Genomic DNA, 41,187 nt, shown 5'->3' on the forward strand with positions numbered 1-41,187 from the left:
GCAGCACGCACCGGCTGGAACGTCACGGGAACCGACTTTGCGACAGCGACCACCGCCCGCGCCGTCATCCGCCGCGGTTAGCTCAGTCCCGCCGTCCCTATCGCGGATGGGCATTCGGGAACTCCAAGAGGGTCGGGCGGGGCGCGTCTAAGCAGGTCAGTCTGTGCACCAGTCCGGGCGCCGGCGCGGCGACGAAGCGCGGAGCGGGACTGCAGCGCCGACCGCAGGCGCCTGGGTCGCTTCATGTTGGTGGTGACCACGGTGGCGAGCAGATCACCACGCCGGACGCTCTCTCGCGCCCGCTGGATCGCCGGAGCGGCATCCTGGGATGTCATGTCGGGCGCTGTGGTGACTTCTCCAGGTTGAGGTGGGCGGCGATCTGTCTGCGGTAGGCGCCGTGGCCACCGATGTATCGCTGCAGGCCGAACAGCTCGACGTACAGCAGCGCCCTGGCCCAGACCGGCACCGAGCCGACGAGGTGGGTGCGCACCCAATCCCACAGGCGGGGGTCAGCCAAGACCTCGAACGTCTTCTGCTCCGAGACCAGGTCGAAGAGGTCATCCAGGACGAGTTGCAGCCGCCACGAGTAGCGCCCCGGCCGGCCGAGGTCCCACTCGGCGTCACGGCGCCGCAGCATCGCCGTGATCTCGACTCCCCAGGAGGAATGCTGTGCGTACACCGGGGCGATGATGTTCAGCCAGTCCAGCAGGCGGTAGATCGCCGTTGAGGTATAGGGGATGCGGATCTGCAGGCGGAGGACCTCACCCCAGGGCACTGTCTCCGTGGACTGGTTCAGCACCAGGAGCACCCCCGATCTGGTGAACTTCAGCGCGGTGATGCCGTCATCACCGGCAAACACGACGCCGTCCGCGACCTGCCTCCACGGGACCGGCCGGTCCTCACGCACGGCCATCACCTCTGCTGCGCACTCTCGAGCTGACTGGCGAAGGAGGGCGCCGACGAAGGGGACACACGAGCGAATAACCGAACTCTCCCCGGCCAGGAGCCGTCACGGGCGGGCCACGTCGCCGCTGTCGATCGGCCGGTCCGGCTCGCTACGCGAAGCGTGGCTGGCGGCGCTCTCCAGCACTCCCCGAGCCCGCTGCACCCGCCGATTCCGCCGCCCGAGGACGTCGAAGCCGGCCAACTCCGACAGGGCGACTTCTTCCCCGTCAGCCAGGACGACGACCGGGACCGAAGTAGTCCACAGAACCGACGCCGGCCCGTCAGCGTCACCCACATCCACCGCGACCACCCTCAGTCTGCGCCGCCCGAACCAGCCCACCTGGATGACTTTCGAGCCGCGCACGATTACTCGCCGCAGCGGCGAGCGGACCGTGAGAACCAGCGCCACCACGCCCATCGCCAGGTAGACCGCCTGCCAGATCGGCCCGCCTATTTCGTCCGGATCCCCCAGCGCGCTGAACCCGATCAGCGCAAAGCCGCCGGGCGCTGCGGAGAACACCAGCGTCCACGGCGACCACAGCGTCACCGACGTCGTCTTCACGCCGAGCATGATCTCAACAAAGCCGACGTCGAACAATCACCCGAACGGCTGGTCCGGACACCAAGTTCGTGACCCGACCCGGTCCCGTAACACCAACCTCCAGCGGGACGCCGCAGGCCACAGCGGGTGCCGGGCCTGCGTAGAGCACCCGCTTCACCGTTTACCCCGCCCGGTGGTCGTCACCGGGACGGGAACGTCGTGCGGCGCACCGCGGCCGGTCGATTTGTAGGCTCCTTCCAATAGCCGGCGCCGGCCAATATTCCATCGGTACCGGGTCGCTCCATCTCAATCGGCAAGGCCGGGGAATACCACCGGGCGCGGTCGAGCCGGACGCGATCGGTATCGGTGAGCTGGCCGACGCGGTCGCCTACATTCTTTCTGGGCATCGTCGTGATCTTGTCGACCATGAGTTGACTTGGCTGTTCGATTCCGGTGCTGGGGTTGGACGGGATGGGGATGCGGATCAGTGGCTGCGTCGAACTGGTTCGTGTTCGTCGGGCAGACCGTCACCGAGGCTGTCACGTCGAATCGATCGTCCTGGATGATGACCACCGGCCTTGGCTTGCCCGTGTAGGCACCACGCGCCGCTGCCACGTGGATGTCCCCCCGCCTCACTCGCCAGGATCCGGTTCATCGGTCCACTCGACCGAGATGGCGTCGACGAAGCCTTGGTCACTTGCCTCGTGCTCCCTGGCAGCGACGGCGGCCGCCTGGCGGTGAGCCTGCGCGGCGAACTCGGGCGCGCGCACGTCGGGAACCCAGATCTGAACGGGTCGGAGTCCCTGCGCGCGCAACCGCCGACGGTGCTCGCGTGTGCTGACCATACGGCGATGTTACGTGTAACGCCGGGGTTGGCCACGGATAACGACCGAGTCGAAGAACACTCGACGAGGCCCGTTCGGGAAGCACCCTCCCGGCTGCTGCTGAAGAGCCAGCGGGTTTCCGAGCCGCCCGCTCACGGCAACCACAGATAGGTGGCGTCCAACTGAGCACGGAGGGCCTATCCGCGCCCTTACGGGGTCGTAATCCCGCCACGAGCGGCTGTGGCCAATCGAGGAGAAGTCGATGAGCGATCCGAGAGCTCACTGCGTGACCAGCACGAACGGCTGTGGACCTGGACGAGCCAGACGGTTCGCCACAGCAGAGGACCCGGGGCGGGCGCCCGATGGTGCCCCGTCGGACCGGTAGAGACAGCAAACAGCACACCACCAGGAGGAGACCATGAGCAGCACCCACCCGACCCTCACGGCAACGCCGCACGCCGACGACGAGCTGATGACCCTCAAGGAGGTCGCCGCCATCGTCCGCGTGCCCGAGGCCACCCTGCGCTACTGGCGTCACCTCGGCACCGGGCCGCACAGCTTCCGGATCGGCCGATCCGTCCGGTACTGGCGCACCGAGGTCCTCGCGTGGCTGGAGCAGGAGTCCCACGATCCACAGGACCGGCCATGAGGCTCGGCACCGGTGGGCGGTCGAGGGGACAATGAGCCATGGCCAGCATCGAGAAGCGCCTCCGCGACGGACAGGTCACCTGGCGGGCGCACTACCGCACCCCGGCCGGCGCGCAGCGCAACAAGACGTTCGACCGCAAGCTCGACGCGCAGCGCTTCCTGGCCACCGTCGAGTCCGCGAAGCAGACCGGCTCGTTCGTCGACCCTGTCCTGGCGCGGCTGACCGTGGGCAAGCTGGCCACCCACTGGCTGGAGAACCAGACCCACCTCAAGCCGTCCACCCGGGAGCGGTACGCCGGCATCGTGCGCGAGCACGTCCGGCCGCAGTGGGAGGACATCACCTTGGCCAACGTCGCCCACGCCGACGTGCAGGCCTGGGTGACCTCCCTGTCGGCGACCCGGTCCCCGGCGACGGTCCGGAAGGTTCATCGCGTCCTCTCCCTGATCCTGGACATGGCTGTCCGGGACGGACGGCTGGCGCGCAACGTCGCCCAGGGAGTGAACCTGCCCCGGCCGGTGCGGCAGCAGCAGCGCTACCTGAGCCACGCGCAGGTGGCGGCGCTCGCCGCCGAGTGCGGCAGGCCAGCGCAGGTGAGCAAGCACCGGCGGCTCGACGAGCGCACCAACGAGACCTACCGGCTCGTGGTGTTGTTCCTGGCCTACACCGGCGTCCGGTTCGGCGAGATGGCGGCGCTGCCGGTCGGCCGGCTCGACCTGGTGCGCCGGCGTGCCCTGATCGCCCAGTCGGTCACCGTGGTCCAGGGCCAGGGGCTGGTGTGGGGGACCCCGAAGACCCATGAGCGCCGCGACGTCCCGATTCCCCGGTTCCTGGTCGAGGACCTGGCCGCGCACGTCGCCGGCAAGGCACCCGACGAGCTGGTCTTCACCGGGGTCCGGGGCGGCGGCCCGATGCGGGCGGCGATCTTCCGCCGCGGCGGCTTCGATGCGGCCGCGCGGGCGATCGGACTTCCCGGCCTGCATCCGCACGAGCTGCGGCACACCGCCGCGAGCCTGGCGATCGCGGCCGGTGCCGATGTCAAGGTCGTCCAGCACATGCTCGGCCACTCCTCGGCGACGATGACCATGGACACCTACGGTCACCTGTTCCACAACCGGCTCGACGAGGTCGCCGACGCGATGGACCTGGCCCGCTCCGCGGCCCAGGAGCGAGCCCGCCAGAGCGCCGACGCTGTTGCCCAAGCCGATCCTGCTGTTGCCCGAGTGTTGCCCGACGCCCTGGTGGTCGACTTGGCCCATCTCCGGCGAAACAGCAAAACCGCTGGTCAGCGCCGCAATTCTGGTGGCGCCCCCGGCAGGATTCGAACCTGCGCTCCCGCCTCCGGAGGGCGGTGCTCTATCCCCTGAGCTACGGGGGCCGGACGGAAACCGGCCGCTTGTGGTGAGGCGCTCGGGTCCGTGCATTTCGGCACGCGGGAGCACAGTAGCAGCCTACTCTTTCGGACATGACCACGGCCGACGCTGCGGGCGCTAAGCGTGGCATCCGCAATGGACCCGCCGGCCAGAACTTGGCCGCACGGGCTGCCCGACGCGTCATCGTCTGCGACGACGAGCCCGGGGTCCGAATGCTCCTTCGGATCAACCTCGAGCTCGAAGGGTGCACCGTCACCGAGGCGACCGACGGGGACGAGCTGATCGCCCTGCTCCGGCTGAGCGACCCACTGCCGGACGCCGTCACCCTCGACGCCCTGATGCCCCACATCAACGGATGGCGCACGACCCAGATCATCCGGTCCGATCCGCGCACCCGCGACCTGCCCGTGATCATGATCAGCGCCAGCACCCATGTCGAAGACCGGATCCGGGCCGAGGAGGCGGGTGTCGACGTCTTCGTCTCCAAGCCGTTCGAACCGCACGCCGTCGTTGACCTGGTGCTCGGCCTGGCCGCTCGAGGCCGCGGATGAGCACGCGTCCGCCGCCCCTAGACTTCTCCGGGTGACCCCCGAACAGCTCGCGCTCGCGATCCGCGCTGCCCTGCAGGACGCCGTCGACGCCGGTGACCTGCAGGTCGATGTGCCTGACACGGTCCGGGTGGAGCGGCCGAGGAGCCGCGCCCACGGTGACTGGTCGACCAACATCGCGCTGCAGCTGGCCAAGCGGGCCGGGGTGCCGCCACGCGAACTGGCCACCGTCCTGGCGGACCGGCTGGCGGCCGTCGGCGGCATCAAGGCGGTCGACATCGCCGGGCCGGGCTTCCTCAACATCACCTTCGAGGCCGCGTCCGCCGGGGAGCTGGCGCGCACCATCGTCGAGGCCGGCACGGCATACGGCACCAATGAGGCCGAGGCGGGGCACGTCATCAACCTCGAGTTCGTCTCGGCCAACCCGACGGGGCCCCTGCACATCGGGCACACCCGCTGGGCCGCTCTCGGAGACGCCCTCCGCCGCCTCCTGACCGCCTCCGGGGCCGAGGTCACCGCGGAGTACTACGTCAACGACGCCGGCGCGCAGATGGATCGCTTCGCCGCGTCGGTGCTCGCCGCGGCCCGGAACGAACCGACTCCCGAGGACGGGTACCCGGGGGCCTACGTCACGGCGCTCGGCGAGGCCGTGCTGGCCGAGCGCCCGGACCTGACGACCCTGCCCGCCGATCAGGCCCTCCGGGTCACCCGCGAGATCGCCTCCCGGCACCAGCTCGCCGACATCCGGGAGGTTCTCGAAGCCTTCGGGGTGCATTTCGACGTGTGGTTCTCGGAGAAGTCGCTGCACGACAGCGGCGCGGTGCAGGACGCTGTCGCACGGCTCCGGCAGCAGGGTCACGTCTTCGAGTTCGAGGGCGGGACCTGGCTGCGCACCACGGAATTCGGCGACGACAAGGACCGCGTCCTGGTGCGCGCGGGCGGCGAGCCCACCTACTTCGCATCCGACGCCGCCTACTACCTGAGCAAGAAGGACCGGGGCTTCACCGAGAAGGTCTACCTGCTCGGCGCGGACCACCACGGCTACGTCGGGCGGCTCAAGGCGATCGCGGCCTGCGCAGGGGACGACCCCGAGACCAATATCGAGGTGCTGATCGGCCAGCTCATCAACATCTCGGGCGAGCGCATGGGCAAGCGCCGCGGCAACGCGATCTACATGCGCGAGCTGCTCGAGTGGATCGGGTCCGACGCCGTCCGTTACACGCTCGCCCGCTACCCGGCCGACTCCCCGCTCTCGCTGAACGGCGAGGACCTGCGTCGCCAGACCAACGACAACCCGGTGTTCTACGTGCAGTACGCCCACGCCCGGACCTGCAACGTCGCGCGGCTCGCCGGGGAGGACGGGGTGTCCCGCAGCGACGGGTTCGATCCCGCGCTGCTCACGCACGAGACCGAGTCGGCGCTCCTGGCCGCGCTCGGAGACTTCCCGCGCATCGTCGCGCAGGCGGCCACCCTGCGGGAGCCGCACCGCGTCGCCCGCTACCTCGAGGCGCTCGCCGCCCGCTTCCACAAGTGGTATGACGAGTGCCGCGTCCGCCCGGTGAACGCCGACGAGGAGATCACCGACCTGCACCGCACGAGGCTCTGGCTCAACGACGCGACCCGCACCGTGCTGGCGTCGGGCCTCGACCTGCTCGGGGTGTCTGCCCCGGAGCGGATCTAGCGCCGTGGCGACGATGAGCCCGGACGCGACGACGGACGGCCCGCCGGCCCTGCCGGACGACCTGGCGCAGCTGCTGCCACGACTCTGGCCGTCCGGAGCTGCCCGCGACGACTCCGGTGCGCTGACCCTCGGCGGACTCGACGTGCGCGAGCTCGCCCGCGAGTTCGGCACTCCTGCCTACTTCCTCGACGAGGACGACTTCAGGGCGAGGGCTCGAGAGCATCGGGAGGCCTTCGAGCGCGCCTTCCAGGACCTGGCCGGGGCGGACGTCTACTACGCGGGCAAGGCCTTCTTGTGCACGGCGGTCGCGCACTGGGTCCAGGAGGAGGGCCTTCGCCTCGATGTCTGCACCGGCGGAGAGCTCGCCGTCGCGGTCCGGGCCGGGACCCCCGGAGAGCAGGTCGGCCTGCACGGCAACAACAAGTCGTGCGAGGAGATCGAGGCTGCGCTGCGCCACGGCGTCGGTCGCATCGTCCTCGACTCCTTCGAGGAGATTGACCGGGTTGCCGCGGTCGCGCGGGAGCTCGGGGTCGTGGCGCCGGTGATGATCCGGGTCACCGTCGGGGTGTCGGCCCATACCCACGAGTTCATCGCCACCGCCCACGAGGACCAGAAGTTCGGCTTCAGCCTCGCCGGAGGAGCCGCGGGTGAGGCGGTCCTGCAGGTGCTGCGGCATCCGGAGCAGCTGCGGCTGCTCGGCCTGCACAGCCACATCGGCAGCCAGATCTTCGACGTGAGCGGTTTCGAGGTCGCGGCGCGCCGGTTGCTTCAGCTGCATGCCACGGTCGCCCGGGACCACGGGCTCGAGCTGCCGGAGCTCGACCTCGGCGGTGGTTTCGGCATCGCCTACACGAGCGACGAGGTTCCCCTGGCGACGGACGAGCTGGCCCGGGGCCTCGCCACCATCGTGCGGGAGGAGTGCGCGGCGGCGGCGATCCCGGTGCCGCGGATCTCGGTCGAGCCCGGCCGGGCCATCGTCGGACCAACCACGGTCACGGTCTACGAGGTGGGCACGGTCAAGCCGGTTCAGCTCGAGGACGGCGCGACCCGAACCTATGTCGCCGTCGACGGCGGGATGAGCGACAACATCCGCACCGCTCTCTACGGCGCCGAGTACTCCTGCGCCCTGGCGGGGCGCCGCGGCGTCGACGAGGCGGCCCTCGTGCGCGTCGTCGGCAAGCACTGCGAGAGCGGCGACATCGTCGTCCGGGACGGCTACCTGCCGGCGGACGTGCGCGCGGGCGACCTGCTCGCGGTGCCGGGGACCGGTGCCTATTGCCGCAGCCTGGCCAACCAGTACAACCACGTGCCGAGGCCGCCGGTCGTCGCCATCCGGGGCGGCCGGGCGCGGGTCATCGTGCGACGGGAGACCGTCGAGGACCTGCTGGCGCTGGACGCCCTGTGACCGCCCGGATGCCGGACAGCGGCCGTCCAGAGGGTGGGCGCCCGGCAGGATTGGGCCGAAAGGCACGTATCGAGAGGGTGAGGTCGTGAGCACCGAGCAGAGCGAGGACGGGCCCGGGCGGGTGGAGCCACTGCGCGTCGCGCTGCTCGGCTGCGGGGTCGTCGGCACCGCCGTGGTGCGGAGGCTGCTCAGCCATGCTGACGACTACGCCTCGCGGGTCGGGCGGCCGCTGCAGATCGTGGGCATCGCCGTCCGCACCGAGGGGGTCGACCGTTCCGACGTCGGTGTCGACGTCGACCTCTTCACCACTGACGCCGCGTCCCTCGTGGCGCGGGCGGACATCGTGATCGAGCTGATGGGCGGTATCGAGCCGGCGCGCACCCTGATCCTGTCCGCGCTGGAGCACGGCGCCGCCGTGGTCACCGCCAACAAGGCGCTGATGGCCGAGGACGGTCCGACGTTGCACGAGGCAGCCCGCCGCGCGGGGGTGGACCTCTTCTATGAGGCAGCCGTCGCCGGAGCGATCCCCCTGGTCCGGCCGCTGGTCGAGTCGTTGGCCGGCGACAAGGTCCACCGCATCACCGGCATCGTCAACGGCACCACCAACTACGTGCTCGACCAGATGGACCGGGCCGGCGCCGACTTCGACGAGGCGCTGAAGCAGGCCCAGGCGCTCGGCTATGCCGAGGCCGACCCGACCGCCGACATCGAGAGCCATGACGCGGCCGCGAAGGCGGCCATCCTGGCGTCCCTCGCCTTCCACACCCGGGTGAGCGCGAGCCAGGTGCACCGCGAGGGCATCACCGCGGTGACCCGTGAAGACGTGCGCGAGGCGCGCGAGCTCGACTGTGTCATCAAGCCGCTCGCCATCTGCGAGCGGATCGAGGACGCGTCGGGCGCCGTGGCGGTCAGCGCCCGGGTGTACCCGGCGATGGTGCCCCGGACCCATCCCCTCGCGAGCGTCCACGACGCGTTCAACGCGGTGTTCATCGAGGCCGCCGCCGCGGGCGAGCTGATGTTCTACGGCCAGGGCGCAGGCGGCGACCCGACCGCCTCAGCGGTGCTCGGCGACGTGATCGCGGCCGCCCGGCACGCGGTGACCGGCGGACGCAGTCCCGGGGAGTCGACTTACGCGGATCTGCCTGTGCTTCCTCTGGACTCGGTGCAGACCCGCTACCACATCAGTCTCGATGTGGCAGACCTGCCGGGCGTCCTCGCCGGCATCGCCGCGGTTTTCTCCGAGCACGGCGTGTCGCTGGAGAGCGTCCGGCAACGCCTGGTCTCCGGCGGCGAGGGCGAGCAACGGGCCAACCTGGTCGTGGTCACGCACCGGGCACCGGACGCGGCACTCTCCGCGACCGTCGAGGCGCTGGCAGCGGACCCCGCGGTGCACCGCCTGCGGTCCGTCATCCGGGTCGAAGGAGGGCTGTGATGGCCACACCGTGGAGAGGGGTCATCGCGGAGTACCGCGACCGGCTCCCGATCGTCCGGGACGCGCCGGTCGTCACGCTGGGCGAGGGTGGCACGCCGCTGATCCCGGCCGAGCACCTCTCGGAGCTGGTGGGCGCCGACGTCCATATCAAGTACGAGGGCCTGAACCCGACCGCGTCCTTCAAGGACCGCGGCATGACGGTCGCGATCAGCCACGCCGCGGGCGCCGGTGCCCAGGCGGTCATCTGCGCCTCCACCGGCAACACCAGCGCGTCGGCGGCGGCCTACGCCACCAAGGCGGGTATGACGTGTGGCGTCCTGGTGCCGGACGGCAAGATCGCGATGGGCAAGCTCAGCCAGGCGATCGCCCACGGTGCGACCCTGCTGCAGGTGGACGGCAACTTCGACGACTGCCTCACCCTGGCCCGTAAGCTTGCGGAGGCCTACCCCGTCGAGCTGGTCAACTCCGTCAACCCGGCCCGGATCGAGGGTCAGAAGACAGCGGCCTTCGAGGTCGTCGACGTGCTGGGGGACGCCCCCGACATCCACTGCCTGCCGGTGGGCAACGCCGGCAACATCACGGCATACTGGCGCGGCTACCAGCAGTACCTGCAGGACGCCGAGATGCCCGGGCCGGCAACCAGACTCCCGCAGATGTGGGGTTTCCAGGCGGAGGGTGCCGCGCCGCTCGTGCTGGGCCACCCGGTGGACCATCCGGAGACCATCGCCACCGCGATCCGCATCGGCAACCCGGCGTCCTGGCAGCAGGCGGAGGGCGCTCGGGACGCGTCCGGCGGCCGGATCGCCGCGGTGACCGACAGGCAGATCCTTGCCGCGCACCGCCTGCTCTCCAGCCGTGAGGGGATCTTCGTAGAGCCGGCCTCCGCGGCGAGCGTGGCCGGGTTGCTCGCGGCGCACGAGGCCGGCGAGGTGCCCGCGGGGGCACGCATCGTGTGCACGGTCACGGGTCACGGACTGAAGGACCCGGGGTGGGCGCTCAAGGACGAGGAGGGCAGCGACGTCGTGCCGACCCGCGTGCCGGTCGACGCGATGACCGCCGCGGCAGCACTCGGCCTGGGGGCCTGACCCGGTGCAGGACCTCGTCGCCGGACGCTCCGTCTCCGTCCGCGTCCCGGCGAGCACGGCCAACCTGGGCCCCGGTTTCGACTCCGTGGGACTGGCCCTCGGGATCTGGGACGAGTGCACCGCGACCGTGGCCGGTGACCGGCTCGACATCGTCGTGGAGGGGGAGGGGGCCGGGGGACTGCCCTGCGACGAGGGCCACCTAGTTCACCGGTCGATGGTGCGGGCCTGGCAGGAGCAGGGGGTGCGTCCACCCGCCGGGTTGCGCCTCCGGTGCCGCAACACGATCTCGCACAACCGCGGCCTCGGCTCGTCTGCCGCGGCGATCGTGGCCGGGGTGGCACTCGCGCACGGGTTGGTGTCGGCTGGCTGCCGGCCAGAGGTGGAGGGCGGCGGCGACGACATCGCAGCCGACCTCGTCGTGGACCTCGCCGCCGTCAACGACCTGGCGAGCGAGCTCGAGGGCCATCCCGACAACGCGTCGGCCAGTGTCTTCGGAGGGCTGACGCTGTCGTGGTCGGACGATGCCGCGACGACCCGGCGCACCCGGACGGTCCGCCTGGCCGTGCATCCCGACATCGTCCCGGTCGTCCTGGTGCCGACCGCAGAGTTGGCCACCGCCAGGGCGCGGGCCGTGCTGCCGACGAGCGTGCCGCTCGCCGACGCGGCCCGCAACAGCGCCCGTGCGGCGCTCCTCGTCGAGGCGATGACCCGCCGACCCGACCTGCTTCTGCCCGCGACCCGGGACTGGCTGCACCAGGAGTCCCGGCGGGAGTCGTATGCCGCGTCGATGGCCCTGGTCGACACGCTCCGCAGCCAGGGGCACGCCGCCACCGTGTCCGGCGCAGGACCGGGCGTCGTGGTGCTCGCCACCAAGGAGTCGGTGACCGCGGTGAGCTCCGCAGTGACTTCCGCGGTGACCTTGGGCGGGGCCCGCGCCGCATGGCGGATCCTCGTGCCCGGGGTACCGGACTCGGGAGTCACCGCGCGGCTTCTGCACGGTTGACGGGTGCCCGGGCGGACCAGTTGGTAGGGTACGGGCAGCAAGGGGGCTCCCCGGGGTGTAGATTATGCACTGCACCCGGCGGAGACTGCAGATCCGTAGTTCGCGTCGTTCGCCGCAGGTGCTCACCACACGGGCGCTGCGGCGCCATCGTCTTCGACTCCCCTTGCCGTACGTGTGGCATCCCAATCCGGCCAGGTCGACTGGTCATACATTCCGGTCCTGGCAGCAGAGCCAGACCGCAGACGAGGGGGAAGGATCCTTCGTGACAGACACCACCGAACTCACCGCGGCTTCTGGTGGCGCACCTGACGCGCCACGCCGCGCCGGCGCACTGAGCACCATGCGGCTCGCCGAGCTGCAGGGCCTCGCCGGGAGCCTCGGCATCTCGGGAACCTCCAAGATGCGCAAGAGCGACCTCATGACGGCCATCCGCGCCAAGCAGTCGGGCGGATCGGCGTCCGCCTCCGTGGCCCGGGCCAGCGCCCCCGCTGCCGAGAAGCCACGGGCGGACCAGCAGGAGACCGAGCGGCCGGCCCGCCGGTCCCGCCGTGCCCAGAGCGGCGGCTCCGCGCCACAGGCCGACACCAGCCAGACCAGCCGGCCCGACCACAGCTCCGGCACCGACGAGCGTGCGGACCGTCGGGACGAGCAGAGCCGTGGCGAGCTGCGCGACCGCGACAGCCGCGGTGAGCAGCGCGACGGCAACCGTGACGGGGGGCGCGACCACCAGCGTCCCGAGGGCCGTCGCGAGCGCGATCAGAGCGGTGAGGACAACCGCGGTGACAACCGTGGCCAGCGCGACCGCAGCGACAGCCGCGACGACAACCGTGACGACAACCGTGGCCAGCGTGACCACGACGACAGCCGCGGCCAGAACGACCACGACAACAACCGCGGCGGCCGTAACAACCAGGGCAACCAGAACAACCAGAACAACCAGAACCGCCGCGACGACGACGAGCGCGGCGGCGGTCGCAGGCGCAACCGCCAGCGCAGCCGTGACCGCAAGCGCCGCGGCGGTCGCGACAACGACTACCGCGGCGGCGACGTCGACACGACGGTGCACGAGGACGACGTGCTCGTGCCCGTTGCCGGCATCCTCGACGTCCTCGACAACTACGCGTTCCTGCGCACCAGCGGCTACCTGCCCGGCGAGAACGACGTCTACGTGCCGATGGGCATGGTCAAGAAGAACGGCCTGCGCAAGGGCGACGCCATCACCGGCTCGGTCCGCGCGCTGCGCGAGGGCGAGCAGATCCCGGCTCGCCAGAAGTTCAACGCGCTGGTGCAGCTCGACACGGTCAACGGCATGACGACCGACCAGGCCAAGGAGCGGGTCGACTTCGGCAAGCTCACCCCGCTCTACCCGCAGGAGCGGCTGCGGCTCGAGACCGAGCCGGGCATCGTCACCACCCGCCTCATCGACCTGATCGCCCCGATCGGCAAGGGCCAGCGAGGACTCATCGTCAGCCCGGCCAAAGCCGGAAAGACGCTGATCCTGCAGGCGATCGCCAACGCGATCACGGTCAACAACCCCGAGGCCCACCTCATGGTCGTGCTCATCGACGAGCGACCCGAGGAGGTCACCGACATGCAGCGCGCGGTCAAGGGTGAGGTCATCGCCTCCACCTTCGACCGCCCGGCCGACGACCACACCACGGTCGCCGAGCTGGCCATCGAACGGGCCAAGCGCCTCGTCGAGATGGGACATGACGTGGTCGTGCTGCTCGACTCCATCACCCGCCTCGGCCGCGCCTACAACCTCGCAGCCCCGGCGAGCGGCCGGATCCTCTCCGGTGGTGTGGACTCGAGCGCTCTCTACCCGCCGAAGCGCTTCTTCGGTGCGGCCCGCAACATCGAGGACGGCGGCTCGCTCACCATCCTCGCGACGGCGCTGGTCGACACCGGGTCCAAGATGGACGAGGTGATCTTCGAGGAGTTCAAGGGCACCGGCAACATGGAGCTTCGCCTCTCGCGGCAGCTCGCCGAGCGCCGCATCTACCCGGCGATCGACGTGAACCCCTCGGGCACCCGGCGCGAGGAGATCCTCATGTCGGCGGAGGAGCTCAAGATCCACTGGAAGCTGCGCAGGGTGCTTTCCGCCCTCGACTCGCAGCAGGGGATCGAGCTGCTGATCGACCGGATCAAGAAGACCAAGAGCAACGTCGAGTTCCTGATGCAGGTCCAGCAGACCTCGTCGATCCACCTCGACGACAACTGACCCCACGATGCCTGCCCCGTGAACCACCGGGGCGGGCATCGTCATGGGGACCACGCCATCAAAACCACGTCATCAAGAAGTGGGCACGGCGCTGGTGGACTGTCGGCCACGGACTCGGGAATGCTTGGGGACGAAGGCGCGTTTGGACACACGTGCCGCTTGTTGGCACACTGTGTTGGCTGCCGGTTCACGAGCGCCCAGAGAGCGCCCGACCCGGTGGACCCCGATCAAGGAGCACACGTTGAAGAAGGACCTGCACCCCGCCTACGTGGAGACCACGGTGACCTGCACCTGTGGCAACACCTTCACGACCCGCAGCACCGAGACCAGCGGCAAGATCAGCGCCGACATCTGCTCGAACTGCCACCCGTTCTACACGGGCAAGCAGAAGATCATGGACACCGGTGGCCGCGTCGCCCGGTTCCAGGCGCGCTACGGCAAGAAGGCCGACGCCGCCGCCAAGTAGCTTCACCGCACGCCGGTCCCCGGCCCTTTTTGGGCCGCGGGGCCGGCGTCGTCGTTTGTCGGTCGCGTCATCGCCCAGGAAAGGTCCGCCATGCTGGAGTCAGCCGCCACCCTCGTGCAGGAGTATGCCGAGCTGGAGCGTCGTCTGGCCGACCCCGCACTGCACGCGGAGGGCGCAGACCCCGCCGAGGCCCGCAAGCTCAACAAGCGGTATGCCGCGCTGTCACCAACCGTCGCGGCCTACCACGCGTGGCACGCGGCGACCGACGACGTGGCCGCCGCGCGCGAGCTCGCCGCCGAGGATCCGTCGTTCGCCGAGGAGCTGCCGGCCCTCGAGGAGACGCTGAGGCACACCGAGGACACCCTTCGCCGGCTGCTGCTGCCCCGCGACGAGGACGACGACCGCGACGTGATCCTCGAGGTCAAGGCGGGCGAGGGTGGCGAGGAGTCGGCCCTGTTCGCCGGCGACCTGCTGCGGATGTACCTGCGCTACGCCGAGCACCGCGGCTGGAAGACGGAGGTGCTCGACGCCACGGAGTCCGACCTCGGGGGCTACAAGGACGTGCGGGTCGCCATCAAGGCGAAGCGGACACCGGGACCGGGCGAGGCGCCGTGGGCCCGGTTGAAGTACGAGGGCGGGGTGCACCGGGTGCAGCGGGTGCCGGTCACCGAGAGCCAGGGGCGCATCCACACCTCGGCCGCCGGCGTCCTGGTCATGCCCGACATCGACGACCCGGCCGAGGTCGAGATCGGCCCCCATGACCTCAAGATCGACGTCTACCGGTCGTCCGGTCCCGGCGGGCAGAGCGTCAACACCACCGACTCGGCGGTGCGGATCACCCACCTGCCGACCGGTGTGGTGGTCTCCTGCCAGAATGAGAAGTCGCAGTTGCAGAACAAGGAGTCGGCGCTGCGTGTGCTGCGTGCCCGGCTGCACCAGATCGCCCAGGAGCAGGCCGATGCCGAGGCCTCCGCGGCCCGTCGTTCGCAGGTGCGCACCGTCGACCGTTCGGAGCGGGTGCGGACCTACAACTTCCCGGAGAACCGGATCGCCGACCACCGCACCGGTTACAAGGCCTACAACCTCGATGCGGCGCTGGACGGCGAGCTGGACCCGGTCGTGCAGTCGGCGGTGGACGCTGACGAGGCGGCGCGGATGGCCGCGTTGGCCGATGGCTCCGCGTGAGCGTGCGGTGAGGCTGGCGGATCGGCGGGCGCTTCGTGCCTGACTTACCGCCGGGCGGCGGCGCGCAGGCCCGGTCGCTGCGTGACCTGGTCCGTACCGCGACAAGCGTCCTGCGCGACGCTGGCGTCGCCAGTCCCGACACCGACGCCGTGCTGCTCGCGGCCCACGCGTTCGGCTGGTCCGCGGGAGAGGTCCGCCGCCAGATGCTCCTCGGGGCGGAGGTCGACTCCGATGAGGGCCGCTACCACGAGCTCGTGGCCGAGCGCGCCAAGCGGGTCCCGCTGCAGCACCTCACCGGCCGGGCATCGTTCCGGAGCATCGAGCTGTCCGTGGGCCCGGGGGTCTTCATCCCCCGTCCCGAGACCGAGCTCGCGGCCGGGCTGGTCGTGGCTGAGCTCGAGCGCGTGGCCGACGGGGGGGACGGACCGCCCGTTGTGGCGGACCTGTGCACCGGCTCGGGGGCGATCGCCCTGGCGGTCAAGCACGAGGTGCCCTCCGCCAGGGTGCATGCCGTGGAGGTGTCCGACCTGGCGCTCGCCTGGGCGGACCGCAACCGGGAGGAGCTGGACCTCGACGTGGAGCTGCGTCTCGGCGACGCGACCACGGCCTTCCCGGAGCTCGAGGGGACCGTCGACGTCGTGGTGAGCAACCCGCCATACATCCCCACGCACGCCGTCCCCAACGATGCCGAGGTCCGCGACCACGACCCCGACGTCGCGCTCTACGGCGGCAGCGACGACGGGCTCGCCATCCCCCTCGCCGTGGCGGCCCGGGCCGCCCAGCTGCTCCACGCGGGCGGCCTCTTGGTCATGGAACACGCTGACGTGCAGGGTGATTCGCTCCCCGCAGCATTGATCGCCACCGGGGACTGGGCCGACGTCGAGGACCACGACGACCTCGCGGGCCGTCCCCGCACCGTCACCGCCCGCCGCAGCAGCCACCCCCGCCCCTGACCGGACACCCGTAGGGCGACTCGCCTCGGGCGAGGGACACCGAGGCGCCCGCCGAAGCGGTGTCCGGTCGAGGAAGGCGGTCAGCGGGTCAGCTCGGCGGGGGCGCTGGCCAGCGCGGCGTTGATCGCGTCGACGAGCTCGCGGGCGGAGGCCGCGGTGAGCTCGACACCGACCCGGGAGGAAGGACCGCGGGAGGGGTCGGCCAGGTCGATGTTGAGCGTGTGCTCGGCCATGGCGTGCACCGGGTGGTCGAAGTAGACCGTGGCGTCGGTGACGTGGAACCACCTGCCTCCCGGCCCCTTGGCGCTGCCGTCGACCACGGCGTTGACGGTCGCGTAGGTGCACATCGTTCAGCTCGCCTCCTTGGACAGGTGGACTCCGAAGAACTCCTCGATCCGCTCCCAGCCGTCGTTCGCCGCCGCGACCCGGTATGACGGCCGGTCCACAGCGAAGAATCCGTGCCCCGTGTCGTCGTAGCGGTGGAACTCGTGGGGCTTGCCGTGCGCGTCGAGCACCTCATCGAGGCGGTCGACCTGCTCGGGCGAGGGGTGGGAGTCCTCGTTGCCGAAGAGTCCGAGCAGCGGCGCGCGTAGCCCGGGCAGCTGGTCCTCGATGTCGGTGATCTTGACCGGGAAGCCGGTGGGAGGCGTGCCGATCACGAACGCGCCGTAGCAGTCCACCGCGGCGTCGAGGTCGAGGTGACAGGCGGCCAGCACCGACTGGCGCCCGCCCGAGCAGAAGCCGATGACGCCGACCCGGCCGTTGCTGGTCGGAAGGCTCCGCAGGTGCTGCGCCGCGCCGCTCACGTCCCCGACCAGGCGCGCGTCCGGGACACCACCGCGGGCGCGGGCGGTCGCGGCCGCGTCGTCGGGTGCGGCGCCGGGGGCCTCGCGCCAGTAGAGGTTGGGGCAGATCGCGTCATGGCCCAGCTCGGCGAACCGTCGCACGATCTCCTTGGTGGCGCGGTCGTAGCCGGGCATGTGGTGGATGACCACGACCCCGCCCCGGGCCGGTGGATCCTCCGGACGGGCCAGGTAGGCCTCCACCTCGTGGCCCGCGTGACCGGTGATGCGGGTGGTCGCTGCCGTCATCGTGTCGCCCATGGGCCACGCTCCTTGCTCGTCGTGAGGCCGCCTGGTTACTTACCGTACGTCAACGATCGGCCGGTGATCATGTGCTGCGACGGTGTGGCGGGTGGCCCTGCTGGGCGTTGCTGGGGTGTTCTCATGGGGAGCCGGGGTGCCTGCCCGGGGCCGGGTCGCTGACCGAGACACCGACGAGCGCCTCGAGCAGCCGGCCGGCCTGCCCGGAGGAGATGATCGCGCCCTTGAGGGCCCGCAGGCCGTCCAGGTCGAGCGGGCCGAGGTCGGCTCCGCGCAGATCGGTCCCGGTGAGGTTGGCGCCGTAGAGGTCGGCGTTCAGCAGCACGCAGCCGTCCATCACCGCGCGCCGCACGTCGGCTCCGCGCAGCACGGCCTCGGTGAGCCGCAACCCGGTGAGGTCTTCGCCAGTCAGCGTGACCCCGGTGAGGTTGGCGGCATACAGGTTGCACTCGCGCACCTCGAAGCCCAGACCCTGGCTGCCCTCGAACTGGGCGCCCATCAGGCGGCACCCGGTGAAGGACGCCTCCGTCAGCAGGGCGCCGCCGAACCGGGCGTCGGAGGCGTCGACCCCGTCGAACACCGCCTCGGTGAGCTCGGCGTCCAGGAAGAGGGTCCCGCGTGCGCTCCCGCCGCGCCAGGTCGTCTCGTCCAGCGCGGCGCCGTTCAGGCGTGCGCCGTCGAGCGTGCAGTCGAGGAACTGGGTGCCGACCAGCTCGAGCCCGCGCAGGTCGGCGCCGGTCAGGTCGCACCGCGCCAGCCGCAGGTCGCCCGGCGCGGTCGTCCTGAGCTCGGGGCGCTCGCGCAGTGCGGTGCCCGGCAGCGTCAGGCCGGTCAGCGTCGTCCCGGGAGCGCGATCGGCCGAGGACGGCGGAGGGGTCTGCGGCATGAGGTGATGGTTCCACGCCGTTGCGACGCCGCGGCCACCTCGGGGGAGGGCGCCGGAGCCGAGCAGCGTGGTGGGAGACTGCCGGTGTGCCGACCACCACGAGGAACCGCCGATGAGCCCGGTCATCGACTGCACCAGCGACGCGGGGCGGGACGACGGTGTCGCCCAGGCCACCGAGGCCGTCCAGCGGGGAGAGCTGGTCGTGCTGCCCACTGACACCGTCTACGGCATCGGTGCGGACGCCTTCGACGCCGAGGCCGTGGCCGCGCTCCTCGCCGCCAAGGGACGCGGCCGTGAGATGCCGCCACCGGTCCTGGTGCCCAACCCGCGCACGGTCGACGGCCTCGCGACGGCAGTGCCGTCGTATGCCCGTGACCTCATCAAGGCCTTCTGGCCGGGCGCCCTGACCCTCGTGCTCAAGGCGCAGCGGTCGCTGATGTGGGACCTGGGTGAGACCAACGGCACCGTGGCGGTGCGGATGCCGCAGGACGACGTGGCGCTGACCCTCCTCGCCGAGGTGGGGCCGATGGCGGTCAGCAGCGCCAACGTCACGGGGCAGGCTGCGGCGCAGACGGTGACCGAGGCGGCTGCCATGCTCGGCTCGTCGGTCAGCGTCTACCTCGACGGCGGCCCGGCGCGCGGCACCGACGCCTCCACGATCCTGGACTGCACCAGGGAGAACCCGGTTGTCCTGCGCGTCGGCGCGATCTCCTCCGAGCGGTTGCGAGAGGTGCTCGGCGACGTGCTGCTGGACGACCCGTTCGAGATCGTCGACGAGCCGGAGAGCGAGCAGGTGGAAGAGGACGCCCCCGAGGCCGTCGACGAGGTCGTGGACGAGCCGGAGAGCGCGCGGGCGGACACGGAGGTCCCCGAGGCCGCGAACGAGGCGCCGGTATCCGCTTCCGACGAGGACCGGGAGACCCCCGGAGCCACCAGCGCCTAGCCATGGGTGAGGTCCGGGTCGGCATCTCAGGATGGCGCTACCGGGGCTGGCGCGGCACCTTTTACCCGCCGGGGCTGGTGCAACGGCTCGAGCTCGCCTACGCGTCCGAGCGGCTACGGGCGATCGAGATCAACGGCTCCTTCTACTCGCTGCAACGCCCCAGCAGCTACACCACCTGGCGGCAGCAGGTGCCGCCCGGTTTTCTCTTCGCGGTCAAGGGCGGCCGCTTCATCACGCACATGAAGAAGCTGGGCGGTGTCGAGACGGCACTCGCCAACTTCTTCGCGTCCGGCGTGCTCGCGCTGGGACCCACCCTCGGCCCGGTCCTCTGGCAGCTGCCGCCCAACCTGGGCTTCGACGCCTCCCGATTCCAGGCCTTCTTCGACCTGCTGCCGCGGTCGACGGCCGCCGCGGCCGTCCTCGCCGGCCGCCACGACGACAAGCTGTCCGACGACCGCGTCCTGGCGGCCACCGACGAAGACCGCCCGATCCGGCACGTCCTCGAGGTCCGGCACGACAGCCTCGCGACGCCTGCAGCGATGAATCTGTTGGAGCGCAACCAGATCGGCATCGTGGTGGCCGACACCGCCGGGCGCTGGCCGAGGATCGAGCAGGCGACGTCCGACCTGGTCTACATCCGGCTCCACGGCGCCGAGGAGCTCTACGTCAGCGGTTACACCGACGCGGCGCTCGACGACTGGGCGGCCAAGGTCCGGCGCTGGGCCGACAGCGGCCACGACGTGCACGTCTACTTCGACAACGATGCCAAGGTCCACGCGCCCTTCGACGCGATCGCGCTGGCCGACCGGCTCGGACTGCCCAGCGGCTCCCGTGGCCTCGGAGCGCAATAGAGTGGTCCCGCACGGAAGTGGAGATCACCTCGTCCCCCTCGGATACGGAGCGATGGCATGAGCACGGACCAGATCACCGACACGACGTTCTACGGCTCCGACTTCGGCCAGCTGCAGTCGGAGGATCCCGAGATCGCGGGCGTCCTGCTCTCCGAGCTCGAGCGCCTCCGCGGTGGCCTGCAGCTGATCGCCAGCGAGAACGAGACCAGCCCCGCGGTGCTCACCGCGCTCGGCTCGACGCTGTCCAACAAGTATGCCGAGGGCTACCCGGGGCGTCGTTACTACGGCGGCTGCGCGGAGGTCGACAAGGCCGAGAACCTGGCGATCGAACGCGCCAAGGCGCTCTTCGGGGCAGAACACGCCAACGTCCAGCCACACTCGGGCGCCAGTGCCAACCAGGCGGTCTACGGTGCGTTCCTGCAACCGGGTGACACCTACCTGGCCATGTCGCTGCCGCACGGTGGTCACCTCACCCACGGCGCCAAGGTGTCGTTCAGCGGCAAGTGGTTCAACGCCGTCCACTATGGGGTGGACAAGGACACCGAGGACATCGACTACGACCAGGTCCGTGACCTCGCCCGCGAGCACCGTCCCAAGATGATCGTCGCCGGTGGCTCGGCGATCCCGCGGCTGATCGACTTCCAGGCCTTCCGCGACATCGCCGACGAGATCGGCGCGATCTTCTGGGTCGACGCCGCCCACTTCATCGGTCTGGTGGCCGGCAAGGCCATCCCCAGCCCCGTCCCGTATGCCGATGTCGTCACCTTCACGACGCACAAGGTCCTGCGCGGTCCCCGCGGCGGGATGCTCGTCTGCAAGGAGCAACACGCCAAGGCGCTCGACAAGGCGGTCTTCCCGATGATGCAGGGTGGCCCGCTGATGCACTGCGTTGCCGCCAAGGCAGTCAACCTCAAGGAGTGCTCGACCCCCGCCTACCAGGCCTACGCCAAGCAGGTCGTGGTCAACGCTCGGCAGCTCGCGACCTCGTTGGGGGAGAACGGGATCCGGCCGATCACCGGCGGCACCGACACCCACCTGTCGCTGCACGACCTGCAGGGAGTGGGCGTGACCGGCGCCGATGCCGAGAAGCGTGCCGACGCTGCAGGCATCGTGCTCAACAAGAACGCCATCCCGTTCGACCCGCAAAAGCCCAACATCGCCTCCGGTATCCGCGTCGGGACCCCGTGCGTCACGACTCAGGGCATGGACCAGGGCGACATGGTGACGATCGCGGGCCTCATCCACCGCGCCGTGACCGAGACCGACGGCGACCCCGACCACGCCACGGCCAAGGAGATCCGCGCACAGGTGAGCGAGCTCGTGGCCAGCCACCCGGCATACCCTCGGAGCTGAGCGGAGCCCTCCCGCAGGGCTCGCGTGACCTGACCTGACCAGCGAGGGGTTGATCCGTGCGGGAGTACCTCCTGATCTTCGTCGTGGCGGCGGCCATGACGTACGCCTCGACCCCTCTGGTCCGTCGCGTCGCCATCCGGCTCGGTGCCTTCACCGCGGTGCGAGCGCGGGACGTGCACGCGACCCCCATCCCCCGGCTCGGGGGATTGGGCATGCTCTTCGGGTTCGCGGCTGCCGTCCTGGTCGCCAGCCAGCTGCCGTTCCTGTCCCAGCTGTTCGTCACGAACGAGATCCTCGGCGTGCTCGCCGGTGGTGCGGTGATCTGCCTGCTGGGGGCGGTCGACGACGTGTGGGAGCTCGACTGGCTGACCAAGATCGCGGGCCAGATGATCGCCGCGGGCATCATGGCCTTCGGCGGCGTCCAGCTGCTGTCGCTGCCGCTCGGCGGGGTGACCGTCCTGCCGGCGCCGATCCTGGTGACCCTCACCATCATCATCGTCGTGATCTCGACGAACGCGGTGAACCTCGTCGACGGGCTGGACGGCCTGGCGGCCGGCATCGTCGGCATCTCCGCCCTCGCGTTCTTCGCCTGGTCCTACCTGTTGTCGCGCACCTACGACCCGCCGAACGTCTTCTCGACGGCGACCTTCATCACGGCCGCGATCATCGGGTGCTGCATCGGCTTCCTGCCGCACAACTTCCATCCCGCTCGGCTGTTCATGGGCGACGCGGGGGCCCTCCTGCTCGGCCTCCTGCTCGCCGCCGCCACGATCTCGATGACGGGCACGATCGACCCGTCGACCAACGTGGGCGCCACCTCCTCCACCGCGGCCTACCTGCTGCCGATCGTGCTCCCGCTGGCGATCCTGGCGCTGCCGCTGCTGGACGGGATGCTCGCGGTGATCCGCCGGCTGCGGGCCGGGCAGAAGCCCTGGCAGCCGGACGCGCTGCACCTGCACCACCGGATGCTCGCGATCGGGCACACCCACCGCCGCGCGGTGCTGCTGCTCTACCTGTGGTCGGGCATCGTCGCCATGGGGGCCGTCTCGTTCGCCTTCGTGACCGGCTGGGTGGTCTTCGTGGCCATCGGCGTGCTGGTCGTGGCCGCCCTGGCACTCACCCTGGGACTGCCGAAGTGGCATCCGAGCGAGCGCTTGTGATAACTTTCACAAGCGTTCGAAAAAGCCCTTCGGTCGGACGCCGACCAGCGGCCCGACGACTCCGACTGATTGAGTGCAGACCGTGACCAGAACATCCGCAGGCTCCACCACTGCCGCTCCGGCAGCCCCCTTCGCGGCCATGCTGCGTGGTGCCTTCGTGCCCAGCGTGATCGCCTCGGTGGTCACCGTCGTGGTCTTCTGGGTGCTGCGGGACCTGCGGGGCGCGGAGGGCGCGCTCTTCGGCGCGGCGATCGCCCTGGTCTTCTTCGGGGTCGGCCTCAAGCTCATGACGATGATGGTCAACGCGAACCCGATCTCGGTGTTCGCGGGCGCGATGGCGGTCTACCTCGGCCAGGTCATCTTCATGGGGATCATCATCATCGCCATGCGCGACGTGACCTGGCTGGACGGCCTCGCGTGCGGCATCACGATCCTGGTCGTCACGCTGGTCTGGCAGGTCTTCCAGGCGCGCGCCTACCTGCGGATGCGACAGACGGTGTATGACGAGCCCGCAGCAGCGGACGCGGCCGGCCCCTCTCGTGAGGAGGCCTGATGCGGTTCGTGCGAGGAGGACACCATGAGCGACCAGGGACCCCCGAAGCCGCCCGGGGAGGAGCCCGAGCGACCGGGACCGCCGGACCCCGACGCGGGCTACCCCGGGATGGAGCCGACCCGCGAGATCGACGCGCTGGCGCTGGTCATCTCCGGGCCCGTCGTCTTCGGCGGGATCGGCTGGCTGCTCGACCACTTCCTGCACACCGCGTTCCTGCTGCCCGTCGGGGTGGTCGGGGGGATGGTGCTGGCGCTCTACCTGATCTGGGTCCGGTACAGTACGCACTGACTTTGCGGGAGCACGCGCGCGTGTGCCACGTTGGTGGCCGCGTTCCGATCCTTCCCCTGCCGGTCGCCCGCCCCCTGTGTCCAACGACGAACATCGAGGAGACTTCGTGAGCATCACCATGCTCGCCCCGACCGGCGTCCTGCTCGCCTCGGGCGGGGGAGAAGGATTTGAGCCGCCGGGCCCCCAGGACTTCTGGCAGCCGCTGATCGGCTCCGGCACCTGGGCGTTCACCCGGCCGATGCTGCTGTGGATCATCTCGGTCGTCGCCCTGTCGTGGTGGTTCATCGCCACCACGCGCAAGGCGGCGATCGTGCCCGGCAAGGGCCAGTTCCTCACCGAGATGTTCTACAACACGACTCGCAACGGCATCGCCCGGGACATGATCGGCAGCAAGGAGTTCCTCAAGTACGTCCCGTTCCTGTTCTCCCTGTTCGCGATCCTGCTGGTCAACAACCTGTTCGGGGTCATCCCGCCGTTCCAGTTCCCCACGATCAGCCGGATCGGCTTCCCGATCGCGCTGACCGCGATCGTCTACGTCATCTACCACTACATCGGGATCAAGAAGCACGGGCTCAGGGGCTACTTCGGATCCTTCGTGCCGAGCGGCCTGCCGGCCTGGATCGTGCCGATGGTCCTGGTGCTGGAGACCTTCTCCTTCTTCGTGACCCGCCCGCTCACGCTGGCGATGCGAATCTTCGGCAACATGCTGGCCGGCCACATGCTGCTGCTGGTCTTCATCACCGGTGGCGAGTACATGCTGCTGCACGGGGGGATCGGCCTGAAGGTCATCTCCGTGCCGACCTTCCTGCTCGCCTTCATCATGACCGTGTTCGAGGCCCTGATCGAGGTCGTTCAGGCCTACATCTTCACCCTGCTCGCCGCGTCCTACATCGCCACCTCGCTGGCCGACGAGCACTGAGACCGCTCCCGGCCACCCGGTCGGCTGCCACACAACTTCATAGCCCCAACCAGAGACCTCCGTTCGACGCCGTGTCGCGCGGAACGCCCCCAGAAAGAGGACGACACTCATGACCGGCAACATCGCCATCATCGGTTACGGCCTGTCCGCCATCGGTCCCGGCATCGGCATCGGCCTGATCTTCGCCGCCTTCATCAACGGCGTCGCGCGCCAGCCCGAGGCCCGCGGCATGCTGCAGTCGATCGCCATCCTCGGCTTCGCCTTCGCCGAGGCCCTCGCCATCTTCGGTCTGGTGCTCTACTTCATCTCCTGACCACCGCTCTTCCGACAGCAACGGCACCACAGCACTAGGAGAATCTCGTGCACGCACTCGCCAGCGTTCCCGCGCTCGCGCCGGCCAGCGACATGGCGAACGCCTCGCCGATCCTGCCGGCCTGGGGTGAGCTCATCGTCGGGTTCGTCTTCTTCGGCATCTTCTACTGGGCCGTCAAGAAGTACGTCGTGCCCAATCTCGAGAAGGCCTACGCCGACCGCACGGCCGCCATCGAGGGCGGCATGCACAAGGCGGAGGAGGCCCAGCAGGAGGCCCAGGCTGCCCTCGAGCAGTACCAGGCACAGCTGGCGGAGGCCAGGTCGGAGGCCGCACGCATCCGCGAGGAGGCGCGCGAGCAGGGCGCCAACATCCTGACCGAGATGCGGGCCCAGGCCCAGACCGAGGCCACCCGCATCACCGAGTCGGCGAAGAAGCAGATCGAGGCCGAGCGCCAGCAGGCGATCGTGTCGCTGCGTGGAGAGGTGGGCCGGATCTCGACCGACCTGGCCAGCCGCATCGTGGGTGAGTCGCTGCACGACGAGGCCCGCCAGAAGGGGATCGTCGACCGGTTCCTGGCCGAGTTGGAGTCGGGGGACGTCAAGCCCGAGGCCGTCGGAGCCGTGCCGGCCGAGGAGTCCTGATGCAGGGTTCATCGCGAGGGGCAGCGGCGGCAGCGCGCAAGGCGCTGGCCGAGACCCTGCAGCAGCCGGGCGTGGACTGGTCGGTCCTGGCCGAGGAGCTGTTCGCCGTCACCGGCGCCCTCGACTCGAGTGCCGCGCTGCGTCGGGCGCTTGCGGACCCGTCGCGCGAGCCGCAGGTCAAGCGCGACCTTGCCGCCCGCCTCTTCGGCGGCAAGGTCGGGGAGGCCACCGGCAACCTGGTCGGGGTCGCGGTCTCCGGTCGCTGGTCGTCCGAGCGTGACCTGTCCGACACGACCGAGGAGCTCGCGGTCGAGACGGTCATGGCCATGGCCGAGGCAGGCGGTCGCCTCGACTCCGTCGAGGACGAGCTCTTCCGCTTCGGACGGGTGGTGGCCGGCAACCCCGGCCTGCGCGACGCGCTGACCGACCGGCACGCCGGCCGCACCGCCAAGGCGCAGCTGGTCAGCTCGTTGCTGGAGGGGAAGGCCAGTGACGAGACCGTGCGACTCGCGCGCCAGGCGGTGCTCGCACCGCGGGGTCGCCGGTTCGACCGGGTCCTCGAGTCCTACCTGGCCATCGCCGCCCGTCGCCGCGAGCAGCTGACCGCCACGATCATCTCCGCCGCGCCGCTCGACGACGCACAGCGTGACCGCCTGACGGCGGCGCTGTCGTCGATGTACGAGAAGCAGGTGCTGGCCAACGTCATCGTGGACCCCGAGGTCCTCGGCGGGCTGCGGATCCAGATCGGCGACGAGGTCGTCGACGGCACGATTGCCCGCCGGCTCGACGAGGCCAAGCGCAAACTCATCGGCTGACCGCGGCTGACGGAAAACGCACCACGACCGACCACACGGCATACCGACTTCCACCCCAGGCAGCAGAGCAGCAGAGCAGCACACCACCCACAGCTTCGGTCCGGACAAGAACGGGCCGCACACGAGGAGAAGATGATGACGGAGCTCACGATCCGTCCGGAGGAGATCCGGGACGCACTGAACGACTTCGTTCAGTCCTACGAGCCCGGCGCGGCCTCCCGCGAAGAGGTCGGCCGAGTGACCGACGCCGGTGACGGCATCGCCCACGTCGAGGGTCTGCCGTCGTGCATGACCAACGAGCTGCTCGAGTTCGAGGACGGGACCCTGGGTCTCGCGCTCAACCTCGACGTCCACGAGATCGGCGTCGTGGTGCTCGGTGCCTTCGACGACATCGAGGAGGGCCAGGAGGTCAAGCGCACCGGCGAGGTCCTCTCCGCGCCCGTCGGTGACGCCTTCATGGGTCGCGTGGTGGACCCGCTCGGCCACCCGATCGACGGCCTCGGCGACATCGAGGCCGAGACCCGCCGCGCCCTGGAGCTGCAGGCTCCCGGCGTCATGGCACGCAAGTCAGTGCACGAGCCGCTGCAGACCGGCATCAAGGCCATCGACTCGATGATCCCGATCGGCCGGGGCCAGCGGCAGCTGATCATCGGCGACCGCCAGACCGGCAAGACCACCGTCGCGGTCGACACGATCATCAACCAGAAGGAGAACTGGGACTCCGGCGACCCGGACAGGCAGGTCCGCTGCATCTACGTCGCGATCGGCCAGAAGAACTCGACCATCGCCTCGGTGCGCGGTGACCTCGAGGCCGCCGGTGCCCTGGAGTACACGACGATCGTCGCCGCCCCGGCGTCCGACTCGGCCGGCTTCAAGTACCTCGCCCCCTACACCGGTTCGGCCATCGGCCAGCACTGGATGTACCAGGGCAAGCACGTCCTCATCGTCTTCGACGACCTGTCCAAGCAGGCCGAGGCCTATCGCGCCGTCTCCCTGCTGCTGCGTCGTCCGCCGGGCCGCGAGGCCTACCCCGGTGACGTCTTCTACCTGCACTCCCGTCTGCTCGAGCGCTGCGCCAAGCTCTCTGACGAGCTGGGAGCCGGCTCGATGACCGGGCTGCCGATCATCGAGACCAAGGCGGGCGACGTGTCGGCCTACATCCCGACCAACGTCATCTCGATCACCGACGGCCAGATCTACCTGCAGGCCGACCTGTTCAACTCCAACGTGCGCCCCGCCATCGACGTGGGTGTGTCCGTCTCGCGAGTCGGTGGCGACGCCCAGATCAAGGCGATGAAGCAGGTCTCCGGCCGGCTCAAGCTCGACCTGGCGCAGTTCCGCGCGATGGAGGCGTTCGCGATGTTCGCGTCCGACCTCGATGCCGCGTCCCGCAACCAGCTCGAGCGGGGCGCCCGCCTGGTCGAGCTGCTCAAGCAGCCGCAGGCCTCGCCGCTCAAGGTCGAGGAGGAGGTCGTCGTGATCTGGACCGGCACCACCGGTCACCTCGACGACCTGGCCGTGGAGGACGTCAGCCGGTTCGAGGCAGAGTTCCTCGACTTCATCCGTCGCGAGAAGTCGGGCATCTACGACTCCATCCGCGAGACGAAGAAGCTCGAGGACGACACGGAGAAGTCGCTCGAGGAGGCCATCGCCTCCTTCAAGGAGCAGTTCGTGGCGGCCGAGGACGGCGGCGTCCAGGCCGGTTCGGAGCAGCACGACGAGATGACCGAGGACCAGATCGACCAGGCCCAGATCGTCAAGCAGCAGCGCTGATCCACCGGTCCACAGCCAGTTCTGACACGCTAGAAGCAAGGAGAGGCGGAAGCCCATGGGAGCGCAGATTCGCGTCTACCGGGAGCGCATCAAGTCCGTCGGGTCGATCAAGAAGATCACGCGCGCGATGGAGTTGGTCGCGGCATCCCGGGTGACCAAGGCGCGCCAGTACGTCGCCGAGTCCACGCCATACGCCCTGGCCCTCACTCGTGCGGTGTCCGCGGTGGCCACCTTCTCCGACGTCGACCACCCGCTCACCACCGAGCGGCCGGACGTCAAGCGGGCCGGCGTGGTCATCATGACCAGCGACCGCGGTCTGGCCGGGGCCTACTCGGTCTCGGCGATCAAGGAGAGCGCCGAGCTGATCGCCAAGCTCAAGAGCGAGGGCAAGGAGGTCGTCCCCTACCTCGTCGGTCGCAAGGCGGTCAGCTACTACAAGTTCCGCAAGCGGGAGTATGCCGCGGATTGGACCGGCTTCACCGACCGCCCGACGTTCGACGCGGCCCGCGAGATCGGCGAGCGGGTCACAGGCGACTTCATCGCCGGCTCCGAGGAGGGTGGGGTGGACGAGCTCCACGTCGTCTTCACCCGGTTCAAGAGCATGGTCACGCAGGAGCCGACGGTCGTGCGGCTGCTGCCGCTGGAGGTCGTCGAGGGCACGGAGGCGCCGGCGCCCGACGAGGTGCTGCCGCTCTACGAGTTCGAGCCGAACGCCTCCGAGGTGCTCGACGCGCTGCTGCCGAAGTACGTCACCTCGCGGTTGTTCAACGCGTTGCTGCAGTCGGCGGCCTCCGAGCTGGCCGCGCGCCAGCGCGCGATGAAGTCGGCGACGGACAACGCCGAGGAGCTCATCAAGACCTACACCCGGCTGGCCAACCAGGCCCGTCAGGCCGAGATCACCCAAGAGATCAGCGAAATCGTGGGCGGCGCCAGCGCCCTCGCGGACGCCAAGTAAGAAGGACACAACATGACTGCCACAGTGACCGAGAACTCCCCGGGCGCAGCCCCGAGCGAGGGCGGCGTCGGCCGGGTCTCGCGCATCATCGGCCCGGTCGTCGACGTGGAGTTCCCCGTCGACGCCATGCCGGAGCAGTACAACCTGCTCACCACCGAGGTCGAGCTCGGGGGCGAGAAGCACCTCCTGAACCTCGAGGTCGCCCAGCACATCGGTGACAACATGGTCCGTGCCGTCTCGCTGCAGCCGACCGATGGTGTCGTCCGCGGCGCACCCGTGCAGGACACCGGCGGGCCGATCTCCGTGCCCGTGGGTGACGGCACCCTGGGCCATGTGTTCAACGCGACCGGCCACTGCCTCGACACCGACGAGCCGCTGGACATCAAGGAGCGCTGGGGCATCCACCGCAAGGCCCCGGCCTTCGACCAGCTCGAGTCCAAGACGAGCATGTTCGAGACCGGCATCAAGGTCATCGACCTGCTGACCCCCTACGTCAACGGCGGCAAGATCGGCCTGTTCGGCGGTGCCGGCGTGGGCAAGACGGTGCTCATCCAGGAGATGATCGCCCGCGTCGCCAAGGACCACGGTGGTGTGTCGGTGTTCGCCGGCGTCGGCGAGCGGACCCGCGAGGGCAACGACCTCATCAAGGAGATGGAGGAGGCAGGCGTCCTCGGCCAGACCGCCCTCGTCTTCGGCCAGATGGACGAGCCTCCGGGCACGCGTCTTCGTGTCGCGCTGTCGGCCCTGACCATGGCCGAGTACTTCCGCGACGTCCAGAACCAGGACGTGCTGCTGTTCATCGACAACATCTTCCGGTTCACCCAGGCCGGCTCCGAGGTCTCCACGCTGCTCGGACGTATGCCGTCCGCGGTCGGCTACCAGCCGACCCTGGCCGACGAGATGGGCGTGCTGCAGGAGCGGATCACCTCGACGCGTGGCCACTCCATCACCTCGATGCAGGCGATCTACGTGCCCGCGGACGACTACACCGACCCGGCGCCGGCGAGCGTGTTCGCCCACCTCGACGCGACCACGGAGCTGTCGCGTGACATCGCGTCGATGGGCATCTACCCGGCCGTGGACCCGCTGACCTCCACGTCGCGCATCCTGGACCCGCGCTACATCAGCAAGGAGCACTACGACACCGCGGTGCGGATCAAGTCGATCCTGCAGCGCAACAAGGAGCTGCAGGACATCATCGCGATCCTCGGTATCGACGAGCTCCCCGAGGAGGACAAGGTCCTGGTCAACCGGGCCCGCCGGATCCAGCGGTTCCTGTCGCAGAACACCTACGTCGCCAAGCAGTTCACCGGCATCGAGGGCTCGACGGTCCCGCTGTCGGAGACGATCGAGGGCTTCACCAAGATCGCGGACGGCGACTACGACCACGTGCCCGAGCAGGCGTTCTTCATGTGCGGTGGCCTCGAGGACGTCGAGCGCCAGGCCGCGGAGCTCGAGAAGGACTGATCCCGTGCCGAAGGCCGGTCACCCAGCGGGTGGCCGGCCTTCCGCCAACCCGGTCGTGGTCAGAGCGGGCGGCAACTGCCGATAGACTGGCTGAATACGTTTCGAGCGGAGGAATCTCCTGTGAGTGAGTTGCACGTCGAGCTGGTCGCCGCCGACCGCAAGGTCTGGGAGGGCGACGCGGCCAAGGTGAGCGCACGCAGCGTCGACGGGGACCTCGGAATCCTGCCGGGGCACACTCCGCTCCTGGGCGTCCTCGTCACCGGCGACATCCGGATCGACACCACGGGCGGGCAGCGCCAGAGCGTCACCATCGACAGTGGGTTCCTGTCGGTCGACCACGACCGCGTGACCGTCGTTGCCGAGACCGTCGACACCTCCTCGTTCTCCGGTTGAGGTCACGATGCTGCCGGACGTGCTCCTCTCCGCTGAGGTGCTCGTCGGCGCGCTCGTCGTGCTGCTCCTGCTCTTCCTGGTCCTGACCTTCCTGCGCCGCCGCGCCATCGGCCGCGGCAAGCCCTTGGTGCTGTGCGCTGTCCGCCTGCCCGGTGAGAGCCGTTGGAAGGTCGGGATGGCGCGCTACGGCACGACCCGGCTGGACTGGTTTCGCCTCGGTGGCTTCACGGTCCGGGCCCGCGCCCAGTGGGCCAGGGCCGAGCTGCAGCTCGACACACCGCACGGCCTCCAGGGGCGTGAGCGGATCGGCCTGATCCCCGACGCGGTGGGGGTCGCGTGCCGGTACCGCGGCCGTTCCTTCGAGGTCGCGCTCGCTCCCGGTGCCTACACCGCGTTGCGGGCGTGGGTGGAGTCGTCACCGCCCGGCCTCAACGTCAACGTCGCCTGACCATCCCGCCCAGCGGACCCGGAATCATTGCGAGGTTCCGGCCACTGACAGGGCACCGAACCTCGCGAAGATTCCTCACGGAGGTGAGGGTGTCTTGCGTTCGGTCAGGAGCGCTTCTTGTCGGGAGCCTGCTCGCGGCCGCCGCCCGGCACCCAGAGCACGTCACCGCCCGCGTCCACGTTGGCCACCCGGCCGAGGATGAACAGCAGGTCGGACAGCCGGTTGAGGTACTTCGCCGTCAGGGGGTTCACCCCGCCCACGCCGCGCTGCTTCTCACCCTCGGGCGGAGCGGCAGCCGGCTGATCGCCATACGCCTCCAGTGCCTGCCAGGTGGCGCGCTCGGCGCGCCGCGTGACGGTGCGGGCCACGTGCAGATAAGCGGCGCCGGGGGTGCCGCCGGGCAGGATGAAGGAGCGCAGCTTGTCGAGCTCCTCGTTGTAGCGGTCGCAGTCGGCCTCGAGCTCGTCGACCCACTCCGCCTGCACCCGCAGGGGTGGGTGGTCGTAGGAGGCCGCGAGGGGCGTGCACAGGTCGGCTCCGACGTCGAACAGGTCGTTCTGGACCCGCCGCAGCGTCGTGCGGACGTCCTCGCGCAGTTCACCGCAGGTCACGGCGACGCCGATCGCGGTGTTGGCCTCGTCGGTGTCGGCGTAGGCCACCAGTCGCGGATCGGTCTTGCTGGTGCGGCTGAAGTCGCCCAACGCGGTGGTGCCGTCGTCGCCGGTGCGGGTGTAGATGCGGTTGAGGATGACCATGCCTGATGCTCCCAGACCTGCCCGAGCGCCTCGTCGCAGGGGCGGACGAGGGCATGTGACGTGATTGTTACCTCGGCTTGCCCAACCTTTTGCCGTCCGTGGGAGTCAATAGTCATGACCCGGTTCGGCGGACGAAGGGGATCGTGATGGCTCACACCGCAGGGGTGCCGCAGCCGGCCGATGTGGCGGAGGACTCGCCCGGCAGGATCGTGACGGTCACGGGCCGGCTCGACGTGCGCACCGTGGCCGACGTCCGGATCGCGTTGCACGACATCGTCGACCGCGGCGAGGGCGACCTGCTCATCCACCTCGCGGGCGCGGAGGTCTGTGACGCGACGGGTCTGGGCGTCATCGTGGGCGTGCACCACCGTGCCCGCCGCGCGGGGCGCCGCCTGGTCATCGCCGACGCGTCCCCACGGCTCGAGCGGCTGCTGCGCGCCACGCGCCTGACGCGGGTGCTGGCCCGGCCCACTCTGGACGACGCCTACGGGGCCAACCCGCTCGCCGTCTGAACGCAGCTGCCCGCAGAGAACTTCAGCGCAGCGGTGCTGCCGCGCAGGGGCTGCGGCCAGAACTCTGTGGTGCCTCTCACCTCGTGCAGCCCTCCCGCTGCGGCGCCCACGCGGCTAGGTTCCCTGCATGGCCGACCACGCAGTGCCACCGACCGCGGCGCCCGCCGTGCCGTCCGCACCACCGCGCCCCAGCCGGGACGCACCCTGGGTGATGCGCACGTATGCCGGACACTCCAGTCCCGTGGCCAGCAACGACCTCTACCGCCGCAACCTGGCCAAGGGCCAGACCGGCCTGTCGGTGGCCTTCGACCTGCCCACGCAGACCGGCTACGACCCCGACCACCCGCTGGCCCGCGGCGAGGTGGGCAAGGTCGGGGTGCCGATCTCGCACGTCGGTGACATGCGCGCGCTGTTCGAAGGCATCCCGCTGGCACGGATGAACACCTCGATGACCATCAACGCGCCGGCGCTGTGGCTGCTCGCGCTCTACCAGGTGGTCGCGGAGGAGCAGGCGCTCGCGGAGGGCGCCGACCCGGTCGCCGCGGTGCGGAGCCTCACGGGCACCACGCAGAACGACATCATCAAGGAGTACCTCTCCCGCGGCACCTACGTCTTCCCGCCCGAACCCTCGCTGCGGCTGACCACCGACCTCGTCGCCTACACCGTCGCCGAGCTACCGAAGTGGAACCCGGTCAACATCTGCAGCTACCACCTGCAGGAGGCCGGCGCGACGCCGGTGCAGGAGATCGCCTACGCGATGTGCACCGCCGTCGCCGTCCTCGACGCGGTGCGCGACAGCGGCCAGGTGCCGCCGGAGCGGTTCGGCGACGTGGTCTCGCGGATCTCCTTCTTCGTCAACTCGGGCGTGCGCTTCGTCGAGGAGCTGTGCAAGATGCGGGCGTTCGTCGCGCTGTGGGACGAGCTGACCCTGCAGCGGTATGGCGTGCACGATCCTCGGCAGCGACGGTTCCGTTACGGCGTGCAGGTCAACTCGCTGGGGCTCACCGAGGCCCAACCGGAGAACAACGTCCAGCGGATCGTGCTCGAGATGCTGGGCGTCACCCTGAGCAAGGATGCGCGGGCCCGGGCCGTGCAGCTGCCGGCCTGGAACGAGGCGCTCGGGCTGCCCCGACCCTGGGACCAGCAGTGGTCCCTGCGGATGCAGCAGGTGCTCGCCTTCGAGTCGGACCTGCTCGAGCACGAGGACCTCTTCGCCGGCTCGGTGGTCGTCGAGGCGAAGGTCGCGGCACTGCTGGAGGGAGCGCGCGCCGAGATCTCACGGGTCGAGCAGCAGGGCGGCGCCGTGGCGGCCGTCGAGTCCGGCTACATGAAGTCGGCGCTGGTGGCCTCGCACGCGCGCCGGCGGGCTCGGGTGGAGTCCGGTGAGGATGTTGTCGTGGGCGTCAACCGCTTCGAGACCACCGAGCCGAACCCGCTGACAGCGGACCTGCAGGCGGCGATCCAGACCGTGGACGAAGGCGTCGAGGGTGACGCGGTGCGTGCGGTGCAGCGGTGGCGCACCGAGCGGGACGCCGACGACGGCGGCCGGCGAGCGGCCGCAGCCCTGGCTCGGCTGCGCACCGACGCCGGCTCGAACGCCAACCTGATGGCGGCCTCGCTCGAGTGCGCACGGGCGGGCATCACCACCGGTGAGTGGGCAGGCGCGCTGCGCGAGGTGTTCGGCGAGTTCCGGGCGCCCACCGGGGTCGGGGGCACCGTCGCCGGCGGTGGGGTGACCGGGGGAGAGGAGCCGGATTCAGGGCCGGGCAGGGCAGCCGCCGAGCTGGCCGCCGTCCGCGAGATGGTCCGCCGGACCGGTGAGGAGCTCGGGACCCGGTTGCGGCTGCTGGTCGGCAAGCCGGGGCTCGACGGCCACAGCAACGGTGCCGAGCAGGTCGCCGTGCGTGCCCGTGACGTCGGCTTTGAGGTGGTCTACGAGGGCATCCGCGTGACGCCGGACCGCTTGGTCGCGGCGGCGGTCGCCGAGGACGTGCACTGCGTCGGCCTGTCGGTGCTCTCCGGTTCCCACCTCGTGCTCGTGCCCCAGGTGGTCGAGGGCCTCGCGGCGGCCGGGGCCGGCGACGTCCCGGTCGTGGTCGGCGGGATCATCCCCGAGGCGGACTGCGCCCGGCTCGAGGCGGCGGGCGTGGCAGCCGTGTTCACCCCCAAGGACTTCGGGCTCACCGCGATCATGTCCCGGATCGTCGCGGTGGTGCGTGCCGCCCACGGGCTCGAGCCGCTCCACGCCGCCGAGGCAGCCGGCGACCTGGACAGGTACTGAAGAGGCGGTTCCTGGCTACCGGCGAGCGTGGCGCCAGGAGGAGCAGCGCCGGTACGGGCGCGTGATCTTCGCGTGCTCGCCGGGCCCGCCGGCAGTGCGGTCCCGACAGGGTCTCAGCGCTCCCACGCGGCCGCCAGGCGCTCGACGATCTGCTCGATGCGTTCCGGCGAGGTGGCGAGGTTGACGCGGACGTGCCCCTCGCCCCCAGGCCCCCATGGCCGGTGGTCGACCCAGACCCGCCCGCGCTCGAGCGCGGCCTCGCCGGGGGACGCCAGCCCGTAGGCGCGAGCGTCGAGGAAGGCCAGGTAGGTCGCCTCGAGCGGGCGCATCCGGGCGCGTGGCAGCCGCCCGGACACCAGCTCGGTGAAGAGGGTCCGGTTGGCGTCGAGCTGGTCGAGCAGCGCCGCCCGCCAGGGGCCGCCCAGCTCGTATGCCGCGCGGCTGGCCACCGCCCCGAGCGACGACTGGCCCGGGTGCATCGGGTAGTCCCTCAGCCGTTGCGCATCCTCGGCGCTGCCGCACACGATCTGCGCGCACTTGACGCCCGGCATGTTCCACGTCTTGGTGGCCGACGTCACGGTCACGACGCGGGCCCCGGGAGTGGCCACCGCGGCATACGGCACATGGGTGGCCCCGGGCAGGGTGAGGGGCGCGTGGATCTCGTCGCTGATGACCAGCGCTCCGTGCGCCTCCGCGACGTCACGCAGCGCCTCCAGCTCCTCCCTGGGGAAGGAGCGGCCCCACGGGTTGTGCGGGTTGCAGAGCACGATCGTGCGCGCGCCGGCGCGCAGCTCGCGCTCGATGCCGACGAGGTCGTGGGTGGCCTCGACGGCGTCCGGGTCGATCGGCACGGTGACCAGGCGGCGGCCCGCGTGCCCCACGACGGTCAGGAACGGCGGATAGGCGGGGGTCGGCACGATGACCGGGCCCTCCTCGGCGAGAGTGGCGAGGACTCGGGAGATCGCGTCGACGACGTCGCCGGCCAGCACCACCCGTCGGGGGTCGAACGCCCAGTCCCACTGTGCCGACGCGAAGTTCGCCAGTGCCTCGCCGACGCCGGTCGTCGCGTCCGCAGGACCGTAGCCGAGGCAGCCGCCGTCCACCGCCTCATGCAGGGCTGCGGTGATGGGCTCGGCGACCGCGAAGTCCATCTCGGCGACCCACGCCGGCAGGACGTCAGCCGGCGCCTCCGACCACTTGATGCAGCCGCTCGCGCGGAGCTCGGCCTCGGTGCGGACTCGCAACAGGTTCATCCGCCGATGGTCCCATCACCGGGCCGTCGGCGGGCGGCACGGTCCACCCGGGCGGGGGAGGGCGGCATACAGTGAAGGGGTGAGTGACCTGCAGTGTGCGGCGCGGCTGTTCATCGCGCGGCACGGAGAGGCGGACCTCGCCGCGAGCGAGAGGTCGTCGGCTGCGGGCGCACCACTGACCGTCGAGGGCGTGCGCCAGGTGCGCGAGCTCGCGGAGCAGCTTCGGCCCGTCCGGATCTCGACTGTCTGCTCGAGCCCCGACCCGGCGGCCTCGGCGTCGGCACAGGCAGCGGCCGCGGACCTCGACGTGGCGTCGCGGGTCGTGGACGGCCTGCAGGGGCTGGACCCAGCCGAGGGTGAGCCGGCGGCGGTCGCGCGGTTTCAGGCGGCGGTGGAGGAGATCGCGGACCTGCACCGTGGCGAGGACGTGCTGGTCTTCAGCCACGGCGACGTGATGTCGCTCGTGATCCCGATGCTTTCCGGCAACGTGCGGGCCGATCTGGCGGACGGGCACCGTCTGCCACCCTGCGTGCCGGTGCGGGTCGACGTGGACGCCGACGGGTGGCGGCTCGACTCGTGGCCGGCCGCCGACGACGCGGCGCCCGTCTGACCTGCTCCCGACCGTGCTTCCGGCGCCGCTTCTGTCCGCCGGGCCGGTCTTTCGGGGGACACCTCCTCGCCGCAGCGGGTCGGGCGACGGAAAGGGTGCTTCCCGGTGCCGCCGGTGGCGCGCTCAGCCGAGGGCGGTGGCGGCCTCACGGCGCGGGTCGGCGGCCGCGGCGAGCGCACCGTCGCTGCTCGTGACCGCCGCGCCGACCCCGCCGAAGAACATCGCGTGCCGGTCGTGCTCGACCCCCGGCAGGCCGCTGGCCTCGACCTGGGCCGCCAGCCCGGGGTCGGCCTCGTACTCGACCCGCACGGAGCCGTCCGGCAGGTGGTGCACGTGCAGGCGGGGCGCGTCGATCGCCTCCTGCAGCCCCTCGCCCCCCTGGCAGTGGCGGCCGAGCACCTGCATCAGGGCCGTCGTGATCCGGTCGGCTCCCGGCGTGCCGATGGCCAACCGCTCCCCGTCCCGGTGCGCCGCGACGGTGGGCGCCATGTTGGACGCCAGCCGCGTGCCGGGCGACAGCGCGTGCAGGCCGCGCCGGTTGAGCTCCGGCTCACCGAGCGAGTTGTTGAGCATCAGTCCGGTGCCGGGCACGGTCGCGCCGGAGCCATATCCCGCGGAAGCCGTGATCGCGCAGGCCAGCCCATCGCTGTCCATCACCGACACGTGGGCCGTCGAGGCCGAGGTCGGCAACCCGGCCAACCCGTGCGCCTCGATCGTGTCGAGTAGCTCCCGGCCCGCGACTGCGAGGTCGGGGACCGGGTCGATGGTGGAGATCCGGTAGCCGAGCACCGCGCGTTGGACCTCGATCAGGGCGCGCGCGTCGGCCGCGCCGCCGGGCCGGTCGGCCAGCAGCCGCAGCAGCGCGGTGAGGACCGGCCCGCCGATCGAGGGAGGTGGGTTGGTCGCCACCGTCCAGTCGCCGAACGTGGAGGTCAGCGCCGGACGGATCACCGCCTCGTATGCCGTGAGGTCGTCCCGCGTGATCAGGCCGCCCCTGTCGCGCATGTCGGCGACCAGCGCCGCGCCGAGGTCGCCGGAGTAGAGGACCGTGGCTCCCTGACTCGCGACCTGCTCGAGGCTGTCGGCAAGGTCGGGCAGCACCAGGAGGTCCCCGGCGCGGGCCGGCCCGCCGCCCGGCCCGGTCACCGCCGCCCGCGTCTGCTCGTCCCACCCGAAGAGCGAGTCGTGCACCAGCTGGAGGTAGCTCGCCGCCGCGGCCCCCACGGGGAACCCCGTCCGCAGCGCGCGGATCGCAGGAGCCATCAGCTCCCGCCACGGCGCCCCGCCGTAGCGCTCGTGGGCCAGCTCGAAAGCGGCGAACGCCCCTGGTGTGGCGACGGATCCGTGACCGGCTCCGACCGTGATGCCGCCGCCGTAGTCGGTGTGGATCTCGCGCACCCCGCGACCGAAGGCCTCGGACGGCATACCCCGTCCGGGCATCTCGACGTTGCCGTCCACCACCACCGGGTCGCCGTCGACCGGCCAGACGGCGACGTAGGCGCCCGCCATCGGGCTGACGATGCCGGGTTCGGTCGCGAACGACACCGTCATCGCGGCGATCGCGGCATCCACCGCAGTGCCCCCGCCGTGCACGAGGTCCAGACCGGCCTGGGCAGCCAGCGGGTTGGTGGCGGCCACGGCCGCGCGTCGGCTCATGGCTCGATTGTGCCGAGGCCGGCCCCCGCTGACCACTCCCGCCCCGTGCGGATCGTTGTTGCGCTCCCGGCGCCCTGCGCCCGGGCCCTGTCCCGGAGATCGGCGCCGTGGTGGGTCAGAAGAGGCGCGACTCCACGTCGTCGATCCCCTTGAGGGCGTCGTAGTCGAGGGTGACGCAGCGGATGCCGCGGTCGGTGGCGAGGGTGCGGGCCTGCGGCCTGATCACCTGCGCGGCGAACACCCCGGTGACCGGCCCTCCCGCGGTCAGGTGCGGGTCGCGGTTCATCAGCTCGAGGTAGCGGGTCAGCTGCTCGACGCCGTCGATCTCACCTCGACGCTTGATCTCGACGGCCACGCTCGCTCCCGAGCCGTCCTTGCACAGGATGTCGACCGGCCCGATCGCCGTCATGTACTCCCGCCGCACCAGGGTGTAGCCGTCGCCGAGGGTGTGGATGTGCTCGGCGAGCAGCCGCTGCAGGTGGGCCTCCACGCCGTCCTTGACCAGGCCCGGGTCGATGCCGAGCTCGTGCGAGGAGTCGTGCAGGACCTCGTGCAGCCGCACCCGCAGGTGGTCCTCCGACTTGGCGTGCTGCACCAACCAGACCGCCTCGACGCCCTCGGCGACCTCCTCTGCGTCCGGTGCCACCTCGGCCATCGCGCACGGTGGCGCCATCCAGTTCAGCGGTTTGTAGGAGCCGCCGTCGCTGTGCACCAGGACCGAGCCGTCGGCCTTGACCATCAGCAACCGGGTCGCCAGGGGCAGGTGGGCCGTCAGACGGCCGATGTAGTCGACGCTGCACCGCGCTATCACCACTCGCACCGCGCCACCCTAACCGGCGTGGCCGCGGGGCCGGTACGCCGGAACCCCGCCGACGGCCCTCTGAGAGGATGCGCTCATGTCTCGAGAGATCAGCACCGTCGGCGTGATCGGCTTGGGCACCATGGGTGCCGGCATCGTGGAGGTCTTCGCCCGCAACGGCATCGACGTCGTCGCGGTGGAGAACACCCCCGAGGGTGCCGAACGCGGCCGCACGATCCTGCAGCAGTCGACCGACCGTGCCGTCTCGCGCGGCAAGCTGGAGCAGGACGCCCAGGCCGCCCTGCTGGAGCGCGTCCGCTTCACCAGCGAGTTCGCCGACCTCGCGCGGTGCGACCTGGTCGTCGAGGCGGTGCCGGAGCACCTCGACCTCAAGCGCGAGATCTTCAGCACGCTCGATGACATCGTGGGCCCCGACGCCATCCTCGCGACCAACACCTCCAGCCTGTCGGTCACCGAGATCTCGGTGGCCACCAAGAACCCGCGCCGGGTCGTGGGCATGCACTTCTTCAACCCGGCGCCCGTGCTCAAGTTCGTCGAGGTCGTGCGCACCGTCGTCACCGAGGACGACGTGGTCGAGGACGTCAAGGCGCTGGCCGAGCGGCTCGGCAAGATGCCGGTGGTCATCGGCGACAAGGCCGGGTTCATCGCCAACGCCCTGCTGTTCGGCTACCTCAACCACGCGGTCTCGCTGTTCGAGGCGAAGTACGCCACGCGCGAGGACATCGACGCCGCGATGAAGCTGGGCTGCGGACTGCCGATGGGTCCATTGGCGCTGATGGACCTGATCGGCCTCGACACGGCATACGAGATCTGCGACACGATGTACAAGCAGGGGCGAGACCGGCTGCACGCACCCAGCCCGATCCTCAAGCAGATGGTGACCGCCGGCCTCAAGGGGCGCAAGACCGGCCGCGGGTTCTACACCTACGACAAGCCGGGGAGCGGCAAGGTCGTGCCGGACCACCTCACGCCCGACGCGGACGCGGCTGCCGCGCAGGGCCGCCCGATCTCCTCCGTGGGCGTCGTGGGTTCCGGTGTGATGGCTCGCAGCATCGTCGAGGTCTGCGCCAAGGGCGGGTATGACGTAACCTTCGTCGCCCGCTCCGCGGCCAAGGTCGACGAGGTGGTGGCCGGGGTCACCAAGAGCCTCGAGAAGGGAGTGCAGCGCGGCAAGGTGTCCGAGGACGAGCGGGTGGCGGCGCTCGGCCGGATCACCGGGACCGCGCGGCTGGACGACCTGGCCGGGGTCGACCTCGTGGTCGAGGCGGTGGTGGAGGACCTCGGGGTCAAGCAGGCGCTGTTCGAGAACCTCGACGAGATCTGCAAGCCCGGGGCGGTGCTCGCCACGACCACCTCCTCGCTGCCGGTCATCGAGTGCGCCGCGGCGACCACACGACCGCAGGACGTGGTCGGGTTGCACTTCTTCAACCCGGCACAGGTGATGGCGCTGGTCGAGGTGGTGCACACCGTGTCGACCTCGGACGAGGTGGTCGCGACCGCGCAGGGCTTCTGCCGGGACCTGGGCAAGCACCCGGTCTCGTGTGGCGACCGGGCGGGTTTCATCGTCAACGCGCTGCTGTTCCCCTACCTGGGCGACGCGGTCAAGATGCTCGAGGCGCACTACGCCAGCGCCGACGACATCGACACCGCGATGAAGACCGGCTGCGGCTACCCGATGGGGCCCTTCGAGCTGCTGGACGCGGTGGGCCTGGACGTCTCACTGGCGATCCAGCGTCAGCTCTACCTCGAGTTTCGCGAGCGCGGCTTCGCCCCGGCGCCGCTGCTCGAGCAGCTGGTCACGGCGGGCTACCTCGGCCGCAAGGTCGGCCGCGGCTTCCGCACCTACTCCTGAGCGGAATCTTCGCGCGGTTTCGGCCCCTGACCGGGCCCTTGGCCTCAAGGGGTGACTGCAACACCTGGCGTTGAGAGGTGTGCAGATGAGTGCTCGTCGGGGTAGTCCGCGGTTGCCGGTTGAGGTGGAGTATCGGTTCTGGGCTCAGGTCCGCGATTGCCTGACGGTTGAGCAGGCCGCGGTGGTGGTGGGCGTGTCGGCGACCAAGGGGCGGGCCTGGTTTCGAGATCGTGGCGGGGTGATGCCATCGGCGGATGCGGGACGACGCAAGCGATGTTT

Annotated in this window: 40 protein-coding genes, 1 tRNA gene and 3 pseudogenes; 32 read left to right on the plus strand and 12 right to left on the minus strand. The window is 70.5% G+C overall.

Annotated elements, in window-relative coordinates:
- Positions 1–331 precede the first annotated feature (331 nt).
- From FCN22_RS17610 to FCN22_RS17625, 4 genes and pseudogenes are all read right to left on the minus strand, one after another.
- Positions 332–907, minus strand: coding sequence for a hypothetical protein (locus FCN22_RS17610; RefSeq protein WP_137122876.1), 576 nt, complete (start codon positions 905–907; stop codon positions 332–334).
- 102 nt (positions 908–1,009) lie between these two features.
- Entirely contained in the window at positions 1,010–1,543 is a 534-nt protein-coding gene (locus FCN22_RS17615) for a hypothetical protein (RefSeq protein ID WP_137122877.1), read from the minus strand.
- Between the two features lie 143 nt (positions 1,544–1,686).
- A pseudogene (locus FCN22_RS22335) lies at positions 1,687–2,122 on the minus strand (type II toxin-antitoxin system PemK/MazF family toxin).
- On the minus strand, positions 2,119–2,331 hold the full coding sequence (locus FCN22_RS17625; protein ID WP_137122878.1) for an antitoxin MazE family protein: 213 nt from the start codon (positions 2,329–2,331) through the stop codon (positions 2,119–2,121). Before FCN22_RS17625 ends, FCN22_RS22335 begins: the two are co-directional and overlap by 4 nt.
- A gap of 451 nt (positions 2,332–2,782) precedes the next feature.
- On the opposite strand from FCN22_RS17625, the gene FCN22_RS22865 reads away from it, so the two are divergent.
- Together FCN22_RS22865 and FCN22_RS22870 are read left to right on the plus strand one after the other, a co-directional pair.
- A complete protein-coding gene (locus FCN22_RS22865; RefSeq protein ID WP_373681347.1) occupies positions 2,783–2,959 on the plus strand; it encodes a helix-turn-helix transcriptional regulator in 177 nt (58 codons plus the stop codon).
- A 38-nt stretch (positions 2,960–2,997) separates the two neighbouring features.
- Positions 2,998–4,008 (plus strand): annotated as a pseudogene (locus FCN22_RS22870) (tyrosine-type recombinase/integrase); the annotation flags it as partial.
- Positions 4,009–4,259: 251 nt separating this feature from the next.
- On the opposite strand, the gene FCN22_RS17640 reads toward FCN22_RS22870, so the two are convergent.
- Positions 4,260–4,334 (minus strand) — tRNA-Arg (locus tag FCN22_RS17640).
- A gap of 87 nt (positions 4,335–4,421) precedes the next feature.
- Here FCN22_RS17640 and FCN22_RS17645 point away from each other — a divergent pair.
- From FCN22_RS17645 to prmC, 10 genes are all read left to right on the plus strand, one after another.
- The gene (locus tag FCN22_RS17645) at positions 4,422–4,880 is read left to right on the plus strand and encodes a response regulator (protein ID WP_137122880.1); all 459 of its coding nucleotides are present in this window, start codon (positions 4,422–4,424) and stop codon (positions 4,878–4,880) included.
- A gap of 31 nt (positions 4,881–4,911) precedes the next feature.
- Positions 4,912–6,558, plus strand: coding sequence for an arginine--tRNA ligase (argS, locus tag FCN22_RS17650; protein WP_137122881.1), 1,647 nt, complete (start codon positions 4,912–4,914; stop codon positions 6,556–6,558).
- A 13-nt stretch (positions 6,559–6,571) separates the two neighbouring features.
- Complete coding sequence (gene lysA / locus FCN22_RS17655) at positions 6,572–7,963, plus strand: diaminopimelate decarboxylase (protein WP_137122910.1); 1,392 nt, start codon at positions 6,572–6,574, stop codon at positions 7,961–7,963.
- An 85-nt stretch (positions 7,964–8,048) separates the two neighbouring features.
- Entirely contained in the window at positions 8,049–9,395 is a 1,347-nt protein-coding gene (locus FCN22_RS17660) for a homoserine dehydrogenase (protein ID WP_238384813.1), read from the plus strand.
- On the plus strand, positions 9,395–10,480 hold the full coding sequence (gene thrC / locus FCN22_RS17665; protein ID WP_137122882.1) for a threonine synthase: 1,086 nt from the start codon (positions 9,395–9,397) through the stop codon (positions 10,478–10,480). Before FCN22_RS17660 ends, thrC begins: the two co-directional genes overlap by 1 nt.
- Before the next feature lie 4 nt (positions 10,481–10,484).
- A complete protein-coding gene (locus FCN22_RS17670) occupies positions 10,485–11,483 on the plus strand; it encodes a homoserine kinase (RefSeq protein WP_137122883.1) in 999 nt (332 codons plus the stop codon).
- A gap of 262 nt (positions 11,484–11,745) precedes the next feature.
- On the plus strand, positions 11,746–13,704 hold the full coding sequence (rho, locus tag FCN22_RS17675; RefSeq protein WP_238384814.1) for a transcription termination factor Rho: 1,959 nt from the start codon (positions 11,746–11,748) through the stop codon (positions 13,702–13,704).
- A 241-nt stretch (positions 13,705–13,945) separates the two neighbouring features.
- Positions 13,946–14,170 carry a 50S ribosomal protein L31 gene (gene rpmE, locus FCN22_RS17680; RefSeq protein ID WP_137122885.1) on the plus strand — a complete coding sequence of 75 codons (225 nt, stop codon included), beginning with the start codon at positions 13,946–13,948 and terminating at the stop codon, positions 14,168–14,170.
- A gap of 90 nt (positions 14,171–14,260) precedes the next feature.
- The gene (gene prfA, locus FCN22_RS17685; protein ID WP_137122886.1) at positions 14,261–15,355 is read left to right on the plus strand and encodes a peptide chain release factor 1; all 1,095 of its coding nucleotides are present in this window, start codon (positions 14,261–14,263) and stop codon (positions 15,353–15,355) included.
- 35 nt (positions 15,356–15,390) lie between these two features.
- A complete protein-coding gene (gene prmC / locus FCN22_RS17690; protein WP_238384815.1) occupies positions 15,391–16,308 on the plus strand; it encodes a peptide chain release factor N(5)-glutamine methyltransferase in 918 nt (305 codons plus the stop codon).
- Positions 16,309–16,388: 80 nt separating this feature from the next.
- Here prmC and FCN22_RS17695 read toward each other — a convergent pair whose 3' ends face one another.
- The 3 genes from FCN22_RS17695 to FCN22_RS17705 form a co-directional block, all read right to left on the minus strand.
- A complete protein-coding gene (locus FCN22_RS17695) occupies positions 16,389–16,655 on the minus strand; it encodes a DUF6295 family protein (RefSeq protein WP_137122887.1) in 267 nt (88 codons plus the stop codon).
- Between the two features lie 3 nt (positions 16,656–16,658).
- Positions 16,659–17,411, minus strand: a complete 753-nt coding sequence (locus FCN22_RS17700; protein WP_137122888.1) for a dienelactone hydrolase family protein — start codon at positions 17,409–17,411, stop codon at positions 16,659–16,661.
- Between the two features lie 121 nt (positions 17,412–17,532).
- On the minus strand, positions 17,533–18,423 hold the full coding sequence (locus tag FCN22_RS17705; RefSeq protein WP_137122889.1) for a pentapeptide repeat-containing protein: 891 nt from the start codon (positions 18,421–18,423) through the stop codon (positions 17,533–17,535).
- On the opposite strand from FCN22_RS17705, the gene FCN22_RS17710 reads away from it, so the two are divergent.
- The 15 genes from FCN22_RS17710 (at position 18,410) to FCN22_RS17780 (ending at position 31,169) form a co-directional block, all read left to right on the plus strand.
- On the plus strand, positions 18,410–19,240 hold the full coding sequence (locus FCN22_RS17710) for an L-threonylcarbamoyladenylate synthase (RefSeq protein WP_137122890.1): 831 nt from the start codon (positions 18,410–18,412) through the stop codon (positions 19,238–19,240). The two genes, FCN22_RS17705 and FCN22_RS17710, sit on opposite strands and share 14 nt — an antisense overlap.
- A gap of 2 nt (positions 19,241–19,242) precedes the next feature.
- The gene (locus FCN22_RS17715; RefSeq protein WP_137122891.1) at positions 19,243–20,091 is read left to right on the plus strand and encodes a DUF72 domain-containing protein; all 849 of its coding nucleotides are present in this window, start codon (positions 19,243–19,245) and stop codon (positions 20,089–20,091) included.
- Positions 20,092–20,148: 57 nt separating this feature from the next.
- On the plus strand, positions 20,149–21,444 hold the full coding sequence (glyA, locus tag FCN22_RS17720) for a serine hydroxymethyltransferase (protein WP_137122892.1): 1,296 nt from the start codon (positions 20,149–20,151) through the stop codon (positions 21,442–21,444).
- Between the two features lie 56 nt (positions 21,445–21,500).
- Positions 21,501–22,604 carry a glycosyltransferase family 4 protein gene (locus tag FCN22_RS17725; RefSeq protein WP_137122893.1) on the plus strand — a complete coding sequence of 368 codons (1,104 nt, stop codon included), beginning with the start codon at positions 21,501–21,503 and terminating at the stop codon, positions 22,602–22,604.
- A gap of 82 nt (positions 22,605–22,686) precedes the next feature.
- Complete coding sequence (locus FCN22_RS17730) at positions 22,687–23,157, plus strand: Cg1360 family ATP-synthase-associated protein (protein ID WP_137122894.1); 471 nt, start codon at positions 22,687–22,689, stop codon at positions 23,155–23,157.
- Between the two features lie 24 nt (positions 23,158–23,181).
- The gene (locus FCN22_RS17735; protein ID WP_202911660.1) at positions 23,182–23,445 is read left to right on the plus strand and encodes a hypothetical protein; all 264 of its coding nucleotides are present in this window, start codon (positions 23,182–23,184) and stop codon (positions 23,443–23,445) included.
- A gap of 106 nt (positions 23,446–23,551) precedes the next feature.
- A complete protein-coding gene (atpB, locus tag FCN22_RS17740) occupies positions 23,552–24,364 on the plus strand; it encodes a F0F1 ATP synthase subunit A (protein ID WP_238384816.1) in 813 nt (270 codons plus the stop codon).
- A gap of 109 nt (positions 24,365–24,473) precedes the next feature.
- On the plus strand, positions 24,474–24,677 hold the full coding sequence (gene atpE, locus FCN22_RS17745) for an ATP synthase F0 subunit C (RefSeq protein ID WP_137122895.1): 204 nt from the start codon (positions 24,474–24,476) through the stop codon (positions 24,675–24,677).
- Positions 24,678–24,769: 92 nt separating this feature from the next.
- On the plus strand, positions 24,770–25,318 hold the full coding sequence (locus FCN22_RS17750; RefSeq protein ID WP_137122915.1) for a F0F1 ATP synthase subunit B: 549 nt from the start codon (positions 24,770–24,772) through the stop codon (positions 25,316–25,318).
- Positions 25,318–26,133, plus strand: coding sequence for a F0F1 ATP synthase subunit delta (locus tag FCN22_RS17755; protein ID WP_137122896.1), 816 nt, complete (start codon positions 25,318–25,320; stop codon positions 26,131–26,133). Before FCN22_RS17750 ends, FCN22_RS17755 begins: the two co-directional genes overlap by 1 nt.
- Before the next feature lie 135 nt (positions 26,134–26,268).
- Positions 26,269–27,906, plus strand: a complete 1,638-nt coding sequence (atpA, locus tag FCN22_RS17760) for a F0F1 ATP synthase subunit alpha (RefSeq protein WP_137122897.1) — start codon at positions 26,269–26,271, stop codon at positions 27,904–27,906.
- Between the two features lie 55 nt (positions 27,907–27,961).
- On the plus strand, positions 27,962–28,861 hold the full coding sequence (locus FCN22_RS17765) for a F0F1 ATP synthase subunit gamma (RefSeq protein ID WP_137122898.1): 900 nt from the start codon (positions 27,962–27,964) through the stop codon (positions 28,859–28,861).
- A gap of 12 nt (positions 28,862–28,873) precedes the next feature.
- Positions 28,874–30,328 (plus strand): F0F1 ATP synthase subunit beta, encoded by a 1,455-nt coding sequence (gene atpD, locus FCN22_RS17770; RefSeq protein WP_137122899.1) that lies wholly within the window; start codon positions 28,874–28,876, stop codon positions 30,326–30,328.
- A 120-nt stretch (positions 30,329–30,448) separates the two neighbouring features.
- Entirely contained in the window at positions 30,449–30,721 is a 273-nt protein-coding gene (locus tag FCN22_RS17775; protein WP_137122900.1) for a F0F1 ATP synthase subunit epsilon, read from the plus strand.
- Positions 30,722–30,740: 19 nt separating this feature from the next.
- On the plus strand, positions 30,741–31,169 hold the full coding sequence (locus FCN22_RS17780; protein ID WP_162308252.1) for a DUF2550 family protein: 429 nt from the start codon (positions 30,741–30,743) through the stop codon (positions 31,167–31,169).
- A 104-nt stretch (positions 31,170–31,273) separates the two neighbouring features.
- Here FCN22_RS17780 and FCN22_RS17785 read toward each other — a convergent pair whose 3' ends face one another.
- Positions 31,274–31,924, minus strand: a complete 651-nt coding sequence (locus tag FCN22_RS17785) for a cob(I)yrinic acid a,c-diamide adenosyltransferase (protein ID WP_137122902.1) — start codon at positions 31,922–31,924, stop codon at positions 31,274–31,276.
- A gap of 146 nt (positions 31,925–32,070) precedes the next feature.
- Here FCN22_RS17785 and FCN22_RS17790 point away from each other — a divergent pair, with 146 nt between their 5' ends.
- Positions 32,071–32,436 carry an STAS domain-containing protein gene (locus FCN22_RS17790; protein ID WP_137122903.1) on the plus strand — a complete coding sequence of 122 codons (366 nt, stop codon included), beginning with the start codon at positions 32,071–32,073 and terminating at the stop codon, positions 32,434–32,436.
- A gap of 127 nt (positions 32,437–32,563) precedes the next feature.
- Entirely contained in the window at positions 32,564–34,717 is a 2,154-nt protein-coding gene (locus FCN22_RS17795; RefSeq protein ID WP_137122904.1) for an ethylmalonyl-CoA mutase, read from the plus strand.
- Between the two features lie 113 nt (positions 34,718–34,830).
- On the opposite strand, the gene FCN22_RS17800 is transcribed toward FCN22_RS17795, so the two are convergent.
- Positions 34,831–35,970, minus strand: coding sequence for a MalY/PatB family protein (locus tag FCN22_RS17800; RefSeq protein WP_137122905.1), 1,140 nt, complete (start codon positions 35,968–35,970; stop codon positions 34,831–34,833).
- Between the two features lie 79 nt (positions 35,971–36,049).
- Here FCN22_RS17800 and FCN22_RS17805 point away from each other — a divergent pair, with 79 nt between their 5' ends.
- Entirely contained in the window at positions 36,050–36,580 is a 531-nt protein-coding gene (locus FCN22_RS17805; protein WP_162308253.1) for a histidine phosphatase family protein, read from the plus strand.
- 123 nt (positions 36,581–36,703) lie between these two features.
- On the opposite strand, the gene FCN22_RS17810 is transcribed toward FCN22_RS17805, so the two are convergent.
- Positions 36,704–38,236 (minus strand): gamma-glutamyltransferase, encoded by a 1,533-nt coding sequence (locus FCN22_RS17810; protein ID WP_137122907.1) that lies wholly within the window; start codon positions 38,234–38,236, stop codon positions 36,704–36,706.
- 115 nt (positions 38,237–38,351) lie between these two features.
- A complete protein-coding gene (gene nucS, locus FCN22_RS17815) occupies positions 38,352–39,056 on the minus strand; it encodes an endonuclease NucS (protein WP_137122908.1) in 705 nt (234 codons plus the stop codon).
- A gap of 76 nt (positions 39,057–39,132) precedes the next feature.
- On the opposite strand from nucS, the gene FCN22_RS17820 reads away from it, so the two are divergent.
- Positions 39,133–40,908: a 3-hydroxyacyl-CoA dehydrogenase family protein gene (locus tag FCN22_RS17820; RefSeq protein WP_137122909.1), complete on the plus strand. Its 1,776-nt coding sequence runs from the start codon at positions 39,133–39,135 to the stop codon at positions 40,906–40,908.
- Positions 40,909–40,993: 85 nt separating this feature from the next.
- Positions 40,994–41,187: pseudogene (locus FCN22_RS22345) on the plus strand (IS30 family transposase); the annotation flags it as partial.

Origin of the sequence: Segeticoccus rhizosphaerae (assembly GCF_005222685.1) — a bacterium.
GTDB classification, from domain to species: Bacteria; Actinomycetota; Actinomycetes; order Actinomycetales; family Dermatophilaceae; genus Segeticoccus; species Segeticoccus rhizosphaerae.

Excerpts from the sequence above, each read along its gene's own strand:
- FCN22_RS17820 (WP_137122909.1), top strand. The coding sequence starts at position 39,133 with ATGTCTCGAGAGATCAGCACCGTCGGCGTGATCGGCTTGGGCACCATG.
- FCN22_RS17790 (WP_137122903.1), top strand. The coding sequence starts at position 32,071 with ATGGCTCACACCGCAGGGGTGCCGCAGCCGGCCGATGTGGCGGAGGAC.
- FCN22_RS17755 (WP_137122896.1), top strand. The coding sequence starts at position 25,318 with ATGCAGGGTTCATCGCGAGGGGCAGCGGCGGCAGCGCGCAAGGCGCTG.
- atpA (WP_137122897.1), top strand. The coding sequence starts at position 26,269 with ATGACGGAGCTCACGATCCGTCCGGAGGAGATCCGGGACGCACTGAAC.
- FCN22_RS17810 (WP_137122907.1), bottom strand. The coding sequence starts at position 38,236 with ATGAGCCGACGCGCGGCCGTGGCCGCCACCAACCCGCTGGCTGCCCAG.
- FCN22_RS17800 (WP_137122905.1), bottom strand. The coding sequence starts at position 35,970 with ATGAACCTGTTGCGAGTCCGCACCGAGGCCGAGCTCCGCGCGAGCGGC.
- FCN22_RS17785 (WP_137122902.1), bottom strand. The coding sequence starts at position 31,924 with ATGGTCATCCTCAACCGCATCTACACCCGCACCGGCGACGACGGCACC.
- FCN22_RS17645 (WP_137122880.1), top strand. The coding sequence starts at position 4,422 with ATGACCACGGCCGACGCTGCGGGCGCTAAGCGTGGCATCCGCAATGGA.
- atpD (WP_137122899.1), top strand. The coding sequence starts at position 28,874 with ATGACTGCCACAGTGACCGAGAACTCCCCGGGCGCAGCCCCGAGCGAG.
- lysA (WP_137122910.1), top strand. The coding sequence starts at position 6,572 with ATGAGCCCGGACGCGACGACGGACGGCCCGCCGGCCCTGCCGGACGAC.
- thrC (WP_137122882.1), top strand. The coding sequence starts at position 9,395 with ATGGCCACACCGTGGAGAGGGGTCATCGCGGAGTACCGCGACCGGCTC.
- FCN22_RS17715 (WP_137122891.1), top strand. The coding sequence starts at position 19,243 with ATGGGTGAGGTCCGGGTCGGCATCTCAGGATGGCGCTACCGGGGCTGG.
- FCN22_RS17735 (WP_202911660.1), top strand. The coding sequence starts at position 23,182 with ATGAGCGACCAGGGACCCCCGAAGCCGCCCGGGGAGGAGCCCGAGCGA.
- atpE (WP_137122895.1), top strand. The coding sequence starts at position 24,474 with ATGACCGGCAACATCGCCATCATCGGTTACGGCCTGTCCGCCATCGGT.
- FCN22_RS17695 (WP_137122887.1), bottom strand. The coding sequence starts at position 16,655 with ATGTGCACCTACGCGACCGTCAACGCCGTGGTCGACGGCAGCGCCAAG.
- FCN22_RS17765 (WP_137122898.1), top strand. The coding sequence starts at position 27,962 with ATGGGAGCGCAGATTCGCGTCTACCGGGAGCGCATCAAGTCCGTCGGG.
- FCN22_RS22865 (WP_373681347.1), top strand. The coding sequence starts at position 2,783 with ATGACCCTCAAGGAGGTCGCCGCCATCGTCCGCGTGCCCGAGGCCACC.
- FCN22_RS17750 (WP_137122915.1), top strand. The coding sequence starts at position 24,770 with ATGGCGAACGCCTCGCCGATCCTGCCGGCCTGGGGTGAGCTCATCGTC.
- FCN22_RS17795 (WP_137122904.1), top strand. The coding sequence starts at position 32,564 with ATGGCCGACCACGCAGTGCCACCGACCGCGGCGCCCGCCGTGCCGTCC.
- FCN22_RS17700 (WP_137122888.1), bottom strand. The coding sequence starts at position 17,411 with ATGGGCGACACGATGACGGCAGCGACCACCCGCATCACCGGTCACGCG.
- prfA (WP_137122886.1), top strand. The coding sequence starts at position 14,261 with ATGCTGGAGTCAGCCGCCACCCTCGTGCAGGAGTATGCCGAGCTGGAG.
- FCN22_RS17625 (WP_137122878.1), bottom strand. The coding sequence starts at position 2,331 with ATGGTCAGCACACGCGAGCACCGTCGGCGGTTGCGCGCGCAGGGACTC.
- FCN22_RS17710 (WP_137122890.1), top strand. The coding sequence starts at position 18,410 with ATGAGCCCGGTCATCGACTGCACCAGCGACGCGGGGCGGGACGACGGT.
- glyA (WP_137122892.1), top strand. The coding sequence starts at position 20,149 with ATGAGCACGGACCAGATCACCGACACGACGTTCTACGGCTCCGACTTC.
- FCN22_RS17705 (WP_137122889.1), bottom strand. The coding sequence starts at position 18,423 with ATGACCGGGCTCATCGGCGGTTCCTCGTGGTGGTCGGCACACCGGCAG.